Genomic DNA, 57671 nt, shown 5'->3' on the forward strand with positions numbered 1-57671 from the left:
GGGCGACAAATCGTAGTTGCAATTACGCAAGGGGAAGAGTTCTTTTATCAAATCTAAAAGCGTGTGTACCGTTTTCATACTGGTATAAGGACCGAAGTACAAGGAGCCATCCTTTACTACTCTACGCGTAGAGAAGACACGGGGAAAACGTTCTTTTTTCACGCATATCCAAGGATAACTTTTATCGTCTTTCAAAAGGATGTTGTAGCGAGGTTGGTATTTTTTGATAAGGTTGTTTTCTAGTAGTAAAGCATCGCTTTCTGTAGCTACAACGATGTGTTCTATGCGTACAATTTTTTTTACCAAGACACGAGTTTTGGCATTATCGTGTTCTTTTTGAAAATAAGAGGAGACACGTTTTTTGAGATTGATAGCCTTTCCTACATAGATAAGGGTATTATTAGCATCGTAAAACTGATATATCCCAGGGTTATTAGGTAAGGTTTGTAATTGGATATCTATAGTCATATTATATAGGGGTTAGGAGATAGAAAAGAGGCTACCTTAAGTGGTAGCCTCTTTTTTGTTTTATAAAGATAAAAACGTTCCTAGACTTATTTTACCAAGTTGATTTCAACACGGCGGTTAAGTTCTCTACCTTTCTTAGTTTTGTTAGAAGCGATAGGTTTTTCAGGACCGAAACCTTTAGCAGTAAGACGAGCTTGGTCAATACCTTTATCAATTAAGTAAGCCTTAACTGAGTAAGCTCTATCTTCAGAAAGTTTTTGGTTTTTAGCTTTGTTACCGGTGCTATCAGTGTAACCTTCTACTGAGAATTTAGCGTTTTTGTATTTGTTCAATACATTAACGATGTTATTCAATACAGTAGCAGACTCAGGGCGGATAGTAGATTTACCTAGGTCGAACAAGATAGTTTTAGCAAAGCTATTCAATTGAGTTTGTACTTCTTGAGTTACTTCAGGGCAACCGTTGTTAGAAGCAGGTCCAGCTTCTTCTGGGCACTCATCATCTTTATCAAGAACTCCGTCACCATCGGTATCAGGCCAAGGGCAACCTTTGTTTTCTTTAGGTCCAGCTACGTCTTTACATTGGTCTACGTTATCAGACACACCGTCGCCGTCAGTATCAGGACAACCGTTGAATTCTTTAAGACCAGCTTCATCTGGGCAAGCGTCGTCTTTATCAGCGATACCGTCGCCATCTCTATCAGGGCAACCGTTTAATTCTTTAAGACCAGCTTCATCTGGGCATTGGTCATCTTTATCAGCTACTCCGTCGCCATCTCTATCAGGGCAACCGTTTAATTCTTTTACTCCTGGTTCATCAGGGCAAAGGTCATCTTTATCGGCTACGCCATCTTTATCGCGGTCTTTTTTACCGAATTTGATAGCAATACCAGCTGCATGTTGGAAGTAGTCTTCTTGAGAGCCAGATTTGAAAGTTGGGTTATAGGCAGTTTGCAAGTTGATACCAATGTTTTCGGTAAACCAGAAGTTTACACCTCCACCGCCTAAAGCGCGGAATTTACCTTCGTTGTCGATAGCAGCATAGCCACCACCTAATTGTAAGAATGGGTCAAACCATCTTGCACCTTTCCAAAGGTTGTTCAAGTGGTATTTTACAGCCAAGTTGGCAGCCCAAAAAGATAAGTCTACTTTGTTATCGAGATCTTTGTTATAACCGAAACCTTTTTCGATTTTGTTCAATGATCCAGAGAGTTCAGCAGAGAAACCAGAGCCAATGTATCTACCTACAGAAAGGCGAGAAACAGCGGGAAGGATGTTGATATCACTTGGTCCAGCCCAGTCTTTCATCAAGTACCCAAAGTCCTCTGGAGTACGTACATCGACGGTATTCACTCCAAATCCTATTTGCCAAGGACTGTTTTCATCTTGTGCTTGAGCTCCTACTGAAAAAGCAGCAGCTAAAGCAAATAAAGTTAATTTGATTTTCTTCATACTTAAAAATGAATTTTGATTACTATTTAAATTTGGGGGCAAATATAAGTATTATTTTAATATCTATAAATTTTTAAGTACATTTTTTTTCTTTTTTTTTTTATGGTATAAAAAAATGACTTAAAAACACAGTGTTTAAAACAGCATTATATTTTGCTCCATTTATTATTACAATATTGATTATTAACTACTTAGTTATATATTACAGCCATTTTACCAAGGCAAAATCTTGGCGGTGAGGCAATAAATTATTTTTAGGGAAAATTCGTATTGCCAAGTGTAAAGCGCCGGGATATTCGGAAGCAATTTCTAATTGATAAGTAGCTTTATTACCTTCTTGAGTTACTACCGTAAACTCACTTGTAGAGAGTACTTTGAACTTATCATCTTTTTGTTGAGCGACAACGAGTTCTACACCTACATCTTGAGGGCGCAAATCGCCTAATTCTAGAGTGATTTCACCTTTGTAAACCTTACCAATAGAGATGAGTTGTTCGTTGCGATTAGGGACTTTAAAGTTAGCCACCTTTATATTATCCCATTCTTGAGTTACTTTACGTTTCCAATTAGAAAGCTCGATAGCTGTAGCGAACTTATTGTCTTTCAGTTTAGTTACGCGTTCAGTCATCGGGTAATAATATTGGTTTTCGTAATCGGTGAGCATACGAGTAGTGGTGAAATTGACGGCTACTTTGGCGATTGTATTTTTGATAAGGGCGCACCAACGAGATGATATACCATCTTTATTTTTATCGTAGAATATAGGGGCGATTTCATCTTCGATAATGTTGTAAATAGTTTCGGCGTCCATTTCGTCTTGATATTGTTGATTTTCGTAAGATCGTTCCATAGGCAGCGCCCAACCAGCGTCTTCGCGGTATCCTTCTACCCACCAACCATCGAGAACGCTGAAGTGCATAGTACCATTCATTGCTGCTTTTTCACCACTGGTTCCTGAAGCTTCGAGCGGACGTGTAGGGGTGTTCATCCAAACGTCTACCCCTTGTACCATGTGTCGTGCGAGTTCCATATCGTAGTTAGGTATGAATAATATTTTACCTAGGAACTGTGGTAATTTGGAGATTTCGACGATGTTTTTAATCAAGTCTTGACCTGCTTTATCGGCGGGGTGAGCTTTACCAGCGAATATGAATTGAACAGGGCGTTCTGGGTTATTTACGATTCTATCCAAACGTTCTATATTAGTAAAGAGCAAGTGAGCGCGTTTGTAGGTTGCAAAACGGCGTGCAAAACCAATAGTAAGGATATCTTCTCTTAAATTTTCTTTAATTTCTACCAGCTGACGAGGAGAGAAATAAGGAGTATTTTTTTCTAGGCGCAATTTTTGTTCTACACGGCGCAAGAGTTTAGATCGGAGGGCTGTTTTGATTTCCCACACACGTTGATCGGATACTTTGTAAATACCTTCAAAGCTTTTAGGGTCGTAGTGGTGAGTTTTGTAGTCTTTACCAAAGACTTCATTTTCGACTTCTTTCCAAAGGCCGGCTGTCCAAGTAGGTTGGTGTACCCCGTTGGTTACATAACTAATATGGAGTTCTTCAGGCATATATCCAGGCCACAAGTCTTTGAGGATATCTTTACTTACCTCGCCATGGAGCCAGCTCACACCATTTACTTCTTGAGAGAGGTTAGCAGCGAGGTTACTCATTGAGAATTTCTCGTGAGGGTTGCTCAAATTGATTTTACCTAAAGCAAGGATTTGTTCCCAATTCACGTGTAATTTATCGGAGTAACCTGCTAAATAAGCACGTAATAAACCTTCTTCAAAAGCATCGTGACCTGCAGGTACAGGAGTGTGCGTAGTGAAGAGAGACGAAGCACGTACTACTTCAACTGCTTCAGAGAAAGTGAGGTTGTTATTTTGTATATATTCGCTAAGGCGTTCTAAACCTATAAAGGCAGCGTGACCTTCGTTGCAGTGGTAAATATCACTATCGATACCTAATTTGCGCAACATTTTGATACCACCTAAACCTAACAACATTTCTTGTTTGAGACGATTTTCCCAGTCGCCACCATATAAGTGGTGAGTGATAGAACGGTCGTCTTCGCGGTTGTTTTCAAAATCGGTATCGAGGAGATAGAGTTCTATACGACCTACATCGACACGCCATACACGAGCGTAGAGGGTACGCCCAGGAAGTTCGATAGAAATTACTATCCACTTACCAGTCTCGGGGTCGAATACAGGGGTTACAGGTATTTTAGAGAAATCTTGAGCTTCGTAATCGGCTTCTTGGTTACCTGCCGAGGACAGTTTTTGAGTGAAATAGCCATAGCGGTATAACAAACCTACCCCAGTGATTTTGGTAGCTTTATCACTAGCTTCTTTTAGATAGTCGCCCGCTAAGATACCCAGACCTCCTGAATAGATTTTCAAAGAAGAGTGCAAGCCGTATTCCATACTAAAATAAGAAATAGACGGACTTACCATTTCGGCTTTTTTAGCCATATATTCCTGAAAATCACCATATACTTTGGAGAGGTTACGCATAAATACCGCATCGTTTTCCAACTCTTTATAACGAGAGAGGGAAATGCTATCAAGCAAGGCAATAGGGTTTTTGCGCACTTCTATCCATTTTGCTTTATCAATGTATTTGAACACTTCATAAGCCTCATCGTTCCAGCACCACCAAAGGTTTTTGGCAAGTTCTTCGAGCGGTTGCAAGGCTTCGGGGATAGCACGGTGGATAATCACACTACGCCAATTAGGAGTATTGACTACTTTGGATTTTTCTAAATAAGCTACACCATCAGTTTCTACAGGAGGGAGATTTTCTACTCTATCTTCTATATTTTCGAGAGTGAGTTCGTAACACTTGATATAGTATTTTACTAAGTTTTTCCAAAGAGCGATTTCGGAGACTTTAGCTGCTGTTTCGCGCAATGCTTTAGCCTCTTCTTCTTTTCTATCTAATAGGTTTTGTATATTTTTAGCGATAGCTCCTACTACTTCGCCATAGTTACTATCGTTACGATTTACAACTTCTATAGCTTTTTGTTTTTCGGGGTAGTAATCATTGACCCATTTGCCGAATCCTGCCAAAGTAGTGGTGATAGTAGGTACTTTGAAAGCTAAGCTTTCGAGAGGGGTATAGCCCCAAGGTTCGTAGTAAGAAGGGAAAGCAGTGCCATCTAATCCGATGAGCAATTCGTAATAAGAAAGGTTGAACACACCATCATTACCATTGAGGTAACTTGGGCAGAAAATCACTTTCACCTTATCTTCCTTGCGGTTGAACAGTTGTTGCTCGTTGATGCGTTTTATGATGGCATCATTATAAACGTTAGGGAGTATATGAGTGAGGTGTTTTTGTTCGTTAGGTGCTGTTTTTTCGGGGTGTTTAAGGTTGTTAAGCAATCCTTGGTTAGGAGCGTCGTAGGCAGTAGGGATAAGAATATAAGCCAAGAGCTCTTTTTTATTTTTAGGATTACGATTGAGGGCTCCCAAAGCATCGATAAAGGCATCGATTCCTTTATTGCGGAACTCATAACGGCCACTAATAGCGACGATTTTGGTTTTCTCACTAATAGGTTGAGCTACTAAGGCTTGTGCTACATTGATGAGGCGTTCTCTAGCTATTTTTCGTTTTTTATCGAAATCTTTTTCAGCAGGAACGATAGCATCGTTGAAGCCATTAGGGGTAATTATATCTGTTTTTCTAGAGAGGAAGTGCAAAGCTTCTTGTGCTGTAATTTCGCTTACAGTAGTGAAGCAATCGGCTACTTTAGTAGTTTCTTTTTCGAGGAAGTGCTTGTGTTGTACCCCAAAACGGTAAGCCATTTCTTCGGGGTTGTAGTTTTTCATTTCGTTGTAGAGCGGATAGCCATTGCCTGCTATAGAACGACCTACGACTGTAGCGTGAGTAGTGAATACTGAACCTATTTTAGGCATTTCACCTTCTAAATAGAGTAATGCACTACCTGTCATCCACTCGTGGAAGTGGCATATTACGTTTTCGCGTGAAGCAGTGTTGAACTTCACGAAACTCTCGATTACTTTTCCAACGGCATAACCAAAGAGTACAGACTCTACATAATCCCAAGGACTATTGAAAGAATCGAGTTTATAGTTATCCCAATAGTAACGTAAAACTTCATTTTTAGCGCTTACATAATGAGAAAAATCAACAAGGATAACAATAGGATTTCCCTCTATTTTCCAGTTACCAACACGTACGCGTAATCCTTCGGAGGCAGCTTTGGCACGCCAAGATTTGAAGAGTCCTGGGTTTTCTACAAATTCTTTATTTTCATTGTGTTGCCAGATATCAGGACCTATCAGAATATATTTACTTCTGAATTGTTTGGCAATAGCAGGGGCTTTAGTAGCGATAACGGTGTGGATACCGCCTACTTTGTTACATACTTCCCAACTGGTTTCGAAAACATAGTCGGGGTTAAATTTTTTTGTCATACTCTTTATATTTAGTGGCTAGTTTTTAGTTAACGGGGTAACAGCTAATGTTATGTTTATATTTATAAAAAATATGCTGCAAAGATACAAAGATTTTTATTGACTGCAATACTTTTGGGGATTTTTTTAGATAAGAGATAAGGGTTAATATAAAAATTAACTCAATTAGCTCGTTATCATCTTGGTAGCTAAAATGTGTTTACACAAACCTCTATTAGTTTGGTGATTGGTGTACCAATTGCAAGTGCATTGTACTTTCTCGCCGTCGAGAATAACGGTATGGGTAACTCCCCCTGTTCCTTTTACATTGGCTTTCACATAATCACCGCGTTGTTCTACGATTTGTACTTCATTATTTTCAGTGAGTTTTTTGGCATTTTGCAAACGCGGGTTCAGACTTATCAAACGCTGGGGTTTGAAAGGCAAACGGCGGTAGAAATAATTGCCATCGGTGAGGTTGTAGCCCAATAGCCCTATGCTCGAAAGCGATGCTTGAAGGGTGGTCATAGTTCCCATATTTACATCGTTTTCAATAGCCACCATTGCAGGTGAGAATACTTCATTAGTTTTGAAGAAATTGTTAATCCCTACAAGCCATTCCATAGGCACTTCTTCAATCATATTTTCTAAATATTTACCCTCACCAGAGAAACCTCTATACACATTATCGGACAACAAAAAGAGCATCTCTACTCCTTTGAAATGCAACACAAAAGCGACAGATTGCTCACTACTACTGCGATACACATAAAGACTATCGGCCAGCAAGAGTAATCCTTGTAAGAGGTTGAGACGATGTACTCCTCCTATTTTAATAGCCCCTGCTGTAGCGGTAGGTGCAAAAGTGTAACCTACGCCACGTTTTACCAAGTAATAATCGTTTTTCACGGCTTGTTTAGGCAGAGAACGGAATAGCTGAATGGCTTCGGCTTTATTAAGTCGGTACGCTAAATCCATTTCGGAAAGATACACTTGTACGTTGCCCAAGCCCTTAATCCATCTATTGGGCAAGGTTACTTTCTTCTCCACTGTTTTGTGTTTTTCAGTAATAAAGTGTGTTTGCTTCTGCCCTACACTAAGCACCATTTTCTCCGAAGCTGTTACGGCACTGAAAGCACGCACGGTTACATCATTGAAATCGATATTGGTACAACCGCTCTGTAAGAAATCTCCGTCTAACACATCGTTGCGCAAGCCCACACGGGCATAAACACTATTGCAGGACGAGAACCCCTCAAAAAGCAATTCTCCATTCCCTACCGAAATAATAGGGTCACGTAGTTTAGCAAGCACCCCAGGGGCGATAGCAAACTGAGAGGCTACGGTCTTCGCCAGTGTAGCAAGACACTTAGCCACCACAAAAGGTTGCGTGATATTCCCCCAGAAGAAACAAGGCACAGCATTGTCTTCTTTAAGTTCTGAGCAGTGCGAAAAGATAAAATTCTTCTCGTGAGCGTTCGCCTCTTCTATCACAGAGGCGAACGGATAAGCATATTCAAAATCGTTCATTTGATTTGTCGATTTGTTGATTTGTCAATTTGTGTGGGGCAAAGATAATGATAATTTGTTGATTAGCAAATTGCTGATTTGGCAATTTTACGATGAGACAATTATAGATAGAGGGAGAGTTGTCTGACAAGTCTGACAAGTAAGACGAGGCAGACTAACAACTGAATTCTACCAATTTTTTATGATTCGTAGGTTTCTTTTCTTGCTTTTCAGCCAAAGGCAAATAAGCTTCTACTACTGCTTTTTGGAAAGCCTTTATCTTAGGGTCGCGGGTGGGCATATCCAAAAACTCCACAAATCGATTGATAGGAGTGAGCTTTTGGGCGAGGATATCGGCAAGGAAGTGTTGCAAATAACTGAGGTCTTCATCACGGCTAATAGCGCGGAGGATATACTCTGCCGCGAGGTCTCGGGGTTCCTTTTTGTCGTGAAGCAAAGCCATTCCTACAAAAATCCACCCACCGTGATGCACGGGCAGGTCGTATTCCAAGAGTAGTTGCAAAGGCTCACGCAGATTACGTTGGGTCTCGGCATCACTATCGCCTACATAGAGAGGGGTGTATTTACCTAAGAGCACATCTACATACTGAGGGTTTAGAGAAATTACATAACGCAGAGTATCAGTATCCCAGCGATCGTATGCCCCTGCATTGTAGCAATTGTAGGGCAATCGGTCAAATACGCTGCTATCAAAAGGACTTGCCAAGGTATAGTTGTAATAGTCATCTACATATACCTTTTCCAAGAAAAACTGTTTGAACTCTCCTTCTATCTCGTAAGACGGGAAGAAAGGTTTTACAGCCGAAAGATAGTCTTTGGCAGCCGTGGTTTCAAACTCGGTAAATACTTTGTCAGGGTGTTTTAGGCGGGTGATTTGCGTCCATAGCGGTAGGAGCTCCTCTGTAGGGGTTACCACATCGGAAAGCCCGAAGAGGTAGCTCAAGGCAGGCGCGTATTGTCCTGAGAGTAAGCGTACTTTTTCCTGTGCTTCAGGGGTAATGGTACTCAATAACAATCGGTTGCAAGCCACTACTAAGTCATCCAAATCCACTTCTTTGCCTGCTGTTTGATAAGCGAGCAGTCGGTCGGCAAGGGTTTCAGCATCCATATAGAAAGGTGCGTGCGTAGGGGTGGAAAGGAAAGGCAGTTTGCTACCCGATTTGAGTTTGCTAAGGGTTGTCCTCACCTTATAGAGCAGGTAAGGAATCTCATCACGCAAATACCAAACATTGTGGAGTACGTATGCTTGCTTTAAAGGTTCTTCTTCTTCGGTGTTGAGGCGTCTTACTTGGGTATTCATCTTTTTCCACTCCTCAGGAGACTCCAAAGGTCTGTCCTCCATCCAGCCCGCGAGGAGCAGTTGCAGAGCAGCTAACTGTACATTAAAGTAATACATCCCATTGACCTGCGCAATATAAGGGGCGAGTTGCTCCTTAAAGTTTTCTGGCAATTGGTCTTGTAGCTGTACCAATCCCTCGAAGAAAAGGTCGATAGTCGCAGCCGTACGCTCGCGAAGACAGTCGCCGAGGAGGAAGAGGAGTTTTTCAGGGGTTAGGGGGCAGGAAACAGGTGTCAGGGTGAGAGCTGTGTGGGAGGTGTGGGAGCTGCGAGCCGCACGGGCATTTTGGGAGGTGCGAGCCGCACGGGCAGTTGGGGAGTTTTCAGAGTTCTCAGAATTTTCTGAATTTTCTGATGGACTTAGGGTTGCAAGGAGGTTTTGGGCTTTGCCTTTTAGGTAATCGCTGTAAGGGGCGATGACTTCGGGGAGACCTTCGTGATTAAAATAGGTGGTGAGGAGAGCCGCAACTTTTTCTTGGAGCTTCACGTCGGGGACGGTGAAAAGTACCGCTAATTGCTCGCGATAGTCGGGATTGGTAGGGGCTTGCTTTTTATAGTATTTTTCTAAGATATTTAAACCTATAAGCTGGGTTTTGGCTATTTTTGGGGTAGCAAAACACAGTGCAAAGTTGTCGGCAAAGGCTTGGAAGTCAAAGGATTTTTCGTCGGCTATTTGCTTGATGAGCTTCATCACAAAATTCACCACCGAGGTCTTGTCGCTACTGAGCAGAGCAAAGAGGGTCTGTTGAGAAGGAAGGAGCTCTTCTGTTGTAGGTTTACAACCTTCAATAAGACGACAGTTGCTGATTACTACATAGCTCTTTTCTGGACTGAGTAACGTCTCTAAAAATTTAGGAAGCACTTGGGTATCCTTAAAATATCCCCTTTCACCTAAGAATAGTAGTTTTTCATATACAGAAGTAAAGATATTCCGCTTTCCTTGAAAATAAGAAGGAAATAAAACACATAATTCCTTAGCAATACGGGGTCTTTTGAGTATAAAATTCTCTATTTTCTTGTGTTTATTCTTTATGAATAACACATCACATAGTTTTTCTAATAGAAAATCTTCTTCAAATGGGATAAAATCATTTTCATATAATTCCCAAAGTACAGGAAATCCTAAGTACTTACAACTTTTCACATCTAACTGAGCAAGTTGTTCTAAGTGTAGTGGATTTTTCTCCTCTTTGAGTACTGAAATCAGATTAGAGTTGTCGCGGCTGTATAATAAGTTTTGTAGTTCTTTGTCTAATGCCTCAAATTTAAGGGTTTTTGTGTTTTTCTTTGCCATAAAATGATTTTATCAATTAAGGGACAAAGATATAATTTTTTATTTTATTTTCAAAATGAGAAGATATACAAAAAGGGCGTTTGCAGCTATGAGGTTCTTACTTCTTATCTCTTAGCTAATTCAATGATTTCTAAGTTTTTGATTTCTTTACCTTCAATTTCAAAACGGAGCATAGTGCGCACTGTTTGCCAGCCATAAATGCCAGCAGCTCCTGGGTTGAGATGCAACAATTGAAATTGTGGGTCGTATTGTACTTTTAGAATATGTGAATGCCCCGAAATGAAGAGTTTGGGAGGGTGAGCTAAAATTTCTTGTTTGGCTAAAGGAGTGTATTTATTAGGATAACCGCCTATATGTATCATCAACACTTCTACTTGTTCACACTGAAAACGATTGACTTTGGGGAAGTACTGACGCACATCGGTACCATCGATATTGCCATAGACCCCGCGCAAGGGCTTGACAGCCTGAAGGGCTTCTATCACTGCTAAATTACCAAAATCACCACAATGCCAAACCTCATCAGCTTCATTGGCATAGTGCAGGATGCGGTCGTCTATGTACGAATGGGTATCGGATAGGAGGAGGATTTTCATTGTACGTCCAATTTATGGTGCTGTTTGCCTTGAATTTTGTAGCAAGCACGCTTAGCAGCTATTTCTTCAGCTTTTTTCTTAGAAGTAGAACGAGCACGCGTTACCGAAAAACCTTGTACGTGTACTTTGGCGACAAAATATTTGGTTTCAGAACGGTCTTCCATATCTTCTTCAGCCTCAAAAGCAAAGTCCAATTTGTGTTTTTGACACCACTCTATCAATAAACTCTTGTGGCTAATCACTTTTCCTTCCAAGTTTTTGATATTGATATGCGGCAAGATGAGTTCGCGTTCTATAAAACGGAAACAGGCTTTATAACCTCTATCTAAATAAATAGCCCCTATGAGCGCTTCGAAGAGATTGCCCGTAATATTATTACCCAATTGCCTTGGAGTGAGCTTGGTACGCAAAAAATCTAAGAGCCCCATATCTTTACCCAACTGGTTGAGATTGCGGCGTTCTACAATTTTGGAGCGCATTTTGGTGAGGTAGCCCTCATCTTGCTCGGGGGCATTGGTGAAAATATAATCGGCTATTACTGCGCCAAGTATGGCATCGCCCAAAAACTCTAATCGTTCATAACTTTTGCGCGTCGCCTTTTGGAATTGGTAAGAAGGATGCGTAAAAGCCTCGCTATAATAGGATAAGTTTTTAGGGGCAAAGCCTAATAGATTCTTTATTTTATTATAAAAAATCCCGTCTTTCTTTTTGGAAAAAAGACGGGGAAAAGCTAATATTTTCTTTAAGTTGAACACTTATAGTTTATATCTTTTTGAATAATAAGCACGCGTTGTGACCACCAAATCCAAAGGTATTGCTCATCGCTACTTTTACGTCGCGGTGTTGCGCTTTGTTGAAGGTGAAATTCAAACGTTGATCTATTTTTTCATCGGGGGTTTCGAAGTTGATGGTAGGTGGTACAATGCCGTATTTGATAGCGAGGATAGACGCTACTGCCTCTATTGCCCCCGCAGCACCGAGCAAGTGTCCTGTCATCGACTTGGTAGAGTTGATATTGATATCGTAAGCGTGTTCGCCGAAAACTTCGAGCACTGCTTTAGATTCGGCAACATCGCCCAGCGGTGTAGAAGTACCATGCATATTGATAGCATCGACTTCGTTTGCTGATACTCCTGCATCTTTCAAGCAGTTGATCATCACATTTTTAGCACCTAATCCTTCGGGGTGAGGAGCCGTCATGTGATAGGCATCGGCAGAGAGACCTCCCCCTGCTAATTCGCAGTAGATAGTAGCACCACGAGCTACCGCATGGTTGTACTCTTCAAGCACTACAGCTCCTGCTCCTTCGCCTAATACAAAACCATCGCGATTGGCATCGAATGGACGAGAGGCTTTAGCAGGATTTTCGTTGAAAGTAGAAAGTGCGTGCAAAGCGTTGAAACCACCAATACCAGCAATGGTTACCGCTGCTTCTGAACCACCTGACACCATTATATCGGCATAGCCTAAACGGATGTAGTTAAGGGCATCAATCATAGCGTTAGCAGCTGAAGCACAAGCTGATACAGTAGTAAAGTTAGGACCTCTAAAGCCGTAGCGTATAGAAATCACGCCAGCAGCGATATCGGCTATCATTTTAGGGATAAAGAAAGGGTTGAAGCGAGGAGTTCCGTCGCCTTGATTGAAGTTGGTTACCTCATTTTGGAAAGTTTCCAAACCACCTATGCCAGATCCCCAAATCACCCCTACACGATCTTTATCAAGAGCTTCTATATCGAGGTTGGCATCTTTGATAGCTTCATCGGAAGCTACAGCGGCATATTGTGCAAACTTATCGAGTTTACGGGCTTCTTTTTTGTCCATAAAATCCTCGATATTAAAGTTTTTGACTTCACAAGCAAACTGAGTTTTGAACTTAGAAGCATCAAAATGGGTAATAGGCGCAGCGCCGCTCTTACCAGCGACAAGACCTTCCCAAAACTCTGGGGCGGTATTTCCAATAGGGGTAAGAGCCCCTATACCTGTAACTACAACACGTCTTTTCTCCATATAGTTTTTTAAGTTTTTAGCATTTAGGTTTTAAAAAACAATTAGGCAGTAAGCTACCAACTGTGATATGGTGATAGCCTACTGCCTATGAGCCAATTATTGTTTAGCGTCTTCAATATATTTTACTGCTTGACCAACAGTTGCAATGTTTTCAGCTTGGTCGTCTGGGATTTGAATATCAAATTCTTTTTCGAATTCCATAATCAATTCAACAGTGTCTAATGAATCAGCTCCTAAGTCGTTAGTGAAGCTTGCTTCTGCAGTAACTTCATTTTCGTCTACGCCTAATTTATCAACGATAATGGCTTTAACTCTTGATGCAATGTCTGACATAATTTTCTTTTTTTATAATTTAATAATAATTACTGCCGGCAAAAGTATAACATTTTTTTTGAAACACAATCTTTTTCTGATAAATATTGCAGTTTTTTTGCGTTTAAAATTTTTAAAACACTCATTTATAATTAATTATATAATAGAGGTTAAAAGATGGGGTGTAGGGGAAAATTTGGCTATTACACAGTATTTTTCAGTTTTTAGTTGTACGGGTGTTTGTTGTGCAGGTGTTTGTTGTGTGGGCGTTTGTTGTGTGGGTGTTTGTTGTGTGGGTGTTTGCAGCACATACCCAGCTATCGCTGGCTTTCCTACATAACATACTATAAAAGCTGTTGATAATCAGAGTAATTAACTTTGCCAAAGTGTAGGGATACAAATTTTCTAACGACTCACGACTACACTTATACCATTTCCGCCAAAACCAACCGCATTGATTAAGATATGTTGTAGTTTATCAGGGATACATTCAGGTGCTGGCAGGTAGGGTACTGGCTCAAAATGATTGTTTTGCAACATTCTGACAGCCATTGCGAGGTTGAGCGCCCCACTAGCCCCGTAAGTATGTCCGTGTTGCCATTTATTATTAGTGAGCAGTGGTTTTTCGTCGCCAAAAACCGCTTCTATAGCATTGAGTTCAGCTTGATCGCCTTTGATAGTACCCGTACAATGGGTAATTATGGCATCTATTTTGGGATTTCCGGCACTTGCCAAAGCCCGTTGCATAGAAGTTTGCAGACAATCGCCATTTTTAGAGAGGGATACACTATGCGTGAGCTTTTCGGTGGCAAAACCTATCCCCACAATATAAGCTAAGGCATTGGTGTGTTCTCCTTTTTCTAAACAAAAACAACCTGCCCCCTCCCCTAGCACCATAGAGCTTTGTTTTTTGGTCATATCCATTGCACGACAAGGATAAGGCAAGGGGAGACTACTATAGATTTTGAGAGCTTTTACTTGGGCAATGGTAAAAGGAGTAAGCGGTGCTTCACTACCGCCTACTAAAAAGCGTTGTTCCATACCACTTTCCAGCCACGCAATGGCATTGGCGATACCGTGCAGGGCAGTAGAACAAGTGATAGAATGTGAGAGTTCAAAGCCTTGATTGCCTAAATCTTGAGCTACCCACGTGCTGATATTACCCAAAGTAGTGGTAGGAGAAGCTAAGGTTTGGCAAGTGCCTTCAGCAAGAAAATGAGAATAATGCTTTTCAAACAAGGCAGTAGCCCCGCGAGAAGAGCCTATATTGATACCAAAACGCAAATCGCGCCAATTTGCTTGTGTTACTGCTTCACGAGCAGTGTGTAGCGCATAAAGGACTGTATTGTCTAAGGGTTCATAAGCCAGATTGGAGTTTTTAAGTTCTTCTATTAAGGCTTGGTCGCGTTCAGAAAGTTTTCCTTGGGGAATGTTGTTATGAAGGGTAAGAGCCTCGGCAGCGAGGGTACTCATTCCTGTAATAGCTATTTTCATTGGTATAAAATAGTGGTTAAAGTATTGTTAGTGATTTAATTTCTAAAAACACCCAACAACAGAAGTGATTTCTATAGTATATGTTTTATAGTTTGAACAAGGTTTGTGCATTGAAAGTAGTTGCTGAAGCCACTGTTTCAAATGGTATTCCTTTGAACTGAGCTATGGTTTGAGCCACATAAGGCAAAAAGGCGGGTTCGTTGCGACGCGATTGATACTGAGACAGCTGACTTTGGGGTACGTTCTTGGGCAACATAAAAGGGGCATCGGTTTCTATGAGCATACGGTCTAAAGGCACGTAACGGACAACTTCTTCTAAATGAGCAAAGCGTTTGCTATCGCTCACAGCTCCTGTAAAACCTATATAATAGCCAGCGTCTAAGTAAGTTTTTGCTTCTTTTAAACTACCAGTAAAGCAGTGTACTACTCCTTCGGGCAATCGGTTGTGCTCGGCGAGTATGACAGTAAAACGCTCGAAGGCTGCGCGCTCGTGCAGGAATAAGGGTTTATGCACTTCTTCAGCTAAAGCAAGTTGTGCGTGAAAGCACGCTTCTTGTATGGGGCGTGGTGAGAAATCGCGGTCGAAGTCTAAGCCACATTCGCCTACGGCTACTACATACTTTTGCTTGAGCAACGCTTGTAAGTTTTTGATGCTCTCAGCATTTATTGTTTTGGCGTCGTGAGGGTGAATACCAGCAGTAGCGTAAAGTCTTTTGGGGTATTTTTTGGCTAATGCTAAAGCCTCATTACTGCTACGCACGCTTGTTCCTGTAAGAAGTATTGTATCTACATCTGCCTTTATGGCACGGTCTATAATTTTGTCGTACTCACCTGCGAATTGCTTATTAGTGAGATTTATGCCTATGTCTATCATTAGTTATTAGGGGATAGTTATTTTATTGTCTGAACTTCTTTATTTCAGCTTCAGTGCAGTCAAAAAAGCGAGCAATTTCTTTACTATTTTCATCATAATTTTTTTCTTGTATTACATAGGTTATCGCTCCTGTGGTGAGGTCTTTTACCGCAAATACCCAAGCCGCCCACCCTTCTAATTGGTTATAAACAAGTATCTTGAATTTTTTCAACTGAAGTATATCAGTAGCATATTTCTCTACTTGTGCAGGCAATGGTTCTATACCTTTAACCTCTATTTCCATTTTTGGTTGTTGGTTATACACTACATTATCCTTTATACCGGTTACCAACAAATAGTTTTTAGCCTTTTCTTGATCTTCTTTTTCATTTCTTGAAGTGCTTTTTACCAAGAAGATTTTCTTATCAGAGACTTTGTATATGTAATAATTGGCGGTATCGTTATGCAACGTTTTGTTTTTCTTTTCGCAATTGCCATATTGTTCAAATTTTAGGGCATTCAGGCGTACATACGAGGGGGCAATAAGCTCAAATGTTCCTGTTATAGAGGCGAAACAGTCGTTGCCACAAGGGGCAAAGTAAAATGATTTATATTGATTTTTGTCGTCCTTTTCAAATACTGTTGCAATACCTGATATTTCATCTTCGTCTTTTGTAAGTTCAAATAAGTTGCTGTCTTCTTCTTTGAATTTACCCAACAGAGTGTTGGTTATCCATTCGCCTTTTAAGGGATTTTGTGCGTGCAATGAAGGTGCACATAGTAATAAGGTTATTAAAAAATGTTTCATAGTTGTTTATAGGGGTTAGAGGTTAGAAGGCACGAGCTACAAGCTCGCGCTAGCGGGGTTAGGGATAAGTAATTTCTATTTCCTATTAATTGTTATTTTTTATTTGTTAATTGTAATATGAGGCAACCAATAGCATAGCATATTATATCAGCCCACGAGAAGTGGTTGCCCAGAATGATATAGCCTATACTTCCTTTAGCAAAGCCTAAATGAGAGGCTACTCCAAAATATTGCAGTACTTCTACCACAACGGCAAAGGCAAATATGCCCCAGATGAGTTTGCTTTTGTGTTTCACTTTTACAAATGAAAGGACTATATAATAGAGCAATATCACTACTAATACATCGCCGAGATAACCGCGTATAAAGCCAATATTCTTGAATAGCGTAGCGATAAGGAACTCTACTCCAAAGAGGGCTAATGCCCATATAAAGTATTTTTTATTGAATGTTAGGGTCATTGTTAGGTATTGGGGGTTAGAGGGCACGAGCTACAAGCTCGCGCTAGCGGGGGAATAGGGATTCACCGTTAAGATTGGTGGTGAGGGCTTCGGTCATAAAGTCGAAAAAGGGGCGCATTGCTAAGAGTCCTTGTACTACTTTTTTATCGAAATCTTTGGCGGTAGCTTCTTTTTGAGTGTAGTCGCGTTTGAGTAGGAACTGTTTTTTGCGCAAATAGTCTACCATAGGGTCTTCTTTTTCAAAGCCTTTGGGAGCTGTTTTGAGTTCGTCGCCCCATAGTTTTCCGTCGAACTCTTTTACAATACCTTTATCGGTCATTACTTTTAGGAAATCATCGGGGTTGAGAGAGATTTCCTGACGCATACGCAACAAATCGTCTTTATTGGGGTCGAAAAAACCACCGCCTATAAAAGTTTCTTGCGGACTGATATGCACATAATATCCCCCGCGATAGTGAGGTTGTTTGCGCTGTATATAGCACCCAAAATGCGTTTTGTAAGGTGTTTTATCCTTAGAAAATCGCAAATCGCGGTAGATGCGGTATATTTTTAGAGGAGCTACAGTGTCGTGCGCTGCAATTTCAGCATAAATACGATTAAAAAGTACTGTTGCTTGCAATTTAGCACTTTCGTAAGCATTTTTATGAGCGTCGAACCACTCTTTATTGTTGTTTTTAGCGAGGTCAGTGAGAAATTGAAACATAATTTTAATTACGAGTTACGAATGACGAATGATGAGGCAAAGGTAGTAATAATTTGCTAATTAGCAAATTTGCTAATTTAGTAATTATCGCTATTTTTGCAACGTAAAACAAAACCCAACTATGAACGACGATTTATTATACCTCATTGCCTTAAAGAAAATTCCGCTTGTAGGCGATATTACTGCCAAAAAACTCATTGCGCACTTTGGGAGTGCTAAAAATATATTTGCACAACGCCGAAGTAGCTTAGAAAAAGTAATGGGTATAGGTTCTAAAATTACCCAAAACATCCTCAGTTCTCAGTACTTACAAGAAGCTGAAAACGAATTGATTTTTGCTGAAAAACACGGTATTAACATTATTAGCTATACCGACGCTCACTACCCTAAACTACTGAAACAGTGTGTGGATAGCCCTATACTCTTCTACCAAAAAGGACACATAAACTTGCAAAACAAACGACTGCTGAGCATTGTAGGTACGCGCAATATCACTAGCTATGGCACGGCATTTTGCGAACAACTGATAGAAGAACTCGCCCCGCTTGATGTGGTGATTGTAAGTGGTTATGCTTATGGGGTGGATATTACGGCACACAAGGCAGCGATGAAACACCGCTTGCAAACAGTAGCTTGCCTAGCTCACGGACTCAACCTTATCTACCCTGCTGCTCACGCAAAATACTGTGAGGCAATGGAAGAAAACGGCGGTTTTATCACCGATTTCGGCAGTGAGAGTCCGTTTGATAGGAAGAATTTTTTAAGTAGAAATCGCATTATTGCGGGGCTTACGGAAGCAACTATAGTGATTGAATCGGGCAAAAAAGGGGGAAGTTTGGTTACTGCCGATATTGCTTTTTCGTACAATCGCGAGGTATTTGCCGTACCAGGTCGTACCACAGATACTTATAGCATAGGCTGCAATGAACTGATACGCAACCGCAAAGCTAGTATGCTCACCTCAGCTAAAGACCTTATCTACCTACTGAATTGGGATACTCCCGCCCCTAAAGCTGTACAACAAGAACTTTTTATAGACCTCAGTCCCGATGAAGAATTGGTGGCAAATTATCTCAAAGAGAATGGCAAACAAGCCTTAGACGAACTCGCTCTCGGATGCCAAATACCTATCTACCAGCTTTCTAACTTACTTTTCCAAATGGAATTGAAAGGAGTGGTAAACCCTTTGCCAGGGAAAATGTTTGAAGCTAAGTAACAATTAACAAGTAACAATTAATAGGAAGATTATACATATTGATATGGATGCTTTCTACGCCTCGGTAGAGCAATTGGATTTTCCAGAATTGAGAGGAAAAGCGATTGCGGTAGGCGGAGGCGAAGCGCGCGGTGTGGTGGCAACAGCCAGCTACGAAGCGCGCAAATTTGGTGTGCGCAGTGCTATCAGTGGGGCGCAAGCACGCAGATTATGTCCGCATCTCATCTTTGTAAAACCTCGCTTTGAGCGCTATAAGCAAATATCAATGCAAATACGGGCTATCTTCCACGAATATACTGATTTGGTGGAACCTCTCTCCCTTGATGAGGCTTACTTAGATGTTACGGTAAACAAAAAAGGTAACCCGTCGGCTACCCTCATTGCGCAAGAGATTAGACAGCGCATTTTCAATGAAACAGGACTTACGGCTTCAGCAGGCATTTCGGTAAATAAGTTTATTGCCAAAATAGCTAGCGACTACCACAAGCCTAACGGACAAACTACTATCACTCAGGCTGAAGTACAAGATTTTTTAGACAAACTTGATGTGCGCAAATTCTATGGCATAGGCAAAGTAACTGCCGAAAAGATGTATCAGTTAGGGATTTTTAAAGGGAAGGATTTGCGGGAGAAATCATTAGCGTTCTTAGAACGGAATTTTGGCAATAGCGGGCATTATTACTACGAGCTCTCACGAGGTATTCACCGCAGTGAAGTTCAGCCTTTTAGGATTCGCAAATCGGTAGGTGCTGAAGAAACTTTTGCCGAAAATCTCACCAGTGAGGTCTATATGGAACGCGAACTCGAACGTATAGCCGAAGATGTCGTCCTTCGTCTTGAAAAACAGCAAGTTGCAGGCAAAACTATCACCTTGAAAATAAAATACAGCGACTTCACTATTCAAACACGCAGCAAAACCCTTAAAGATTTTATTAGTAGCAAAGAGGAAATTCTTTTACATATCAAGGAATTGCTCTACCAAGAACGGTTGAGTGAATCGGTACGGTTATTAGGCATTTCAGTTTCTCATCTCAACAATGAACCTGAAAAAGAGACTGTAAAACAACCGATGTACATACAGTTGAAATTAGAATTTCCAGAGGATAGGGAATAGGTATCAGGGGATAGGTAATTAAAATGTTAAACCAATGTTTAATTGATGAAAAGTATTTATTTTTTGGAGGGTAAAAACTCCTATTTGGGTATTGAGTCCTACAAAATAACTGAGTGAGGACGATAGTGGGCGATGATACTGCAAATGAACTTGGAAAACTTGCTCATCGGAGGCGAGGAAACGAGCATTGTGCAAAAGCATTTCGCTGAGGGATACTTCACTATCGTTGCGGAGCAGATAATTGCCTTTTAACATATTGCGATACTGGTAATGCAAACCTGCAACGCCTATACTTTTCTCCCCTAAGGGTGCTACAACACTCATTTTTATCCCTATATTCATATAATCAAAACGCTGAAAACTCCTCACAAGGGTATAGTCCTCACGATGAGTTTCATAACCTACATAAGGTGCTATGTGATATTGCAAATCACTATTGTTACAGAAAAGCATTGCGAATTGGTAGTGCTCTTTTTTTAGAGTATAATTCTCATTTTTAGCAACTACTTCCGTCCAATTGCTGTTGCGACCCGAAAGAATAGGCTCTACCCCACTTTTGGTTTGCAGAGAGTAATGTCCTTTGAAACCATAGAGATAAGTATCTTTGCGAAACAGCTTTGTCAGCTCGGTATAAAGTGTACGATTGGTAAGTGTTACAGCTATCACACCATTATCTTCTGTCATATATTTTTCGATTGCCAATTGCTGGTAATTAGCAGAGAGGAAAAGGTTGTTTTTCCTGCTGATATTCAGTCCGCTGCCATATCCATAACCTTCATAAAAAGCTCTGAGTTTGTTGCCTTTCAGCAGGTGGTTGTAATAGCCTAAGCCATTGAGATGATAGACAGAAGGGCTCCCCAATTCGTTGAAAAATTTGAGTTCGTTAGACTGGGTATATTTCTGGAAAGAGGCATATATTCCCGCTTGCCACTCCCCTACCCTCCACATAAATCCTGAGCGCAATTGCAGATTAGAAGTGATATTTTTAGGGCGTGGGTCTTTGTTGCGACTTGCCAATTCGGCTTGGTAATCCAAACTGATACCCCAATGCAGTCGTTGCCATTGCTTGGCAAAACCACCCATAAAAGCGTATTGCTCACTATGCAAGTCGCCCCCTACAGCATCGGCGGTGAAGTATGGATAGAGCAAATCACTATCTACCGACTCATTCCAGCGCACTTTTCGTAGTTCTTGATTTTTATAGGACGCATTGCCCCACAGCGTGCGTGTGCTATCATAAGGGAAGAAAGAGGTTGCTTTTGCTGAAAAAGCGGTATGCCCTTCAGGATACTGTTGAGCATAAGCCTCTTTATCACTTCTCTCATAAGTCGCCTGTACGGTAGAAAAGCGATATTCTCCCCACTTGGGCATCGTAGCTGGATTCTGAAAATAAGCCTCGTAAAAACGAGAGATGTTTTGTTGTTCTTTCAGCTTTAGCAAGAGGGTATCAGTGTTTTGCCCCCAGCCTATTTGGTAGAGGAAAACAAAAAATAATATGTTTATGAATCGATTTATCAACTTAGTGCGAGCCGCACGGGCAGTTTGTTAATTTGTTAATTTATAAAAAGATTGTCTGAAAAGTTTTTATACTATAAGGGCGGTTGCAAAACGCCCTTACATAACATACTCTAAAAGTGATTGATTATCCTGATAATCAATTATAATTAACTTTGTCAAAGTCTAAGGACTTTGACAAAGTGTTGCGATACAAATACTTCTTGTGTTATGAGTTTTTACTTCTTAAAAATTAAAAAGTGATGGTGTTACACGAGCATCGAAATCTTCGGTGGAGTTATTCGTGTCTTTTAACACACGGCGACCGTTTTGCTGACTTGTTACTTTGCGGCGCACTCCTTTGCGATAACGAGAAGCATCTCCTTGACTTTCAGAGGCGTAAGTCCAACCACTATCTAAAGAAACATCGGTTACAAGCCATTGAAAATCTTCTTTTTGTGCGAGATTTACCGCATCGATAACCCACGTATTGGGGATTTTTACAGCATCACCTCCTGAGTCAAATCCTGATTCATCTTTGTATGTATAAGAATACTTCTCTAATTCAGTAACCCCCTTGGGCATTCTGGCAAGTGCAAAAGCGTTGATTGCTTGACGATTGATTACTGCATCTTCAAACTTTACGAACATATTAGGTACTGCAGCATTATCAGGGTCTTCATCGTCTGCTTCATCTTTGATTTCAAAATTAGCTTTCTTCAAATCTATTGAATTACTATTAAGTTCTTTGTGATTAATAGCCGTAAGGGCAATGATGATGCTCTCGCCTGCTGCTACGGGGTACTGCTTGCCATTCCCTGGGATTTGGTATACCGCATTGGCTGTAAAAGCTTGGTTCATTATATTTGGCGTATAGGTTTGTTTATCATTGGTTTGGAACGCCGATTGCACCAAAAGCAAACCATCAGCATAGAGAACTCTAGAAGTAGGGTTGTAAATCTTGAAATAACTATCATCTAAATATTGTTTGCCTTGTGGAGTAGTTGTGCCCGTGATAAAAATCTCTTCAATAAGCAAATCTTTATCCTCATCACTTACAATTGTTTTTAAAGTGATAGGCAGACTATAAGTAGTGGCTGTGAGTATGTTGAGTTTGGGTATTAAGGTAGTTACTTCACCTGCATAGGTAGTGCTACTTTGGGTGTAACTCACAGTACCCGTGGCACGTACCTCATAGCTACCCGCAGGAAGACTCAGTTGGAAATCGTTGGTAGTAGTGTTGTGATATACCTTTTCTACCTTCTCATTTTTGTTGAGCTCAGTAAGGGTAAGGGTGAGGGTACCATAGTGAGTAATGGTTACTTTATCAGGGGCTTGTAAATGAAGGGTTATGTTCAAAGATTCGGTAGCGATACCGTTGTTATCGTCTTTCTTACAAGCATTTAGGAGCACTAAAACAAGTGCTACAGCTAAAAATTGTTTTAAGTGTTTCATATTAATTAATTTAGTGCGATCCGGTGCGAGCCGGTGCGAGCCGCACGGGCAATTTATTAATTTGTTAATTATAAAGAGGTTATCCGAAAAGTTTTTATATTGTAAGTTCGTTTGCAAAACGTTTTATTCGTAAAGGCGTTTGCAGCACATACCCAGCTATCGCTGGCTTTCCTACATAACATACTATAAAAATGATTGATTATCTTGATAATCAACTTTGTCAAAGTCCAAGGACTTTGACAAAGTTTATGATGCACCTGTTACTTGTTAGCTGTTAGCTATTACTTTTTAAGGGTAGGTGTAGTGAGTATCTCAAAATCTTCAGTAGAGTCGTTTGTGTCTTTAAAAATAGGCTTACCATTTTTCTCAGAAAGAACTTTACGGCGTACAGATTTTCCATAACGAGAAGTATCTTTTTCATCATTAGCCACATATGCCCAACCACTATCTAAGGAAGAGGAGGTTACTATCCACTCAAAACCTGTTTTAGTACTTAAATTTACAGCATCTACGATCCAATTATTAGGAATTTTCAAAGCCTGTCTCTTCATTAATTTTGTTCCTACTTTGTATTCATAGTTATACTGAAGTGTAGCTGTGGCAGTACCTTCAGGGAAGCGTGCTATCACATAACTTCTATTGCCTCTGTTGTTGAATATAAAAATACCATATAAGTTGATATTGTTAGTCACTCCTACCCCATCAACATCTTTCACTTTTGGAGGATAGAAGTTTTCAAAATCAGCTTTTGAAAGGTCTATAGAATTAGGATTATTTTCTCTATGATTAATTCCTTGTTCAGCAATTACAATAGACTTCCCCGGTTGCACAGGATATTGAGTGCCTGTACCTGGAATTTGCACCATACTTCCTGCTGTAAAGGCTTCTGCCATTACATCAGGGGTATAATCTCTTTTGGTTACTGTTAGGAACTCAGAGTCTGCTAAAACCAAACCATCAGCATAGAGGACTTTATTAGTAGGGTTATACAATTTGATGTATTGGTCACCAAAATACTGTTTACCTTCTGGAGTGGCTGTACCGGCAAAGAAAATTTCTTCAATGATAAAATCTCCTTCTCCTGAGGAAGTGATTTTTAGACTAAGGGGTACTGTGTAGGTAGTAGCTGTAAGAATATCAATCTTACTTACAAATCCTGCTACTTCACCCGTGGCAGTGGTACCACTTTGAGTGTAATTTACGCTACCTGCAGCACGTACTTCATAACTACCTGCTGATAATTCCAACTTAAAATCACTACTTGATACATTGTGATATACCTTTTCTACCTTCTCATTTTTGTTGAGCTCGGTGAGAGTGAGGGTGAGGGTAGCGTATTGAGTGATAGCTACCTTGTCGGGGGCTTGCAAATGAAAAGTTACAGAAAGAGGTTCTGTAGGGATGCCATTGTTGTCGTCTTTTTTACAAGCGTTTAAGAGCACTAAACCAAGTGCTACAGCTAAAAATTGTTTTAAATGTTTCATATTAATTAATTTGTTGCGAGCCGCACGGGCAGTTATTTGTTATTTGTTAATTGTTATTTGAGTGAAACGTTCATTTCCATTCCGAAATAGGGATTGATGAGTCCACGACGATTGATATATTGGTTATTAACGCAGTAATCTTCATAAAAGTTGAACAGATTGTTTACGTACATTGAAAGCGTAAAGTATTTATAAAATTCTTTGGATATTTTTAGATGTATGTTCATAGATAGAGGGGTTCTATCGCTGAGACTTATAGTTGTAGGGCGTATGAGCCATTGCAATATGGGGTCACTTGCTTCCGCCGCTGTATATGGGTGACGTACACCATCCTCACTGATGTAGTGAGTAGGCACACGGCTAAGTGAGGGATTGGTACTAATGGTATACCAAGTTAGGTCGCAACGCACAGAGGTTGTGAGTTTTAGTTCGGGGAGGTAAGTATCGGCAATAAGACTGGTTTCCAGCTGTTCGCGGTCGTACTTCTCCACTTCGGGGTATACTCCCAAATTGTAATGTCTGCGGTTGTTGATCACATCTTTATCGGCAAAGCGATATACAGGCAATGAGTTGTAATACAGGCTGTGAAACCACGCTCCACTGAGTGTAAAACGAGTGTTGAGCAACTGAAGGCGCTTACTGCTGTACTGAAACTCAACCCCTTGTTTATCAATAGCTGAACCATTGCTCTCCATAGTTGAGAGTATCAGGGCGTTTTGCACTGTATAAGGCAGATTTTCCACCAAAGGAGGGGCAGTAATCGCATTGTGATTGAGCCCTGTAGCATCGTATTTTTTATAGAACACTTTATGATAATTACTCATTTTTCGGAAACCCGATTGCATACGCTCATCAAAATAAGTGATGAATAACGAATGATGATTGTATTCTAACCCAAGGCGTACTTCGGCTTTGTTGTTCACCGCAGGCATTATGTCGTAGTTCACTTGCGGAAAAATGTACGTTTTGTAGTGCAATTGGCGGTATGCCTTTTGGTTGTGATAGTAATTGAGCTGTACAAAATCTTCGTATTTATCTTGAGGGTAGAGCATTTCTTGAGTGGGAAGTTTGCTGTGTTTTCCCCAACCTGCTGTAAGGCTAATACTAAGGGCTTTTTGGTTAGCAAATTCAATTTTTGGGAAAGTAACTTTCATATTCACACGAGGGTCGAAACACACTTTGTTGTGCAATGCATAGCGCGAATCGAGTCCCAAAAGGGTATTGGCACGCAAGCCCGCACGCACGAGAAATTCGGTATGCCAAAAAGTTTTTTCTAACTGTTCTTCAGCATAAAAAGCCATATCTTGCATTGCAGGAATGCTCTTAAAAGCACGCGGACGGGTGTCCATTTCGGGTGATGGAGGGTGTGCTAAATCGTATACCTGCCCCAGACCGTTGTTTTTGTTGTAGTTGTAAGTAAGTCCGATGAGCAATTCGTTGCGATAGCCCGAAAATAGCTTGTAAGAAGTCGTTGAGAGGTCGGCATAGAGGTGTAGAGGTTTGCCATCAATGAGCAAGTGCGACACATAGTGAGGGTCGGAGAATACCCCGTAAAATTCACCTGCTTGTGTGTTTGTAAAGATAGGGCGTGCATTGGTGATTTGCACCCATTTGTCTTGCTCAATACGGTCGAAACTCTGCGAATAACTAGTTTTGAGTGCCAATGTTTTGAAGAATGTTTTGGGGAACTCCCAAGTTAGTCCATTAGCAATGCGAATATTATTGTAAGTAGATTGATAAGCATCATAGCGATCGAAGCCAGCATCGGGGTCACGTTTTTCCTTATCGATAGTACCCGTATAGTCTATGCTAAAATTCCACGTAAGCGGATTTTCGGTATCAAAGCGTTTTTCAGCACGTGCTGAAGCAGTGTAACGCTTATAGTTTTCAAAGCTATTACGCGGGTCGGGTTGGGCATTCAAATAATCCAAACTAAAGTTGAGTTTGAGGCTATTTTCAAAAAAACTGAGACCTTTACCTATATAGAAAAGTTTGCTAAAACCATCGGCTTTGGCGCGTGCCCTAAGGGGAGTATAGCCTTTTTTGCGGTGAATTGTTACTACCCCACTGCTGATATCACCAAATTTCACCGATGGAATTCCGCGTATAACCTCCACTGTTTCAATATCATCGGTAGCGATAGTGCGCATATCCACCCCTGAGCGGGTAGTGTTGCGCTTATCATTGGCATAGCCTGACTGTGGAGTGATAATCATTCCCGATCCTACCGTAGATTGCATATTGCTATTCACATCTAAAGGAACACCATCGATATTGAAGCCTACGCCTAAAGAGGAAATACTATAACCAGACATAGGAGTGCCCGTCTGTCTGAGAGTGAGGGTATTAGCATAGTTCAATGAGGGAGTAGTAACCCGTTGACCAGGGAGCAAGCTCACCAAATCGGCAAAGCTAGAAGGCTGAAGGTGTCGCATTGCCTTACGGTCGATAAGCGAAGTAGAAGTAGGTGCAGGAAGTTCTTTAGCAGTTACCACTACTTCCTCTAACTGAATGGGTTGGGTAGTAGCAGTTGTTGTCGTGGTGGTGGTAGTAACTGTTTGAGCGTAAAGTGTTGGGGAAAAAAGAGAGAATAAGAGGAATATCCCAATGAAAATATTGGGGAAACAATAGAGAGGACAATGCATTCTTTCACTTTTCACTTTTCACACTCATTAAAATTGGGGGCAAAGGTAATACTTTTTTTGGATTACATGAAACAATTCTAAATAAAATGTGAAATAATTCTAAATAGAACTGGAAAACTCAGCAAATACTCTGTTATATTTGTAACAAAATATTTGTCCTTTGTAGAAAAAGCGTATTTATTTTTCTGAAGATGAGATATTAGCTACCTTTGCGCTCAAAATCTAACGTCGGACGACTTATAACTTACGAACTATGTTAAATAAATTTTCTCCTACTTTTTGGGTAGCGAGCTTCCTTCAGTTGATGGAACGCTGGGCTTTTTATGGTATTTTTACTGTTTTATCACTTTATTTAGTAGCCTCTACTGATGAAGGAGGGCTTGGTTTTGACCACGAGCAAAAGGCATCGATAATGGCTTATGTTACGGCTATATTGTATTTTATTCCTCCTATTTTGGGGGTAATTGCCGACCGTATAGGCTATAAACTCTCTTTGATAATTTCGTTTGTGATTATGGGAGCTGGTTATTTTATGCTTAGTGAAGCAACTACTTATGCAGCTTTCTTTTCTATATTCCTATTTGCTGCTATTGGGGGAGGATTCTTTAAACCAGTAGTAAATGGTATTGTTGCCCGCAATACCGATGAAAAGACTAGTACTATAGGCTTCGGGATTTTCTATATGATGGTGAACATAGGGGGCTTTTTAGGTCCTGCTACATCATCGTATTTACGCACGACTTATGGTTGGCGCATTATCTTTATACAAGGAGCTGTGGTAATGGCTATCAACATATTGGTAGCTCTCTTTCTCTACAAAGAACCTAAACTTGCTCAAAAGATTAGAAAACCTTTACTTACGGAGATAAAAGAATCTGTTATGCACATTGTAGAGGCGCTAAAAGACCGTCGTCTCACTATTCTTTTATTGCTAATGGTTCCTTTTTGGACGATGTTCAATCAGTTGTTCTATACCTTGCTTAACTTTATTGAAGATTGGGTTGATTCATCGGCTATGAGCGCTTGGATTAACCAATATTTGCCTTTCTTAGGCACAACACTTACTGATAAAGGGCAAATAAAAGCTGAATGGTTTGTGAATATCGATTCACTTATGATTATTTTCTTCCAAGTGCTTGTATCGTACTTTGTAAGCAAAATGACACACGTGAGTGCAATGATTAGAGGTACAATTATCGCTACTTTGGGGGTATGCCTTACTTTTATGTTCAACAATCCGTGGTTTACTATTATAGGTACAGTAATTTTCTCGGTAGGGGAAATGGCTTCCAGCCCTACCCTATCAGCTTTTGTAGCACAAATTACACCTAAAGGCAAAGAGGCTCTCTATCAAGGGACTGTATTTTTACCTGTTGCAGCGGGTAACTACCTCACTTACTTTTTCTCAGGACATCTATACACTAGATGGTCGGACAAATATACTTTGCTAAAAACAGAATTAGCTAAGCGTGCTATTGAGATGCCTGAAAACCTCACTAAGAATCAATATTTTGAATTGGCTAGTCAGAAATTAGGACTCAGCCAATCGCAAATTACAGAACTCCTTTGGCAGGCTTATAATCCTGCTAAATTATGGTATGTGATTTGTGCTATGGGGGTATTTGCAGCAGTATCATTGTATATTTACAATAGACAGGTGTCAGGTAATAGGCAGTAGGCATCAGGTGTTAGGAGATATTGGCACTGTGATATGTGAATAATAAAAAGTTTGGCGAAGTCCTTAGACTTCGCCAAACTTTTTGCTGTTGATAATGTGGTTTTATTTTACTAATCGTGCTATTTCTTTGAATTTAGGGTGCTCGGCAGTACGCAAAAGAGCAAAGAGGGCTGCTTCGGTACTCAAAAGGGTAGCGCCTGCATCGCGGAGCATCGTGAGTCCTATTTGTTTGTTGCTCTCAGTACGCGAAGAAACAGCATCGGCAATTACTGATACTTCATAACCATTGGCAAGCAAATCAATCGCTGTTTGATAGATACAAATGTGAGTTTCAATGCCTATAAGCAGTACTTTTTTGCGTTGATTGTCATAGAGTTGTTGCTGAAACTCTGTATTGTCCCAAGCTGAAAAGCTACTTTTTTTCACTGGAGTTTTAGAGCTTAATAGCTCGGCAATCACGGGGTGAGTCACCCCTAACTTATCGGGCATTTGTTCTACCCAAACTATAGGAAGTTCCAAGTGTTTGCAACCTTCGATAAGGATACTGCTATTGCGCAAAACTTCTTCACTTTGATAAACTATTTGCGATAATTTACCTTGAATATCAAGGATTACTAATTGTGTATTTTCTGTTGTCATTACAATGTTTTTATTGCCGACAAAGGTAATAAAAATTTGCTGATTTGACAATTTATAGACTTTGACAAAGTTTGTGGCACAAAAATTACAAGTTAATTCTGATTGATTATAAAAAATAGGGGCGAGTTGTTTCGCCCCTATTTTTTAATATCCCAAGCGTATTCCTATAGAGAAAGGATATTCGTTTACAGGATTGTTGCGGAAGAGTGGTGCAAGGCTGTAACGCGCGTAAATAGAAAAACTCTTGTATCCCAAGTGTGCTGAGAGTCCATAAATGAACGGGCTAACGTTTAAGTCGTTGCGCATAACTGTTTTATAGATATCACTCCCATTGTTGTATTTAATTTTTTGACTATTGCCAATAGATAGTCCCACATATCCACCAAAACCTGCTCTAAAACTACTATGAACAGGATAGCTTACAAACTTTTTCCCTATTTTAGAAGGTGTAAAATCAAACTCAAAATCTATAGGTACAATGAGATAATTGGTACGCAATTTAGATTTACTGAGTTTGTTAGCGGTATAAGGTACCGATTTTGTCACATCGTTTTCTCTTACAAAGTACTCGCTTTCTTTGAATTTGAGTCCGTTGTACATCCAAGCAATTCCATAGTTGATATGGAATAGATTATTTGCTTTGAGTAATCGGAAGCCTGTAGCCAAACCAACTTCAAACGATCTTGATCCTAATGTTTGAAAACGACTATCACCAAAATTATTATTGCTCATCAAATTATGAAGACCTATAGCTGTATAAAGTTCTACTTGATAAGAAGATCGTTTAGTATTGGGTTTTTTATCTTCTTTAGTATTAAAAATCTTCTCTAATTCTTCCATTGCACGCAAATAGTCCTTAGGTTTATTCACGTTAAGTGTATCAATAGGTTTTACCATAGCATTTGAATCTACTTGCTCACGTATAAGTTTTGCCAAATGCTCAGCCTCGGCAGCGGTTTTTTCTTTGATATTCTTCTCGGTAGTGGCTGTGAGGTCTTCTTTTATCTGTAAGCCCAATTCTTCGGTAATTTTCTTATCTTTAAGCAGTTCATTAACGGCTGAAAGTTTTTTCTTGAGCGTTTCTTTTTCTGAAGAAACTATAGAATCTATTGTGGCTTTGGATTTTTTAATAGCCTCTTCAGAATTATTTTGTGCGGTGATGACGCTTGTCGCCAACAAGCAAGTCATCCATAATAGATGTAATGTTTTCATTTTCTGATACTTGTTTTTTAACTTTTATTATTTGATACGACACGTGTTCCTATTTCTTTGAGTAGCCTTTCAGCTAAGAATTTTACTTTGTCCTTCAGCTGTTCTTTTTCGATAGTATTGAAGGTTTTATCTTGCTGATATTTTTCAGTAACATACTGGTTGAGTTCTGCTTGAGTAGTAGCTACAAGTGCTAAATATTCGGGGGATAGGTGCTGCAAATCGGCAGCCATTTGGATTTCCATCTGCTTGGTGATTCGGCTTTGTATAGCATCGGCGGTATACTGGGTGAAAAGAGTATCTACCGCATTGATATCGATAAGGGTAATCTCCTCTTTTGAGGAAGTAAGATATGGGTCATATTGGCTATTTTTGAGAATTGAGGGGTATGAACTGCACTGGCTGTCTTTAAGAGTTGTAGGCACTATAGGGTGCGGACTGGTTGTAGGCACTGATGACTTTACAACAATGAGTTTTTTTGAGACTTGGAGCTCATCATTGGTTTCAGTGTGTTGTTGCCACAAGTATCCTATTGCAAGGCATAACAGTACCGCAGCTGCCGCAGTGTAATACCACAGTTTCCGCCTCTTTTGCCCAGTTGGCAAGGTTTTACTCTCGGCTAATTGGGCTTCTAATTGTTCCCACAAAGCAGGTGAAGGGTTGATTTTTCTATACCTAAACAGGCATTGTATATTGTCTTTCCACATTTTTAAGCTCTTTTTTTATAAGTTGTTACGTGTTGTTGCAAAAGTTTTTTGGCATACGCCAATTGTGATTTAGAAGTACCTTCGCTGATAGAAAGTTCTTCGGCGATTTGCTTGTGTGAATAGTCCTCAAACACATAGAGGTTGAAAACGGCACGGCAAGTGGTAGGCAATTGGTCTACAAAGGATTGTATTTCGGCATCGCTAAAATTTTCGTTCTCTAAGTAGGCATCATCTACTGTGTCGTAAGTGTCACTCCAGTCGGCAAAGGATAGCTTTTGAGCTTTGCTTCTGAGGAAATCTATACACTCATTCACAGTGATTCGCCGCATCCAAGCGTAGAAATGTTCTTGTTCTTGGTACTTGTTGATATGAGTAAAAATTTTGAAGAAGGCTTTTAGTAGGGCATCTTCGGCAAATTGCAAATCGCTGATGTAGAGCCTGCACACGCTCAACAAAGCAGGAGCGTACTGGTCGTACAGCTGCTTTTGCGCTAAGCGGTTGTTGCTTTGGGCTTTTTCTATAAGATGTTTGTCGATTTGCACTTTGGTAATGGTAAATAATTAATCTCTTTTGCCCTTATAAAAAACGAAGAAAAAGTAAAAAGGTTGGAATTTGATTAGATTTTTTTTCAATTTATCAATTGAGATAAAAACTCACTCCTATTGAAAGAGGGTGTATCTCGGTAGGGGTATGCTGGAAGAGGGGTGCTAAACTATATTTGGCATAGATCGCCAGACCTCCATAGCCTATTTGAGCAGAAACCCCATAAGTGGCTCTATTAGGCTTTAGATTGTTGCGAAGAACGAGTTTGTAATCCTCATCATTTTCTTCATATTTAATTTTTTGAGTAGCATCTATGAGTCCGCCAAAATAACAACCTATTCCTATATGGCTTTCTCTTCTAATTTTCTTTTGCAATTCGATAGGGATAATAAGGTAATGCAAACGTAATTTTGAGCTTTTCAGCGGTTTTTCATAAGGCATTAAGCGCGTGATTTCATTTTCTGTTACAAAATAGTTATCGCCTTTGATTTCAAATCGGTTGTTTTGCCACACCAAGCCTGCACTAATAAAGAGTCGTTGTTTTTTGTTGATGTGTGCTATAAATCCCAAACCTAAATCGGTATGGAGATGAGGTTTAAGTTGATTGTTGTCGCCTATTGCCGTTTGCAAGCCCATTGCCATATATGGTCGAGGTTGTAGTGTTTGGTCGTTGTCACCATATCGCATTCTATTCTTATAAAGCTCTCTTCTTTCTTCTTCGTAAGCCATTTTCAACTCATCGGTGATGAGGCTATCAAGAGTAGTTGTTTTAGGGACAGTATCTATAGCGATTTGAGAGTTTTTTTGCTGTAGTTCAGAGTTCAATTGCAAGGCTTGTTTGTAGTAATGTAGGAGAATGTTTTGCTTGTTAGCCTCGCGGATTTCCTTTGCCATTTGGTCATACTGTTCTGAGGTAATTTTCTCTTTGTCGAACAAGTATCTAAGCAACTCCAATTTATAATACATCTGGTTATCTTCGGCAAGTTTTAAGGAGTCAAACGTATTTCTTGATTTCTGGATAATGTTTTCAAAAGGGGTTTGAGCCCAAAGATGAGGGGCGAGACATAGAGCAATGAGTGATACAATTTGTTTCATAATAAGGATTTATTTGTTTGATTATAAAATAAAAAAGACTTAACAAAAGTGCTAAGTCTCTTTTAATTTTGTTTTTAAAGGGCGGAAGTCATAAAAGTTCCTCTTGAGGTAGCTGTTTTCTTAACTTGTCCGTTTTGTAACAGTTGTATGGTAAGTGTAGAGTTATCATTTACTCCTCTTCCTCCTACTGCTACTTGCATAGGCTCACCTCCTTTGATATCCATTACATAATCTTTAGTGAGAGGTTTTGGACTTGTATCTGTTTCAACTTCACCGGTTGAATATTGAAATACAATAGAGATTACGGTAACTCCTTCAGATTTTAAAATTTTAAGAGCATAACCTGAATCGTCTCCTTTGTTATCACTTTTGCCACAAGCTACCATCGCAAAAATAGCTACTAATAAAAGAATTGTCTTCTTCATTGTTTATCTGTTTTTTAGTTATTAATGGCGCAAAAGTACAAATAATTTGCAAATTAGCAAAATTAACCTTTCCTTTTATTTCAATCCATTAGACCTGAGGTAAGGCGGTTATAACTAAGCGAAATTATTTTTTTCTTATAAAATTATAGCTTTATAAGAAAAATCTATAACTAAAATACTCTTACTCATTTGTTTTTATAGTATCTTTGCTAAAAATTTAAAAAAGAATATATTATGTTTACACTTCCTACATTACCATACTCTTACGACGCTCTTGAACCTCACATTGATGCGCGTACAATGGAAATTCACCACACGAAACACCACAATGCCTATACAACCAACTTAAATGCCGCTTTGGCTCCTGCTGGAGTAGAAGGCAAAAGTATTCAGGAAATTCTTAAAAACCTGGATATGAACAACGCTGCGCTTCGCAACAATGGTGGTGGATTCTACAATCACAATCTTTTTTGGGAAATAATGAGTCCTAATGGCGGCGGCAAACCTACTGGAGAACTCGCTAAAGCAATTGATGAGTCTTTTGGTAGTTTTGAAGGTTTTAAAGAGGCGTTTAGCAAAGCTGCAGCTACTCGTTTTGGCTCAGGCTGGGCTTGGCTTTGTGTTCACAAAGGCGGCAAAGTAGAGATTTGCTCTACTGCAAATCAAGATAATCCGTTGATGCCTAACACAGGTTGTGGCGGTTTCCCCATCTTAGGATTAGACGTATGGGAACACGCTTACTACTTAAATTATCAAAACCGTCGTCCTGATTATATCGAAGCGTTTTTTAATGTAATCAACTGGGCGAAAGTTGCTGAACTTTACAACACTCATAAGTAGTAACTAACTTAACAAATATCCAAAAAGCAAATATTCAAAGCCTCCTGAGAAATTGGGAGGCTTTATTTTTTTATATTTTAAAAACAAATATGACTAAAAAAGGGTTGTATCCACAATAATATGAGCAATAGAACGCGTTTAGCAATATGAGGTAGCACTTCTTCCATAGTTATAATGATTTTAAAGAACAAATATACATCTTTTTGATTACATAGGTAAGGTAGTAGCTTTTTTCTTTTCTAATATTTCTGTTACTACATCTTCACTAAATAAAAAGAATGATATACTTATCAAAAAAAACAGAATTGTTAGTATTATAGAAGCTGTATTGCTACCCAAAAACTTAGGTTTTTCTTTTTTAACAATTCGTATTCCCTTACCACTTCTATTGTATTTAAAGTGAAAGAAAATCACCAGAAGTATTGTTATACTTAGTACTTGAAAACGACCTAAAGTATAACCGAAAAAATATGCCAATCCTATATTAAGTAAAGAATTGACTATTAAAGCAAATAAAGATCCTAACATCCAAACAGTATTTGAATCTGAGAAAGTATAAGGCAAAAACTTCACATTAAAAAGATAAATATAATAATAAAGCACGTTCATCATTTGCTGTAATTTCATAAAAATAATTCTATATAGTTTCATTAGCTTCAGAAGGTTTTATATTTACTCTTTCTTATCAATTTATTAGCTATAGCAAAGCTAACGCTCCTAACAGTAACAACAATAGTGGAATAGCCATTACTATATTTGCTATAGCACAACCTCGCTCTCGCTTCTGCGACAAAAAATAAGCCTCTATCACCAAAAATATACCATAAAGTCCACAAAATAATCCTATCCAAAAGGCAAATACAAATATATCACCTGTCGCACAAGAACTTTTACTATTGAATATAGAGATAGGTATGAATGACAATATCCATACTAAAATTAATAAAACCAAACGCTGCCCTATATGAATGAACTCTTTCATAACGTTATTTTTTAAGGTACAAATATACATCTTTTTTTGATTTGCTAATCAACAAATTAGTAAATTAGCAAATTATTTCATACCTTTGCCTCCTAAAATATTTTTTTATGGAACAAACTTTACCTGCAGGACATCCTGTGCATACCTATATGCTTGAAGCTGACCTTATTTACTCATTAATGGACGAGCTCCTTGGCATAGACCCTCATACCGACTATCAGAAATTCTACAACGTGTTCAACCATTTGGCAACCGTAGAAAAACACTTTGCTCGCAAGGAAAACCAGCTTTTCCCTTTCTTGGAAAAATGCGGCTGGACAAACCCTTCACAAAATATGTGGTCTTTCCACGATACTATTCGCGATATCTTCCGCTTGGTGCGCAAAAACTTAGAAGAAAAAGATTTTGATGCAGCACAAACTAACGTACGCTATATCGAAGATAACTTGGGTCGCTTGTTGAATGTAGAAGCTAATATCCTCTTCCCTAATGCTTTGCAGTTGCTCACTGAAGAAGATTGGATTGAAATGCGCAAAGGTGAGGAAGAAATAGGCTGGATGCTAAAAGAAGAACCTGCCCCTTACCCTAACAACAACCCCAATGAGCCTGTATATGTACACCCTTCAATGGATACCGAACGTCGCACCGATGTTAAATTCGATGATGCTGCTGCCCATTATGATGAGGGCTATATGACCATTGAACAGGTGAACCTCTTGCTCAAAACCCTCCCTATTGATATTACTTTTGTGGATGAACACGACCGCGTAATTTTCTACAACCGCGGCGAAGAACGCGTATTCCCTCGCAGTGCGGGTATCATAGGGCGCGAAGTAAAATTCTGTCACCCTCCTAAGAGTGTAGGCACAGTACTCAAAATTGTAGAGAACTTCCGTGCAGGCACACAAAACGAAGCTAATTTCTGGTTCAATTATCGCGGTCGTCTTATTTATGTGCGTTACTTTGCTGTACGCGACAAGGATAAGAACTACAAAGGCGTAATTGAAATGTCGCAAGACATCACCGATATTCAAAAAATAGAAGGTGAACGCCGCCTATTAGAATGGGATAACTAATGAAAGACTTATTTGGACAAGCTATTTTAGATTATCAGCAAGGGCAATATACTGAAGATATCAAAACGGAAACTACTATTTCCGAAGAAGATGTATTGCCCTTGCCTTATTTGTTTCGCTCCTTTGAACAGATGCCTGCATTAGAGCAAAAAGCTCTACAAATGGCAAAAGGAAAAATATTAGAAGTAGGCTGTGGAGCAGGCTCTCACGGTCTCTATTTGCAGAATGAACGCAAACTTGAAGTACATTCTATCGACCTATCGCCTAAGGCTATTGAGGCTTGCCAATTGCGAGGCTTGCGCAACGCCCAAGTGCAGAATGTATTGGAAACAACAGGGCAGTACGACACGATTCTTTTGCTAATGAATGGCGCAGGTATATGCGGACGGCTTAAAAAAATGGGCGCTTTCTATGCCCACCTCAAAACACTCTTAGCTCCAAACGGACAAATCCTCACCGACTCTTCTGATATTATCTATATGTTCGATGAAAACCCCGATGGCAGTTATGATGTACCGCTCTATTTTGATTATTACGGAGAAGTGGATTACGTGGTGAAGTACAAGGGACAGAAAGAAAAACCTTTCCCGTGGATGTATGTAGATTACAATACTTTGCAGAATGTAGCTATTTCAGTAGGGTTAGAATGCGAACTTATCGCCGAAGGTGAACACTTTGATTACCTTGCTAAATTAGTAAATTAGTAGCAATCTGTCCCCTGAGACCTGTCACCTAACACCTATCACCTAATATCAAGGTATTTATGCATTTGCAAGGAGGCTTTCCACTGAGGGTGAGCCATTACATAATCTACAATTTTAGGCATTGCCACAGCGCGTTTGCTCCACTCGGGTTGAAGGTATAGCAAGCAATCTGGTGATACTTGTGCAGCCATTTCTTCGGCGAAAAGGAAGTCATTATTATTATAAATCACCATTTTCAGCTCATTAGCTTTTTGAAGAACGTCCCCCACGGGGCGTTTTATTTTTTTAGGAGAGAGGCATATCCAATCAAAAGTACCTGATAAGGGGTGAGCTCCCGAAGTTTCAATATGAGTGCGCGCCCCTGAGGCTCTCAGTTTTTCGGTAAGAAGATCTAAATTCCACATCAAGGGTTCTCCTCCCGTGATAATCATAGTTTTGGAGTGTGTTAAGGCATCGGTTACAATAGTATCTACAGGCACTAAAGGGTGTGCTTCGGCAGCCCAACTTTCCTTTACATCACACCAATGACAACCTACATCACAACCGCCTAAACGGATGAAGTAAGCGGCAGTTCCTTTGTAGAAACCTTCACCTTGTAAGCTGTAAAAAGCCTCCATCAGGGGGAGAATCTCCCCCTTCTGTAAGGCTACTTGTGTATTTTTATCTAACATCTAAAATTAATCGTAATTGGCAACATCCAAAATCCAAGGATCGGGGATTTCGGTATTTTCGCGTATTTCGTCAACCTTTTTCACTGCATCTTCATATCTATCGTAACGAGCCACATAAATGAAGTTTAGCACTTGGTCACGGTTGTAATACACTTGGGCATCATAACCCCATTTTTTCATTTCTTCCACCCTATTGTTCACATTGTTGATATTGAGGAATACCCCTACAATCACGTAATATCCTTTTTCAGTATCTTTAGCGGTAAGTTTGGTTACACGAGTACTACGGTGCAATTGGGTAATCTCTTTAGGGTTGTTCTCTATCTCCAAAGCAGTGAGAAACAGATAATAACGGTCGCGACTACGGGTATAACTCAAATCTAATGAAGTAGCGTTGTTAGGAATGAGATATTGGTTGTCGTTCTTTATATCTATACGGAAGATATCAAACCCTAAAGTGTTTTCACTGTTAGGTTTGCGTGTTTTCACCATCTCATCATTATAGGTAATGGCACTGCTAAAAAAGTTTTGATTAGGGCGCAATTTGGTTTCCAAAGAAGTTGTTTTACCACTTGCAGGTACCCCTATAGCCACATTATCACCCGTCATATTAAAGTCGCCTTCAAGGGTTACTCCCATAATACGAGTTTTGAAATCACCTGCTTCAGGAGTTTTAAATCCACTAAAGGTGAAAGTTTTAGCAGCATCATTAGTAATAGCCGAAAAACCATCGTAGGTAATTACTTTTTTGATATTGCTATTGGCATTTTCATAAACTATCACTAACGCCCAACCTGCAGCCGAACCTCCTTCTACTTGCCCCAAGGCTGCCTTTACATTGGCAACAGTATATTCTCCTTCTATAGTATTTGCCGATGATAATATACTGGTTACATTGGCGTAATACACATAAGGAGCCGAGTTTTTCAAATCGGAATCAGTGCGACCATCAAATATCAATTCACCATCTATAGGCATATAATTGCTGCTATTAGGAGTTTTGAGCAACACGCTGCTAGCATCTTCTCTATTAGCATCGGTGATAGTGTTTTTACTACCTTTTAGCTGTCCTTTAGCATACGGATAAGTAGCCGACCAGTACAAAGCTGCATAAGCGACTTTGCCTCCTCCTACACCTTCGTACGCAAAGTTGGCACTACTAGAGGAAAACGTACTGGGGTCGCTATCAATATCAATGTATTGCATATCAAACTCATCGTTGAGTTTGGCTTTAGGGCTACGATCGTTGTAAGGTTCATTGGGGGAATTGCGTTTCTCATTTCGGTTGAGAATGTTATTTCCTATGATTTTGATATCCCCTTTGATAAAAGTTTCATAGCGGATTTTGAAATCGGTAGTAGATTGTGCCATTGATAGTGGGCTCACTACTACACAAATTAAGAGCGTAATGAGTTGTTTCATAGACTTACAATTTGTTTGGCTATTCTAAGGGCTTCAGTGCCTTGTTCGAGGGTAACCATAGGAGTTGTATCGTTTTCTATAGCATCGGCAAAGCTCTCAAGTTCGTCTAAAATAGCGTTGTTATTATGTATTTCAGGGTATTCAAAATAAATTTGGCGACGTTCTCCTTCCGCATTTTGCAATATCATATCAAAATCACCAGCTACTTCGGGTGCATCTTTCATTTTCACTACTTCTACTTTTTTCTCTAAAAAGTCTACCGAAATATAAGCATCTTTTTGGAAAAAACGGCTTTTGCGCATATTCTTCATAGAGATACGACTGGCGGTGATATTGGCTACACAACCGTTCTCAAACTCCAAGCGCGCATTACTAATATCGGGTGAATGACTGATAACCATTGTACTACTTGCCGAAATGTGTTTCACTTTTGATTTTACAACGCTCAAAATCACATCGATATCGTGAATCATCAAGTCGAGTACTACAGGCACATCGGTACCACGAGGGTTGAACTCTGCCAAGCGGTGTGCCTCGATGAACATAGGGTTGTGAATTTGGTCACGTACTGCTATAAAGGCAGGGTTAAAACGCTCTACGTGACCCACTTGTCCTTTCACGTGATGTTCCTTGGCAAGGGCGATAATCGCTTCAGCTTCTTCTACTGTAGTAGCGATAGGTTTTTCGATAAAGAGGTGTTTGCCCGCTTTGATAATCTTTTCGGCGCACACAAAGTGGTTGAGAGTAGGAGTTACTACATCCACCATATCACATTCGGCAATAAGGGCTTCCATACTATCAAAACGCTTGTAACCGAACTCTTCGCTTACTTTTTGAGCGTTAGCTTCATCGGGGTCGTAAAAACCTACGAGTTCATATCTATCCGATTGGTTGAGCAATCGCAAATGTATCTTTCCTAAATGTCCTGCACCGAGGACGCCAGCTTTTAATTTTGTCATTTTAATATCCTATTTTAGCTCGTACCCTGCGCAAGGTTTCATCGGCTACGCGGTGTGCTTTGGCAGCACCTTCTTTGAGGATGGCATCGAGTTCATCTAAATGCTCCATATAGTAATTGTAGCGTTCACGTGGGGTAGCAAATTTTTCTAATATCAGTTCGTAGAGGGCTTGTTTGGCACTGCCAAAACCATAACCTCCAGCGCGGTAAGCAGCTTCCATCGTTTGTATTTGCTCATCCGAAGCCAATAGGCGGTAGAGGCGCATTACGTTGCAAGTATCGGGGTCTTTAGGAGCTTCCAAAGGCGTACTATCCGTAGGGATTGCCATTATTTGCTTGCGAAGTTGCTTTTCGGGCAAGAAAATATTGATGAAGTTGTTGCGTGATTTACTCATTTTCTCACCATCGGTACCAGGGATAATCATTATTTTTTCCTCTATTTTAGCTTGTGGTAATACAAAGGTTTCGCCCATTTGATGATTGAAACGAGAAGCCACATCGCGGGTAATCTCAAGGTGTTGCAATTGGTCTTTACCTACAGGTACGACCTCAGCATCATACAAGAGTATGTCGGCAGCCATCAGCATAGGGTAAGTAAAGAGTCCCGCGTTCACATCTTGCAAATAGTCCATTTTGTCTTTAAATGAATGAGCAAGTGTGAGGCGTTGGTAAGGGAAAAAGCACGCTAAATACCACGAAAGTTCAGCAGTTTGAGGTACGTCGCTCTGGCGGTAGAAAGTAACTTTGTTTGTGTCCAAACCAAAAGCTAACCAAGTGGCAGCGACGCTATAAGTATTGGCACGAAGAAGTGCGCCGTCTTTTATTTGAGTGAGAGAGTGCATATCGGCAATGAACAGAAAAGATTCATTAGCAGGATCTGACGCCATTTGCACTGCGGGGAGTATAGCCCCAAGAATATTCCCCAAATGAGGGGTACCGGTACTTTGAATACCTGTTAAAACACGAGCCATTGTTTTAGTTAAGAATTAAAAGTTAAGAGTTATTAGAGCGCAAAGGTAATAAATATTTTAGAAATAGCAAAATAGCTATTAGTCCTCTTTTGCTACTTATCAATTGCTAATTATCAATTGTTTTGTATCTTTGCGCCCTCAATCAAGTAAGAAAACCTCTATGGGTAAAGAAATAGACGAAAGTAAACAAGGGCAAAGCCTTGTGCTACAGGCTGATAACAACAATACTAAAAAACTATACATCGAGAGTTATGGATGCCAAATGAATTTCTCCGACAGTGAGATTGTAGCTTCTATCCTCTCTAAAGTAGGTTATAATACTACTGATACTGTTGATGATGCCGATTTGGTGCTCATCAACACCTGTTCGGTACGCGAAAAGGCGGAACAGACCATTCGCAAGCGCTTGGAACAGTTCAATGTGTACAAACGCAAGAAACCGACGATGAAAGTGGGCGTATTGGGTTGTATGGCTGAAAGGGTAAAACACGCTTTCCTTGAAGAGGAAAAAATCGTGGATATGGTGGTAGGTCCTGATGCTTATAAAGATTTGCCTAACCTCCTTGAAGAAGTAGAAGAAGGTCGCGAGGCGGTGAATGTAATTCTCTCTAAAGATGAAACTTATGCTGATATTGCGCCTATCCGCCTCAATAGCAATGGAGTAACTGCTTTTGTATCTATCACACGTGGTTGCGACAATATGTGCACTTTTTGTATTGTGCCTTTCACTCGCGGACGTGAGCGCAGCCGCGACCCCTATTCTATCCTCAACGAAATCGCTGATCTCCAAGCACGTGGCTTTAAAGAGGTGACTCTCTTAGGGCAAAATGTAGATAGTTACTTATGGTATGGCGGCGGACTCAAAAAGGATTTTAGCAAAGCAAGTGAGATGCAACAAGCTACTGCTATCAACTTCGCCAAACTCCTTGATATGGTGGCAACAGCTCAGCCTGAAATGCGTATCCGTTTTTCTACTTCTAATCCGCAGGATATGACCCTTGATGTGATTGACACAATGGCGAAACATCCTAATATCTGCAAATATATTCACCTGCCAGTACAGAGCGGAAGCAATCGCATTCTCAAAGCAATGAACCGCCTGCACACTCGCGAAGAGTACTTCACACTCATCGATAGCATACGTGAACGCATCCCTGAATGTGCCATTTCGCAAGATATGATTGCTGGTTTCCCTACCGAAACTGAAGAAGATCACCGCGATACACTTTCGCTAATGGAATATGTGAAGTACGATTTTGGGTTTATGTTTGCTTATTCTGAGCGCCCTGGTACGTTAGCCGCTCGCAAAATAGAAGATGATGTGCCAGAAGAAGTGAAAAAACGCCGTCTTGCCGAAATCATCGACTTGCAACAAAAACACAGTTTATACCGCACTCAAGCTCAAGTAGGTAAGGTTGTTGAAGTACTCATCGAGGGAACTTCTAAAAAATCAGCTGATGAATGGATGGGACGCAACACTCAAAACACTGTAGTTGTATTCCCTAAAGAAAATTATAAAGTAGGTGATTTTGTACTTGTAGAAGTAACAAATTGCACCTCAACAACCCTTATAGGAAAAGCGATAGGAATTAGCGATAAACGACAATAAAAAAAGGCTGCCTAATTAGGCAGCCTTTTTTTATTTAGAGATTATTAGCAATTTTAAACAATTCATTGTCAAAAACTTGCTTTATAAGGAAAAACTTCTTACTTTTGCCCCGCTCAAATTATATACACAAAGCGCATCACCTTTGAAATAGAAATATTTTCTATTTAAGATAATATTCGTAAAAATATTTACTATAATATTCTATGCCTGATATCCTACATTACACTCTTACTGATTTCGTTACCTCTTATGGGGTGCGCATTCCCTCACTTAGGTTATATTACCAATGTTTTGGCTTACCGCTAGGAGAAGCGCCCGTGGTAGTGGTAAATCACGCTTTTACAGGCAATTCACAAGTAACGGGTGAAAACGGCTGGTGGAAAGAAGCTATTGGTGAAGGGAAGTTGATAGATACCCTTAAATACACAGTAGTAGCTTTTAATATCCTAGGCAATGGTTTTGGAGCACGCGAAGAAGATATGATTTCTAATTATGAGCATTGGGCGGGTATAGATGTAGCGCGTATTTTCAACCAAGGGCTCACCGAGCATTTAGGTCTCAATGAAGTGTTTGCTCTCGTAGGGTGCTCGTTAGGAGGCGGTATTGCTTGGGAAATGGCAGCCCTCGCCCCTACCCTTTTCAAAGAACTCGTAATTGTAGCTGCCGATTGGAAAGCAACCGACTGGATTATTGGTAACTGCCTCTTGCAAGAGCAGATACTCAAAAACTCTACACACCCCTTGCACGATGCACGTCTCCACGCGATGTTGTGTTACCGCACGCCTCAATCGTTGAAACTGAAATTTGAGCGCACTACTAACATTCCGTTGCAGTTGTACAATGTAGAAACGTGGCTTTTGCACCACGGCGAGAAGCTGCACAAACGCTTTTCACTCTCTGCCTACAAACTGATGAACCAATTGGTAAAAACAATAGATATTTCTAAAGAACGCGGTAGTTTTGCCGAGGCTGTAGCGCCTATCACTGCCCATATTACCATTGTAAGCACCGATTCCGATTTATATTTTGTGCCTCAAGAGAACCGAGATACTGTAACTGAACTCCGCGAAATGGGCAAACCCGTAGACTATTACGAAATCCACTCAGTACACGGTCACGATGCTTTCCTAATAGAACACAAACAGTTAGAACAGTATTTAAAGAAAGTGTTTGTTAGGTAAGAGATAAGAATTTGTTAATTGTTAATTGTCATAAGATGAAGATATTAAAATTTGGTGGAAAATCACTTGCCAATGACGGCATTGAAAAGGTGATTGATATTATCATTACTTCACATAAAGAACCTCTATCAGTAGTAGTTTCAGCGCGAGGCAACACTACCGATGAATTAGAGGCTTTGCTCGAAAAAGCAAGTAGAGGTGAGGACTATACTGTCGACTTTCAACAGCTGAAAGACGAACAACTATATGACCCTCGTGTGTCGTTTGAGTCCGAATTTCAGTTGCTCGAAAAACTTCTTGAAGGCGTTTCGCTACTAAAAGACTACAGCCCTAAAACCAAAGATTTGGTATTGGCACAAGGTGAACTAATGTCGGCTAAACTTGTGGCAGCACTACTCCAGCGCAAGGGCTTGGAAAGTACCTTTGTAGATAGCCGTGAAATCTTCAAAACTGATGCGGTGGTGGGCAATGCACAAATCATCAACTCAGTATCCGAAAAACTCACCCGCGACTGCTTTGCAAGCATCCCTCCTAATTGTGTGGCAGTGGTTACAGGCTTTATCGCTTCCACCGAAAAAGGCGACACTACTACCTTGGGGCGCAATGGCAGTAACTATTCGGCAGCGCTTTTGGCTAACTACCTCAACGCTTCTGAACTGCAAAACTACACCCACGTTGATGGTATCTTCACTGCCAATCCTGAGTTAGTACCCGAAGCCAAAATTATACGCCATCTTTCTTACGAAGAAGCCAATGAATTAGCTAACTTTGGAGCTTCTATACTCCACGCCAAAACCATTATCCCACTCATTGAAAAAGGCATTCCGTTGCGTATCAAAAACACTTTCAACAGTGAAGACGCCGGCACACTCATTCACCAAGAAAGCGTGCAAGAGGGCATCAAATCAATTTCGGTAATTAAAGACAATGCCCTTATCGTGATGGAAGGTCGCGGACTCTTGGGCAAAGTGGGCGTAGATGCGCGTATTTTTAAAGCACTCGCACAAAAAGGTATCAGTGTGAGTATCATCTCGCAAGGGTCATCGGAGCGCGGGGTAGGCTTGGTAGTAGCTTCAAAAGATGCAAAACTTGCCAAAGCTGCTATAGACGAGGAATTCTCACACGATTTCTACACCAATGATGTGAGCAGTGTGAGCATCGTAGAAGATGTAGCTGTAATTTCTATCGTAGGACAACCGCTTGCTACTTTCCATCACCCTTATAACGCTTTAATACGCAACCAAATCGTTCCTTTGCTCATCAACAATGCCGTAACGGGTAGAAACGTGAGTTTGGTACTCAAAACCGAAAACCTCCACAAGGCACTGAACGTAATTCACGGTGAAATCTTTGGGGTTTCACGCCGTATCAACTTGGTAATCTTTGGTAAAGGTACCGTAGGAGCTACTCTCATCGACCAAGTGATTGCTGCACACGACAATATACTCCACCGCAAGAATATCAGTTTGCGCATTGTTGCGATTGCTAATTCACAACAGCTACTCACCAATGCAAAAGGAATTAATAACAATTGGCGCTCTACCTTCGATAAAGAAGCCGTGCCTTATAGCTTCGACACTCTGCAAGCCTTTGTAGATAAAAATCACTTAGAGAACCTCATCGCCGTAGATGTAACTGCCAGCAAAACCTTTGTAGATAACTATATTCTGCTTATCAAGAGCGGTTACGACTTGGTTTCTGCTAATAAGATAGCAAATACTATTTCATTTGACTTTTACCAAGAACTGCGGAAAACTCTCAAACAACACCAAAAAACTTATCTCTACGAAACCAATGTAGGGGCAGGCTTACCACTGATAGACACTATTCGCCTCTTGCACCATTCAGGTGAGAATATTACGCGTATTAAGGGAATTTTCTCAGGAACGCTCAGCTATCTGTTCAATACTTTTTCAGCAGAAAATAAGCCGTTTAGCGAGGTGCTCCAACACGCTATCAACAGTGGCTATACCGAACCCGACCCTCGTGAAGACCTTTGTGGTAATGATGTAGGGCGCAAACTGCTCATTTTAGCCCGCGAACTCGATTTAGGTAATGAGTTCAGCGATGTGAAAATACAAAACCTTATCCCCGAACATTTGAGAGAAGGCTCAGTGCAAGACTTTTTGCAACGTTTAGACGAGTTCAATGCCCCATATCAGCAAATCAAAGAATCGCAAGCCCCCGACCACGTACTGCGTTATGTAGGTGACCTTCATGGCGACTTAGCTTCTACTGAAACAGTACAGTTAGACGTATCGTTAGTATCCGTTCCGCGCAACAGTGCCCTCGGTCAGGTAAAAGGTGCTGATTCTATCTTTGAGATTTACACCGAATCTTACGGTGATAACCCTATCGTGATACAAGGTGCAGGAGCAGGCGCTTCAGTAACCGCTCGCGGAGTTTTTGGAGATATTTTAAGATTAGCAGAGAAGAGTAGGTTTTAGGTGTCAGGTTTCAGGTGTTAGGAGACAGGTGTTAGGACTATGAATCAAGAAGAAAATCCTTTGTTACAAATGTCGTTGCAGGAATTGTGGCAACTGTTCCCTATCAATCTTACACAACACAACCCATTGTGGAAAGAATGGTATGAGGAAGAACACAGTTTTCTTTTAAAACAATTACCCTCTAACGAAGTGGTACGGCTAAGCCATATAGGTAGTACTGCTGTGGAAGGGATACAAGCTAAACCTATTGTAGATATGTTATTAGAAGTGAAGAAAGACAGTTCATTTCAGACATTAAAAGAAGCTATATTACAATTGGGGTATTTATGTATGAATGAAACAAACGATAGGATTTCTTTTAATAAAGGCTATACTGTTAATGGGTTTGCAGAACGTGTATTTCACTTGCACTTGCGTTATGAAGGCGATAATGACGAACTCTATTTTCGCGATGAACTACAAGCACACCCCTCAGTAGCCAAAGACTATGAAACACTTAAATTGTCTCTTTGGAAGCCTTTCCAGCACGACCGAGATGCTTATACCGCTCACAAAACAGACTTTATAAAACGATATACACTGATAGCAAAAGAAGAATTTAAAGGAAAATATGAAAATAACAGACCATATTAAGAATGCCAAAGGAAAAACACTCTTCTCCTTTGAAGTAGTACCTCCTAAAAAGGGAAATAATATTGAAGAATTATACCAAAACATAGACCCCTTAATGGAGTTCAACCCTCCGTTTATAGATGTAACTACCTCACGCGAGGAATATTATTACATTGAACACCCCAATGGACTATTGGAAAAAAAAGTAACCCGTATGCGCCCTGGTACGGTGGGTATTTGTGCGGCTATTCAGCATAAATATAAGGTAGATACTGTGCCACACGTGCTTTGTGGTGGTTTTTCAAAAGAAGAAACAGAGTACCTTTTGGTAGATTGCCTCTACTTAGGTATTGACAACGTAATGGCTTTGCGTGGTGATGCGATGAAAGAACAACGCTACTTTCAGCCTACTGAGGGCGGACATACCTACGCTACCGAACTTGTTACTCAAATCAGCAATTTGAACAAGGGGATTTACCTCAACGGCATTGCTGCCGATCATAAGGCTAATTTCTGTATAGGGGTAGCAGGTTACCCTGAAAAACACATTGAAGCCCCCTCACTCACCTCGGACTTGGCGCGCCTAAAAGAAAAGGTAGATGCTGGTGCCGACTATGTAGTAACACAGATGTTTTTTGACAATCAGAAGTATTTTGAGTTTGTAGAGAAAGCCAAAGAAGCAGGCATCAATGTGCCTATTATCCCTGGTATTAAACCTATTGCTATTAAAAAGCACCTCAACCTACTGTCACAAGCCTTTAAAATAGATTTCCCCGAAGAGCTCATCAAAGCAGTGGAATCCTGCAAGAACAATAATGAGGTAAAACAAGTGGGTATAGAGTGGGCTATACAGCAGAGCAAAGAGCTGAAAGCTGCAGGCGCACCCGTATTGCATTATTATTCTATGGGAAAATCGGATAATATAGTGAAAGTAATATCAGAAGTATTCTAATTAGATAAGAGATAAGAAATTGTACTTTTTATCTCTTATTTTTTTATTTCTTCATTGATTTGTTCGATGTAATGGGTTAGTTCTTCTTTGCCGGTTTTGTTTTCGGCTGAAGTGATGAAGTAAGGCGGAAATTCTTCCCAAGTTTCGAGGAGTACTTGTTGATAAGCAGCTATATTGCGTTCAATTACCAAAGGTTTGAGTTTATCGGCTTTGGTGAAGATTATAGCGAATGGAATGTTATGTTCGCCTAACCATTGCATAAACTCTACATCTATCTTCTGAGGTTCGTGGCGCACATCTACTAATACAAATGCGCATACCAATTGTTGTCGCTCCTCAAAATATTTAGTAATAAATTGCTGAAATACCTTTTTAGTTTCTTTGGACACTCTTGCATACCCATAACCAGGGAGGTCTACTAAAAACCAACTATTGTCTATTTTGAAATGGTTGATGAGTTGGGTTTTCCCTGGACGACCCGAAGTTTTAGCTAAATTTTTGTGATTGGTAAGCATATTGATGAGCGATGACTTTCCAACATTGGAGCGCCCTATAAAAGCATACTCGGGTAAGTTTTCCTTGGGGCACTTGCTCACCTGAGAGTTACTCATCACAAATTCAGCTTTTTTTATCATAATTATTTTTTATCTACTTTCTAACCAAGTGTTTAAAATTTCATTAAACTCTTGGGGGTGTTCCATCATTGGGGCGTGCCCACATTTGTCTATCCAATGCAGTTCGGAATTAGGTAACAGTTCGTGGAATTCTTCAGCTACTTTAGGAGGGGTTACATTGTCATTTTTACCCCAGATAAGGCAAGTAGGGGTTTCCATTTTAGGCAAATCTTTTGCCATATTGTTGCGGATAGCACTTTTAGCGAGAGCCAAAGTTTTGAGGAGTTTAGAACGATCGGAGATATTAGCAAATACGTCATCTACAATTTCTTTAGTAGCTACGGCAGGGTCGTAGAACACCTCTTCGCATTTCTTTTTGATAAAATCGTAATCACCACGGCGTGGATAGCCATCGCTCATTGCGTTTTCATATAAGCCAGAGCTGCCTGTAAGTATAAGCCCTAAGATATTTTTAGGATGTACTTTGGTATAGAGTAGGCCTACGTGTCCTCCTAATGAATTTCCTAATAGAAAGACTTTTTCAAACTTTTTATGTTTGATAAATTTATGGATATATTTTGCCAAATTTTTTACTGAGGTAGTAAGTAACGGCATAGAGAAGAGAGGCAGTTCTGGGACTACCACTTTATATTTTTTGGAAAAAAAAGAAACTACTTCTTCAAAATTACTAAGCCCTCCCATCAAGCCGTGCAAGATAATAATAGGAGTACCTTCACCTTTTTCTATGTATGAAAATTTACCTTCCTTTTTTACTTCTATTGTCATTGGATTTTATCAAAATTTTTTTTGAACTACAAAGGTAATATTTTTATTTCTATTTACACACAGGAAAGTGAAAATATTTTTAACTATATTTTGTAAGCGACTGTTTATTAATGAAATACGATTTATAAAGACAAAGAAAAAAGAGTGTTTTTTTGGAGGTAGAAAATAAAAACAAGTACAGCTGAGGTATATCACACTAAAATGTTAAAGTATTGTTAATGTTTAAAGGATATTGTGGTCGTTTATAACATTTGTATTATCTTTGCGACTATTAAAATCATTTAAAATATTTAATTATGATGGATTTTCTAAAGAATCTTCAGAATATGATGGGAGGATCAGCTGAAGATATACAAAAACAAATGGAACAAATGCAAGAGCAAATGAATGCTGCTATGGGGGGTAATGGAAAAAGAGGTTGGCAACCCGATGAAGGTGTGTATTACGCTAAGGGTGAGTATGACAATGCTGTAGAATACAACAATGAAATTGTGTGTATTACCAATGGTTGCTTGGATGAAATGGAAGAAATGAATGAGGCTATGGATAATAATGACTTCAACCGTGCAGAGGAAGTGCGTTTGCAGTGGATTGAAGACCTTGTGACTTTCAAAGAAGAAGCACGCAAACTTGGTGCTTACAAAGGTGACACTTCGTTACTTGAAGCTGCTATTAAATTCTTTGACAATTACGACGTTTTGATGAAAGATGGTTACAAAACCCTTATTCAAATGCGTTTAAAAGGTTTAAGAGGTACTCCTGAGGAGCAAGCTCAACTGAAGAAAAACAATGCCTTCATACAAAAATTTACTGATAAATTCAATGAGGTAAGTGATGAGTTTATAGAGCGCTATGAAGACGAAGAAGAAGATGATGATGACGACGACGAATAAAAAAAGCTGCCTTAGGGCAGCTTTTTTTATGAACTATTATCTGATTATTTCAATTTAACGTTTGCCATTTTTGCTGCCATTATTACAGCGTTTTTAGCATTTACGATAGTTCCAGTTGTAGAAAGTTCACTAAAGTTCTTTTCTGGACGTTTTTTACCATCGCCTTTATCTTCACCTACATATACACTCATATTCACTTTCACCCCTGAATCCATAATGATTTTCTTCACTTGAGCTGCTGTAAGGCTAGGGAAGTAAGAACGCAACAAGGCTGCTACTCCAGCTACTTCGGGTGAAGCCATTGAAGTACCTTGTAAGAATTGGTATTTGTTTTCAGGAACAGTAGCGTAGATTTTTACCCCTGGAGCAAATACATCCACATTGCGTTTGCCGTAGTTTGAAAATTCGGCTACTAAATTCTTGTTGAACTGATAGTTGAGAGCTCCTACAGTAAGGAAATTATCAGAGATTTCTTTTTTGTTTACCTCATCGTTAGGATAAGTATCTTTCACATCGATATCTTGAGAATCGTTACCTGCAGCGTTCACAATCAATACATCTTTAGAAGCTGCGTATTTGATAGCGTCGTACACCCACTCTTTGTGAGGAGAAAAACCTTTACCAAAGCTGGTGTTGATTACTTTAGCACCGTTGTCTACTGCATAGCGCAAAGCAAGAGCGATATCTTTGTCGTATTCATCGCCATCAGGAACGGCGCGCACAGCCATAATCCACACGCTATTAGCTACACCATCCATACCGATACCATTGTTGCGTTCAGCACCGATGATACCTGCTACGTGAGTACCGTGAAGAGCTTCATTAACATCTGGACCTATTACATTGTTGTTGCCGTAATATTTTTTAGAGAAGTCGTTTTCGTCGTCTTTCAAGATAGTTTTACGTGGATTAAAGTCTAATCCCAAGTGATATTTGAGTTTGGTATCGAAATAGTCTACACCCTCTTTCAATTCTTTTTTAATTTCTTCATTGTCGTTAGCGCGAGCCAAAAGTTCTTTCATAAAGCCTACCATATCAGTAGTCATCGCGTCATAAGATTTTCCTTTAGTAGCACTTTCGATATCTTCTAGGGTGTAGATATCTTTTCCTACGATTTTGCGCACAGCGTTATCAGCAAAGTCAGCTGTTTCAGTAAGTTGTTGATAGAAATCCTTATTGCGTTTGGTTTCAGAGGCTTCTTTTTCGTACTCTTCTTTAGCGCGAGCATAATCGGGATTTTTAGTATCTTTAGTTTTGTAGATACGGGTCATTTCGGTATTTTCTTGAGTGATATTACCGAGGAAGTTCCATCCGTGGATATCGTCTACATAGCCGTTTTTATCGTCGTCTTTGCCATTGTTAGGGATTTCGGCAGTGTTTGTCCAGATCACATTTTTAAGATCTTCGTGATTGATATCTACACCAGAATCTACCACCCCTACGATAATTTTTTTAGGAGTAAGATTTTTTAGGAGGGCATAAGCCTCATCTAAATTGATACCAGGGAAATTTTGTTTAAACCCTTGGTGAGGCCAACCTTTAAGCTCGTCATCACTGTATTTTTTGTCAGAAGAAACAGTGGTTGGTGCCTTATCTAAGGCACTTTTAGTAGTACCGCAACTCGCTAATAGCAAAGCTGCTGAAGTAGCTAAAATAAATGATTTTTTCATTCTTTGTTAATTATGATTTTTTTGAGTTATATGAAAAACTTTTGCAAAGGTATAAATAAATAGCAAATGAGCAAAACTTATTTTAGGTTAAAGACTTAAAAGTTTGTTAATTTCTAAAATAGTCGTACATTTGTCGGATTTTTTTAACAAACACATAAAAACATATTAAACAACAACTGTTATGAAAAAGAAAAATCCTATTACTTGGGTGCCTACCACCTATTTTGCTATGGGGCTACCCTTTGTGATGTTATCTTTAGTTTCTCCTATCATTTTCAAAGATTTAGGTGTACCCAATGAAACCATTGCTTTTTGGACTTCCTTATTAATTCTTCCGTGGTCGCTTAAGCCTATCATCAGTGTGATAATGGAACTTTACGGCACTAAAAAACAATATATTGTAATTACTGAAATCGTATCGGCAGTAGTTTTTGGCTGTATTGTTTTCTCATTGCCTTTGCCTAACTTTTTCAATATGTGTTTAGCGCTGATGGGACTTATCGCACTAAGTGGTTCTACTCACGATATTGCAGGCGATGGGATGTATATGGAACAATTAGATTCGGCTACTCAAAGCTTTTATTCAGGCTGGCAAGGAGCTTTTTACAACTTAGCCAAAGTACTCGCTAATGGCGGACTCATCTTCTTAGCGGGCTGGTTAGTAAACTCTCAAGGAATGAGCATTGTAGCCTCTTGGCAGTTGATTCTGAGCATTTGTGCAGCTATACTCGGTTTAGTAGGTTTATATCACTTCTACGCGCTTCCAAAAGACATAAAACCACAAAAAGAAGGTAGTTTTAGTGAAAAATCGGAGGAGTTATGGCGTATTTTTGCCGATTTCTTCCAAAAAAAACATATTCTCTTCTATCTTTTCTTCATTTTCTTATATCGTTTTGCCGAAGGTTTGGCAATGAAAATAGCTCCATTATTCCTCAAAGATGAGCTATCAATAGGAGGTTTAGGACTCAGCAACGAACAATACGGATTAGTGTATGGTACAGCAGGTACTGTAGCCTTCATTTTAGGCTCTATTGTAGCAGGATATTTTGTATCGAAAGTGGGGCTTAAAAAGGCTTTGTTCACTTTGGCGTGTGCTTTCAATATTCCGTTTGTAGTCTATTTGCTTTTTGCTTATTTTCAACCTACCCACTTACCTACTATCGCTATGGGAATTGTAGGCGAATACTTCGGTTACGGATTTGGTTTTGTAGGTCTTACCCTCTTTATGATGCAACAAATAGCCCCTGGTAAATACCAAATGGCACACTACGCTTTTGCAAATAGTTTGATGAACTTAGGGGTAATGATTCCAGGTATGATTAGCGGTTTCTTAAGCACCTACTTAGGATATCAACATTTCTTCTTGTTAGTAATGATTTGCACTATCCCAGCTCTTTATATGACGTGGAAAGTGCCATTCACTTACGACAACTACAAAAAAGAAAAGTAATGTTACAAGAAATAGAACGCAAATTCAAGGTAAAAAGCAACACTTATAAAGCACTCTCTACTAAGGCTATACGCATTACACAAGGCTATTTGAGCTCTGTGCCAGAGCGCACAGTGAGAGTGCGCATAAAAGGCGACGAAGCATTTCTCACTATAAAGGGCAGTAGCAACGAGAGCGGCACCACGCGTTTTGAGTGGGAGAAAGCCATTGCAGTAGCCGATGCTGAGCAATTATTAGCTCTTTGTGAAAAAGGAGTAATTGACAAAACACGTTACCTTGTACCTTGTGGAGACTTGTGTTTTGAGGTAGATGAGTTCTACGGCGACAATGAAGGATTAGTGATTGCCGAGATAGAATTACCCTCTGAAAACACCCCTTTTGAGCGTCCTGAGTGGTTAGGCGAGGAAGTAACCAATGAGGCGCGTTACTACAATGCCATGCTCAGCAAAAATCCCTATAGAAATTGGCAAACTGAAATAATTGAGAATTGATAATTGTTAATTGTCAATTAATTACTACCTTTGCGCCTTAAAATTGACTCATTAAGTATGACAGAACCTAAAAAATACAATCCTACAGAATTAGAAGAAAAATGGTATGCCTATTGGCTTGCCCACAACTATTTTCACTCAACCCCCGATGAGCGTACCCCCTATACTATTGTGATTCCGCCCCCTAACGTTACAGGGGTGCTCCATATGGGACACATGCTCAACAATACCATTCAAGATGTACTTATCCGCCGTGCTCGCCTCAAAGGATTCAACGCTTGCTGGGTGCCAGGTACCGACCACGCTTCTATTGCAACAGAAGCCAAAGTGGTGGCAAAACTCAAAGAACAAGGCATTAAAAAATCCGACCTCACTCGCGAGGAGTTCCTCGTACACGCGTGGGAATGGACGCATCAATACGGTGGGGTAATCCTCGAACAACTCAAAAAATTGGGTTGCTCTTGCGACTGGGAGCGCACTAAATTCACTATGGACGAGGAGCTTTCGGCTTCGGTTATCAAAGTGTTTGTGGATTTGTACAACAAAGGACAAATATACCGCGGTCACCGTATGGTGAACTGGGATCCAGAGGCTAAAACTACCCTTTCTGACGAGGAAGTGATTTATGAAGAACGTCAAGGATTTTTATATCATTTAAAATATCAAATTGAAGGGACAAATGAGTACCTTGTGATTGCTACAACGCGCCCTGAAACGATTTTTGGCGATACGGCTATCTGTATCAACCCTAATGATGAGCGTTGGCAACACCTGAAAGGCAAAAAGGCTATCGTGCCTATCTGTAACCGCGTGATTCCGATTATTGAAGATGAGTATGTAGATATGGAATTTGGTACAGGTTGCCTGAAAGTAACTCCTGCTCACGACCCTAACGACAAGGTGTTGGGCGACAAACATCAGTTGGAAGTCATTGATATTTTTAATGATGATGCAACCCTTAATCACTACGGCTTGCACTATGCTGGCAAAGATCGCTTTGTAGTGCGCAAAGAGATAGTAGCCGAATTAGAAGCAAAAGACTTACTCGCTAAGAAAGAAACCTATACTAACAAAGTGGGCACCTCAGAGCGTACCAAAGCTGTGATTGAGCCTCGCCTTTCCGACCAGTGGTTCCTAAAAATGGACACCCTTATCCAGCCTGCTATCAAGGCGGTATTGGAAGACGAAAGCATCAAGCTATACCCTAAAAAGTTCGAAAATACCTATCGCCATTGGGTAGAGAACGTACGCGATTGGAATATCTCACGCCAATTGTGGTGGGGACAACAAATTCCTGCTTACTACTACGGCGAGGGCAAAGACCAATTTGTAGTAGCCGAAACTAAGGCAGAAGCCCTCGCTTTGGCTAAAGAAAAGAGTGGCAATGCTCATCTTACTGAAGCCGATTTGCGACAAGATGAAGATGCCCTTGATACTTGGTTCTCGTCTTGGTTATGGCCAATGAGTGTGTTCAACGGTATTTTAGAGCCTAACAATCATGAAATTGAGTATTATTACCCTACTAACGATTTGGTAACAGGCCCTGATATCCTTTTCTTCTGGGTAACCCGAATGATCGTAGCAGGTTTTGAGTACAAAGGCGAGCGTCCGTTTAGCAATGTATACCTCACTGGACTCGTACGCGACAAGCAACGCCGCAAGATGTCTAAATCTTTAGGCAACTCACCCGATGCCCTCAAACTCATCGCCGATTATGGTGCTGATGGTGTGCGCGTGGGGCTCTTGCTATCATCGGCAGCTGGTAATGACTTGTTGTTCGATGAGGCTCTTTGCCAGCAAGGAAAAGGATTTGGCAACAAATTGTGGAATGCTTTCCAATTAGTAAAAAGCTGGCAAGTGGATAGATCGGTAGCACAACCTGCAGCTGCTCAACTCGCTTTACAATGGTTTGAAGCGAAGTTCAACGCGGTACTCACCGAAGTAGAAGACCATTTTGAGAAATACCGCATCTCCGATGCTCTAATGGCAATCTATAAACTCACTTGGGACGACTTCTGTGCTTGGCTTTTGGAAATGGTTAAACCCGAATACGGCAAACCAATGGACAAAGCGACTTACGAGGGCGTGGTAGCCGCTTTTGAGAATTTACTAAAACTCCTCCACCCCTTTATGCCATTCCTTACTGAGGAAATATGGCAAAGTTTAGCACCTCGTACCCCTGAACAAGCCCTTATCGTGGCTACTTACCCAACAGTACAGCCGTACGACGAAAAATTGTTAGCAGAATTTGATTTTGCTGCCGAAGTGATAGCAGGTATCCGCACGGTGCGTAAAGAAAAGAATATACCTTTCAAAACACCGCTTAGCCTTTCGGTATTAAACAAAGAGCAAGTGAGCAACCGCTTTGATGTGGTACTTAGCAAAATGGGCGGACTTGAGACTATTGCCGAAGTAAGCACAGCTATAGAAGGCGCAATGTCTTTCCGCGTAAAAGCTAATGAGTACTTTATCCCTATGGGGGGAGCGGTGAATGTAGAAGAGGAACTCAAAAAGCTACAAGAGGAACTCACCTATACACAAGGCTTTTTGGCATCGGTGCGCAAGAAACTTTCTAATGAGAAGTTTGTAAACTCAGCGCCTACCCAAGTAGTAGACAACGAGCGCAAAAAAGAAGCTGATGCATTAGCGAAAATTGAAACACTTGAAAAAGCGATAAAAGCAATTAACAGTTAACAATTATAATAAAATGGAACACTTAAAACAAATGATAGATGAGGCGTGGGAGAATCGCTCTCTGCTTCGTGAGGAAATCGTTCAACAGACTATCCGTGAGGTAATCCATCTCTTGGATTTAGGTCAGTTGCGAGTGGCCGAGCCTACTGCCGATGGCTGGAAAGTAAACGAATGGGTGAAAAAAGCTGTTGTGCTTTACTTCCCTATCCAAAATATGAAACCCGTAGAGGTGGGTATCTTTGAGTTTCACGATAAGATTCCGCTCAAACACAACTACGACGAGAAAGGAGTGCGCGTAGTACCTCCTGCTGTAGCACGTCGTGGTGCTTTTATCGCCAAAGGCGCTATACTGATGCCTAGCTATGTGAATATCGGGGCATACGTAGATGAAGGTACAATGGTAGATACTTGGGCTACTGTGGGTAGTTGCGCCCAAATAGGCAAACACGTGCACCTGAGTGGTGGTGTAGGTGTAGGAGGGGTATTAGAACCCTTGCAAGCAGCTCCCGTGATAGTAGAAGACGGAGCTTTCATCGGGTCGCGTTGTATCTTGGTAGAAGGAGTACATGTAGGCAAAGAAGCGGTACTTGGTGCTAATGTAGTGCTTACAGCCTCTACTAAAATTATTGATGTAACGGGCAATGAACCTAAAGAACTGAAAGGCTATGTACCAGAGCGTTCGGTAGTGATCCCTGGTAGTTATACGAAACATTTCCCTGCTGGCGATTACCAAGTGCCTTGTGCCCTTATCATCGGGCAGCGTAAAGCCTCAACCGATAAGAAAACTTCACTAAACGATGCTCTAAGAGAATATGGAGTTTCTGTTTAGGTAACAAGTAACAGGTAACAGATAACAAAAAAGCTGTCTAACATTTCTTTGTTAGACAGCTTTTTGTATTTCATTTTTCGTCAATTAAAAAAAATATTCTTTAAATGTCTTTATATCGAGATAGCCTTTTTTGCCGTCCTTGATAATGCGAAAGAAAGAGCGAGTTTCGGGTTCTATAGCACTATAAGTAGCTGTTTTCTGCTGAGGATAGATACCTATTTTACCATTTAGATAGAAATAGATAAGTCCGTTATCTTGTTGTTGTATATGGTCGTAGGCAATAGGCAATAGTTCTTTACCTGTAAGGTAGCTGTCGGCATATTTGCGAACCTTTTTTGAAGAAGAAACATCTGAATCCTCTTCTTTATAAGGGCTTT

51 protein-coding genes (2 of these 51 running past the window's edge) are annotated in these 57671 nt (G+C 40.2%); 17 read left to right on the forward strand and 34 right to left on the reverse strand.

The window, feature by feature from the left end; all coding sequences use genetic code 11:
- From uvrC to Q0162_RS11470, 9 genes are all read right to left on the reverse strand, one after another.
- A protein-coding gene (gene uvrC / locus Q0162_RS11430) for an excinuclease ABC subunit UvrC (RefSeq protein WP_297891825.1) crosses the window boundary here: on the reverse strand, nucleotides 1-468 show its 5' portion. Its footprint begins 1314 nt before the window's first position; 468 of the gene's 1782 nt are visible here — the first part of the coding sequence; it begins with the start codon at nucleotides 466-468; its stop codon lies beyond the left edge, outside the window.
- A gap of 86 nt (nucleotides 469-554) precedes the next feature.
- Nucleotides 555-1919, reverse strand: a complete 1365-nt coding sequence (locus Q0162_RS11435; protein ID WP_297891828.1) for an OmpA family protein — start codon at nucleotides 1917-1919, stop codon at nucleotides 555-557.
- A 202-nt stretch (nucleotides 1920-2121) separates the two neighbouring features.
- Complete coding sequence (glgP, locus tag Q0162_RS11440) at nucleotides 2122-6360, reverse strand: alpha-glucan family phosphorylase (RefSeq protein ID WP_297891831.1); 4239 nt, start codon at nucleotides 6358-6360, stop codon at nucleotides 2122-2124.
- Between the two features lie 165 nt (nucleotides 6361-6525).
- Nucleotides 6526-7869, reverse strand: coding sequence for an SWIM zinc finger family protein (locus tag Q0162_RS11445; RefSeq protein ID WP_297891833.1), 1344 nt, complete (start codon nucleotides 7867-7869; stop codon nucleotides 6526-6528).
- A gap of 154 nt (nucleotides 7870-8023) precedes the next feature.
- Nucleotides 8024-10501 (reverse strand): DUF6493 family protein, encoded by a 2478-nt coding sequence (locus Q0162_RS11450; RefSeq protein ID WP_297891835.1) that lies wholly within the window; start codon nucleotides 10499-10501, stop codon nucleotides 8024-8026.
- 104 nt (nucleotides 10502-10605) lie between these two features.
- Nucleotides 10606-11097: a metallophosphoesterase family protein gene (locus Q0162_RS11455; protein ID WP_095901069.1), complete on the reverse strand. Its 492-nt coding sequence runs from the start codon at nucleotides 11095-11097 to the stop codon at nucleotides 10606-10608.
- Nucleotides 11094-11852 (reverse strand): ribonuclease III, encoded by a 759-nt coding sequence (rnc, locus tag Q0162_RS11460; protein WP_002680618.1) that lies wholly within the window; start codon nucleotides 11850-11852, stop codon nucleotides 11094-11096. Before rnc ends, Q0162_RS11455 begins: the two co-directional genes overlap by 4 nt.
- Before the next feature lie 7 nt (nucleotides 11853-11859).
- Complete coding sequence (gene fabF / locus Q0162_RS11465; RefSeq protein WP_297891838.1) at nucleotides 11860-13107, reverse strand: beta-ketoacyl-ACP synthase II; 1248 nt, start codon at nucleotides 13105-13107, stop codon at nucleotides 11860-11862.
- A gap of 96 nt (nucleotides 13108-13203) precedes the next feature.
- On the reverse strand, nucleotides 13204-13440 hold the full coding sequence (locus Q0162_RS11470) for an acyl carrier protein (RefSeq protein WP_002680600.1): 237 nt from the start codon (nucleotides 13438-13440) through the stop codon (nucleotides 13204-13206).
- Between Q0162_RS11470 and Q0162_RS11475 the strand changes: the two genes are divergently transcribed.
- On the forward strand, nucleotides 13430-13759 hold the full coding sequence (locus tag Q0162_RS11475; RefSeq protein ID WP_297891841.1) for a hypothetical protein: 330 nt from the start codon (nucleotides 13430-13432) through the stop codon (nucleotides 13757-13759). The two genes, Q0162_RS11470 and Q0162_RS11475, sit on opposite strands and share 11 nt — an antisense overlap.
- 65 nt (nucleotides 13760-13824) lie before the next feature.
- Here the strand turns inward: Q0162_RS11475 and Q0162_RS11480 are convergent, their stop codons facing one another.
- From Q0162_RS11480 to Q0162_RS11500, 5 genes are all read right to left on the reverse strand, one after another.
- Nucleotides 13825-14913 carry a beta-ketoacyl synthase N-terminal-like domain-containing protein gene (locus Q0162_RS11480; RefSeq protein ID WP_297891843.1) on the reverse strand — a complete coding sequence of 363 codons (1089 nt, stop codon included), beginning with the start codon at nucleotides 14911-14913 and terminating at the stop codon, nucleotides 13825-13827.
- Between the two features lie 85 nt (nucleotides 14914-14998).
- A complete protein-coding gene (locus Q0162_RS11485; RefSeq protein WP_297891846.1) occupies nucleotides 14999-15787 on the reverse strand; it encodes a TatD family hydrolase in 789 nt (262 codons plus the stop codon).
- A gap of 22 nt (nucleotides 15788-15809) precedes the next feature.
- Nucleotides 15810-16574 carry a hypothetical protein gene (locus Q0162_RS11490; RefSeq protein ID WP_297891849.1) on the reverse strand — a complete coding sequence of 255 codons (765 nt, stop codon included), beginning with the start codon at nucleotides 16572-16574 and terminating at the stop codon, nucleotides 15810-15812.
- A 92-nt stretch (nucleotides 16575-16666) separates the two neighbouring features.
- On the reverse strand, nucleotides 16667-17035 hold the full coding sequence (locus Q0162_RS11495) for a DUF2809 domain-containing protein (RefSeq protein ID WP_297891853.1): 369 nt from the start codon (nucleotides 17033-17035) through the stop codon (nucleotides 16667-16669).
- Between the two features lie 43 nt (nucleotides 17036-17078).
- A complete protein-coding gene (locus Q0162_RS11500) occupies nucleotides 17079-17741 on the reverse strand; it encodes a DUF2461 domain-containing protein (RefSeq protein ID WP_297891973.1) in 663 nt (220 codons plus the stop codon).
- 118 nt (nucleotides 17742-17859) lie between these two features.
- Between Q0162_RS11500 and dprA the strand changes: the two genes are divergently transcribed.
- On the forward strand, nucleotides 17860-18954 hold the full coding sequence (dprA, locus tag Q0162_RS11505) for a DNA-processing protein DprA (RefSeq protein ID WP_297891856.1): 1095 nt from the start codon (nucleotides 17860-17862) through the stop codon (nucleotides 18952-18954).
- A 16-nt stretch (nucleotides 18955-18970) separates the two neighbouring features.
- Complete coding sequence (gene dinB, locus Q0162_RS11510) at nucleotides 18971-20068, forward strand: DNA polymerase IV (protein ID WP_297891976.1); 1098 nt, start codon at nucleotides 18971-18973, stop codon at nucleotides 20066-20068.
- An 18-nt stretch (nucleotides 20069-20086) separates the two neighbouring features.
- Here the strand turns inward: dinB and Q0162_RS11515 are convergent, their stop codons facing one another.
- The 4 genes from Q0162_RS11515 to Q0162_RS11530 form a co-directional block, all read right to left on the reverse strand.
- Nucleotides 20087-21586 carry a DUF6850 family outer membrane beta-barrel protein gene (locus tag Q0162_RS11515; protein WP_297891858.1) on the reverse strand — a complete coding sequence of 500 codons (1500 nt, stop codon included), beginning with the start codon at nucleotides 21584-21586 and terminating at the stop codon, nucleotides 20087-20089.
- A 222-nt stretch (nucleotides 21587-21808) separates the two neighbouring features.
- A complete protein-coding gene (locus Q0162_RS11520; RefSeq protein ID WP_297891860.1) occupies nucleotides 21809-23017 on the reverse strand; it encodes a DUF4876 domain-containing protein in 1209 nt (402 codons plus the stop codon).
- A gap of 281 nt (nucleotides 23018-23298) precedes the next feature.
- Nucleotides 23299-24501: a DUF4876 domain-containing protein gene (locus Q0162_RS11525; RefSeq protein ID WP_297891863.1), complete on the reverse strand. Its 1203-nt coding sequence runs from the start codon at nucleotides 24499-24501 to the stop codon at nucleotides 23299-23301.
- Between the two features lie 53 nt (nucleotides 24502-24554).
- The gene (locus Q0162_RS11530) at nucleotides 24555-27146 is read right to left on the reverse strand and encodes a TonB-dependent receptor plug domain-containing protein (RefSeq protein ID WP_367272174.1); all 2592 of its coding nucleotides are present in this window, start codon (nucleotides 27144-27146) and stop codon (nucleotides 24555-24557) included.
- A gap of 253 nt (nucleotides 27147-27399) precedes the next feature.
- Here Q0162_RS11530 and Q0162_RS11535 point away from each other — a divergent pair, with 253 nt between their 5' ends.
- Nucleotides 27400-28824, forward strand: coding sequence for an MFS transporter (locus Q0162_RS11535; protein WP_297891869.1), 1425 nt, complete (start codon nucleotides 27400-27402; stop codon nucleotides 28822-28824).
- A 102-nt stretch (nucleotides 28825-28926) separates the two neighbouring features.
- On the opposite strand, the gene Q0162_RS11540 is transcribed toward Q0162_RS11535, so the two are convergent.
- The 6 genes from Q0162_RS11540 to Q0162_RS11565 form a co-directional block, all read right to left on the reverse strand.
- Nucleotides 28927-29463 carry an isochorismatase family protein gene (locus Q0162_RS11540; RefSeq protein ID WP_297891872.1) on the reverse strand — a complete coding sequence of 179 codons (537 nt, stop codon included), beginning with the start codon at nucleotides 29461-29463 and terminating at the stop codon, nucleotides 28927-28929.
- A 144-nt stretch (nucleotides 29464-29607) separates the two neighbouring features.
- Nucleotides 29608-30675 carry a TonB-dependent receptor gene (locus tag Q0162_RS11545; RefSeq protein WP_297891875.1) on the reverse strand — a complete coding sequence of 356 codons (1068 nt, stop codon included), beginning with the start codon at nucleotides 30673-30675 and terminating at the stop codon, nucleotides 29608-29610.
- Nucleotides 30676-30692: 17 nt separating this feature from the next.
- Nucleotides 30693-31379 (reverse strand): anti-sigma factor, encoded by a 687-nt coding sequence (locus tag Q0162_RS11550; protein WP_297891878.1) that lies wholly within the window; start codon nucleotides 31377-31379, stop codon nucleotides 30693-30695.
- Between the two features lie 2 nt (nucleotides 31380-31381).
- Complete coding sequence (locus Q0162_RS11555; RefSeq protein ID WP_297891881.1) at nucleotides 31382-31921, reverse strand: RNA polymerase sigma factor; 540 nt, start codon at nucleotides 31919-31921, stop codon at nucleotides 31382-31384.
- Between the two features lie 94 nt (nucleotides 31922-32015).
- Entirely contained in the window at nucleotides 32016-33017 is a 1002-nt protein-coding gene (locus tag Q0162_RS11560; protein ID WP_297891884.1) for an outer membrane beta-barrel protein, read from the reverse strand.
- 74 nt (nucleotides 33018-33091) lie between these two features.
- A complete protein-coding gene (locus Q0162_RS11565; protein WP_297891886.1) occupies nucleotides 33092-33442 on the reverse strand; it encodes a hypothetical protein in 351 nt (116 codons plus the stop codon).
- 234 nt (nucleotides 33443-33676) lie between these two features.
- Here Q0162_RS11565 and Q0162_RS11570 point away from each other — a divergent pair, with 234 nt between their 5' ends.
- The gene (locus Q0162_RS11570; RefSeq protein ID WP_297891888.1) at nucleotides 33677-34282 is read left to right on the forward strand and encodes a superoxide dismutase; all 606 of its coding nucleotides are present in this window, start codon (nucleotides 33677-33679) and stop codon (nucleotides 34280-34282) included.
- Nucleotides 34283-34489: 207 nt separating this feature from the next.
- Here the strand turns inward: Q0162_RS11570 and Q0162_RS11575 are convergent, their stop codons facing one another.
- Complete coding sequence (locus Q0162_RS11575; protein WP_297891890.1) at nucleotides 34490-34933, reverse strand: hypothetical protein; 444 nt, start codon at nucleotides 34931-34933, stop codon at nucleotides 34490-34492.
- Nucleotides 34934-34979: 46 nt separating this feature from the next.
- On the reverse strand, nucleotides 34980-35264 hold the full coding sequence (locus Q0162_RS11580; RefSeq protein ID WP_297891892.1) for a hypothetical protein: 285 nt from the start codon (nucleotides 35262-35264) through the stop codon (nucleotides 34980-34982).
- Nucleotides 35265-35371: 107 nt separating this feature from the next.
- Here Q0162_RS11580 and Q0162_RS11585 point away from each other — a divergent pair, with 107 nt between their 5' ends.
- Nucleotides 35372-36340 (forward strand): PAS domain-containing protein, encoded by a 969-nt coding sequence (locus tag Q0162_RS11585; RefSeq protein ID WP_297891894.1) that lies wholly within the window; start codon nucleotides 35372-35374, stop codon nucleotides 36338-36340.
- A complete protein-coding gene (locus tag Q0162_RS11590) occupies nucleotides 36340-37044 on the forward strand; it encodes a bifunctional 2-polyprenyl-6-hydroxyphenol methylase/3-demethylubiquinol 3-O-methyltransferase UbiG (protein ID WP_297891896.1) in 705 nt (234 codons plus the stop codon). Before Q0162_RS11585 ends, Q0162_RS11590 begins: the two co-directional genes overlap by 1 nt.
- 38 nt (nucleotides 37045-37082) lie before the next feature.
- Here the strand turns inward: Q0162_RS11590 and Q0162_RS11595 are convergent, their stop codons facing one another.
- The 4 genes from Q0162_RS11595 to trpS are packed head-to-tail and all read right to left on the reverse strand — an operon-like array spanning nucleotide 37083 to nucleotide 41066.
- Complete coding sequence (locus Q0162_RS11595; protein ID WP_297891900.1) at nucleotides 37083-37715, reverse strand: 7-carboxy-7-deazaguanine synthase QueE; 633 nt, start codon at nucleotides 37713-37715, stop codon at nucleotides 37083-37085.
- A 6-nt stretch (nucleotides 37716-37721) separates the two neighbouring features.
- Nucleotides 37722-39137 carry an adhesin gene (locus Q0162_RS11600; protein ID WP_297891903.1) on the reverse strand — a complete coding sequence of 472 codons (1416 nt, stop codon included), beginning with the start codon at nucleotides 39135-39137 and terminating at the stop codon, nucleotides 37722-37724.
- Entirely contained in the window at nucleotides 39134-40096 is a 963-nt protein-coding gene (locus tag Q0162_RS11605) for a Gfo/Idh/MocA family oxidoreductase (RefSeq protein ID WP_297891906.1), read from the reverse strand. Before Q0162_RS11605 ends, Q0162_RS11600 begins: the two co-directional genes overlap by 4 nt.
- Nucleotide 40097: 1 nt before the next feature.
- The gene (trpS, locus tag Q0162_RS11610) at nucleotides 40098-41066 is read right to left on the reverse strand and encodes a tryptophan--tRNA ligase (RefSeq protein WP_297891909.1); all 969 of its coding nucleotides are present in this window, start codon (nucleotides 41064-41066) and stop codon (nucleotides 40098-40100) included.
- 160 nt (nucleotides 41067-41226) lie between these two features.
- Here trpS and miaB point away from each other — a divergent pair, with 160 nt between their 5' ends.
- The 5 genes from miaB (at nucleotide 41227) to metF (ending at nucleotide 47867) form a co-directional block, all read left to right on the forward strand.
- A complete protein-coding gene (miaB, locus tag Q0162_RS11615) occupies nucleotides 41227-42675 on the forward strand; it encodes a tRNA (N6-isopentenyl adenosine(37)-C2)-methylthiotransferase MiaB (RefSeq protein ID WP_297891912.1) in 1449 nt (482 codons plus the stop codon).
- 203 nt (nucleotides 42676-42878) lie between these two features.
- Complete coding sequence (locus tag Q0162_RS11620) at nucleotides 42879-43856, forward strand: alpha/beta fold hydrolase (RefSeq protein WP_297891915.1); 978 nt, start codon at nucleotides 42879-42881, stop codon at nucleotides 43854-43856.
- Nucleotides 43857-43891: 35 nt separating this feature from the next.
- On the forward strand, nucleotides 43892-46303 hold the full coding sequence (gene thrA, locus Q0162_RS11625; RefSeq protein ID WP_297891917.1) for a bifunctional aspartate kinase/homoserine dehydrogenase I: 2412 nt from the start codon (nucleotides 43892-43894) through the stop codon (nucleotides 46301-46303).
- A 39-nt stretch (nucleotides 46304-46342) separates the two neighbouring features.
- Nucleotides 46343-46936, forward strand: coding sequence for a GrpB family protein (locus Q0162_RS11630; RefSeq protein ID WP_297891919.1), 594 nt, complete (start codon nucleotides 46343-46345; stop codon nucleotides 46934-46936).
- On the forward strand, nucleotides 46914-47867 hold the full coding sequence (gene metF, locus Q0162_RS11635) for a methylenetetrahydrofolate reductase [NAD(P)H] (RefSeq protein WP_297891922.1): 954 nt from the start codon (nucleotides 46914-46916) through the stop codon (nucleotides 47865-47867). The genes Q0162_RS11630 and metF overlap by 23 nt, the downstream gene beginning before the upstream one ends.
- A gap of 35 nt (nucleotides 47868-47902) precedes the next feature.
- Here the strand turns inward: metF and yihA are convergent, their stop codons facing one another.
- Both yihA and Q0162_RS11645 read right to left on the reverse strand, forming a co-directional pair.
- Entirely contained in the window at nucleotides 47903-48502 is a 600-nt protein-coding gene (gene yihA, locus Q0162_RS11640) for a ribosome biogenesis GTP-binding protein YihA/YsxC (protein ID WP_297891924.1), read from the reverse strand.
- A gap of 9 nt (nucleotides 48503-48511) precedes the next feature.
- Nucleotides 48512-49267, reverse strand: coding sequence for an alpha/beta hydrolase (locus Q0162_RS11645; protein WP_297891926.1), 756 nt, complete (start codon nucleotides 49265-49267; stop codon nucleotides 48512-48514).
- A 296-nt stretch (nucleotides 49268-49563) separates the two neighbouring features.
- Between Q0162_RS11645 and Q0162_RS11650 the strand changes: the two genes are divergently transcribed.
- Complete coding sequence (locus Q0162_RS11650) at nucleotides 49564-50160, forward strand: hypothetical protein (RefSeq protein ID WP_297891928.1); 597 nt, start codon at nucleotides 49564-49566, stop codon at nucleotides 50158-50160.
- Between the two features lie 44 nt (nucleotides 50161-50204).
- On the opposite strand, the gene Q0162_RS11655 is transcribed toward Q0162_RS11650, so the two are convergent.
- Nucleotides 50205-51830 (reverse strand): S8 family peptidase, encoded by a 1626-nt coding sequence (locus Q0162_RS11655; RefSeq protein WP_297891930.1) that lies wholly within the window; start codon nucleotides 51828-51830, stop codon nucleotides 50205-50207.
- 181 nt (nucleotides 51831-52011) lie between these two features.
- Between Q0162_RS11655 and Q0162_RS11660 the strand changes: the two genes are divergently transcribed.
- Genes Q0162_RS11660 through Q0162_RS11675 form a run of 4 tightly spaced genes read left to right on the forward strand, consistent with a single transcriptional unit; the run spans nucleotide 52012 to nucleotide 57294 of the window.
- The gene (locus Q0162_RS11660; protein WP_297891932.1) at nucleotides 52012-53280 is read left to right on the forward strand and encodes an MFS transporter; all 1269 of its coding nucleotides are present in this window, start codon (nucleotides 52012-52014) and stop codon (nucleotides 53278-53280) included.
- The gene (locus tag Q0162_RS11665) at nucleotides 53280-53771 is read left to right on the forward strand and encodes a CYTH domain-containing protein (protein ID WP_297891936.1); all 492 of its coding nucleotides are present in this window, start codon (nucleotides 53280-53282) and stop codon (nucleotides 53769-53771) included. The genes Q0162_RS11660 and Q0162_RS11665 overlap by 1 nt, the downstream gene beginning before the upstream one ends.
- Before the next feature lie 57 nt (nucleotides 53772-53828).
- Nucleotides 53829-56465, forward strand: coding sequence for a valine--tRNA ligase (locus tag Q0162_RS11670; protein WP_297891938.1), 2637 nt, complete (start codon nucleotides 53829-53831; stop codon nucleotides 56463-56465).
- 13 nt (nucleotides 56466-56478) lie between these two features.
- Nucleotides 56479-57294 (forward strand): 2,3,4,5-tetrahydropyridine-2,6-dicarboxylate N-succinyltransferase, encoded by an 816-nt coding sequence (locus Q0162_RS11675; protein WP_264855023.1) that lies wholly within the window; start codon nucleotides 56479-56481, stop codon nucleotides 57292-57294.
- Nucleotides 57295-57378: 84 nt separating this feature from the next.
- Here the strand turns inward: Q0162_RS11675 and Q0162_RS11680 are convergent, their stop codons facing one another.
- Nucleotides 57379-57671 carry the 3' portion of a hypothetical protein gene (locus Q0162_RS11680; RefSeq protein ID WP_297891943.1) on the reverse strand. The gene runs 1273 nt beyond the window's last position, so 293 of the gene's 1566 nt are visible here — the last part of the coding sequence; its start codon lies off the right edge, out of view; it ends in the stop codon at nucleotides 57379-57381.

The sequence above is a fragment of the uncultured Capnocytophaga sp. genome (genome assembly GCF_937936315.1).
GTDB lineage: Bacteria > Bacteroidota > Bacteroidia > Flavobacteriales > Flavobacteriaceae > Capnocytophaga.

What these genes read in the sequence shown, in the direction of transcription:
- Q0162_RS11435 (WP_297891828.1), bottom strand. Translation starts at nt 1,919, where the DNA reads ATGAAGAAAATCAAATTAACTTTATTTGCTTTAGCTGCTGCTTTTTCA.
- Q0162_RS11580 (WP_297891892.1), bottom strand. Translation starts at nt 35,264, where the DNA reads ATGAAAGAGTTCATTCATATAGGGCAGCGTTTGGTTTTATTAATTTTA.
- Q0162_RS11595 (WP_297891900.1), bottom strand. Translation starts at nt 37,715, where the DNA reads ATGTTAGATAAAAATACACAAGTAGCCTTACAGAAGGGGGAGATTCTC.
- glgP (WP_297891831.1), bottom strand. Translation starts at nt 6,360, where the DNA reads ATGACAAAAAAATTTAACCCCGACTATGTTTTCGAAACCAGTTGGGAA.
- Q0162_RS11455 (WP_095901069.1), bottom strand. Translation starts at nt 11,097, where the DNA reads ATGAAAATCCTCCTCCTATCCGATACCCATTCGTACATAGACGACCGC.
- Q0162_RS11535 (WP_297891869.1), top strand. Translation starts at nt 27,400, where the DNA reads ATGTTAAATAAATTTTCTCCTACTTTTTGGGTAGCGAGCTTCCTTCAG.
- Q0162_RS11525 (WP_297891863.1), bottom strand. Translation starts at nt 24,501, where the DNA reads ATGAAACATTTAAAACAATTTTTAGCTGTAGCACTTGGTTTAGTGCTC.
- Q0162_RS11565 (WP_297891886.1), bottom strand. Translation starts at nt 33,442, where the DNA reads ATGAAGAAGACAATTCTTTTATTAGTAGCTATTTTTGCGATGGTAGCT.
- Q0162_RS11585 (WP_297891894.1), top strand. Translation starts at nt 35,372, where the DNA reads ATGGAACAAACTTTACCTGCAGGACATCCTGTGCATACCTATATGCTT.
- Q0162_RS11490 (WP_297891849.1), bottom strand. Translation starts at nt 16,574, where the DNA reads ATGAAACATTTTTTAATAACCTTATTACTATGTGCACCTTCATTGCAC.
- trpS (WP_297891909.1), bottom strand. Translation starts at nt 41,066, where the DNA reads ATGGCTCGTGTTTTAACAGGTATTCAAAGTACCGGTACCCCTCATTTG.
- Q0162_RS11495 (WP_297891853.1), bottom strand. Translation starts at nt 17,035, where the DNA reads ATGACCCTAACATTCAATAAAAAATACTTTATATGGGCATTAGCCCTC.
- Q0162_RS11570 (WP_297891888.1), top strand. Translation starts at nt 33,677, where the DNA reads ATGTTTACACTTCCTACATTACCATACTCTTACGACGCTCTTGAACCT.
- Q0162_RS11485 (WP_297891846.1), bottom strand. Translation starts at nt 15,787, where the DNA reads ATGATAGACATAGGCATAAATCTCACTAATAAGCAATTCGCAGGTGAG.
- Q0162_RS11560 (WP_297891884.1), bottom strand. Translation starts at nt 33,017, where the DNA reads ATGAAACAAATTGTATCACTCATTGCTCTATGTCTCGCCCCTCATCTT.
- Q0162_RS11670 (WP_297891938.1), top strand. Translation starts at nt 53,829, where the DNA reads ATGACAGAACCTAAAAAATACAATCCTACAGAATTAGAAGAAAAATGG.
- metF (WP_297891922.1), top strand. Translation starts at nt 46,914, where the DNA reads ATGAAAATAACAGACCATATTAAGAATGCCAAAGGAAAAACACTCTTC.
- Q0162_RS11550 (WP_297891878.1), bottom strand. Translation starts at nt 31,379, where the DNA reads ATGTGGAAAGACAATATACAATGCCTGTTTAGGTATAGAAAAATCAAC.
- Q0162_RS11620 (WP_297891915.1), top strand. Translation starts at nt 42,879, where the DNA reads ATGCCTGATATCCTACATTACACTCTTACTGATTTCGTTACCTCTTAT.
- Q0162_RS11475 (WP_297891841.1), top strand. Translation starts at nt 13,430, where the DNA reads ATGTCTGACATAATTTTCTTTTTTTATAATTTAATAATAATTACTGCC.
- dprA (WP_297891856.1), top strand. Translation starts at nt 17,860, where the DNA reads ATGAACGACGATTTATTATACCTCATTGCCTTAAAGAAAATTCCGCTT.
- Q0162_RS11675 (WP_264855023.1), top strand. Translation starts at nt 56,479, where the DNA reads ATGGAACACTTAAAACAAATGATAGATGAGGCGTGGGAGAATCGCTCT.
- Q0162_RS11540 (WP_297891872.1), bottom strand. Translation starts at nt 29,463, where the DNA reads ATGACAACAGAAAATACACAATTAGTAATCCTTGATATTCAAGGTAAA.
- Q0162_RS11665 (WP_297891936.1), top strand. Translation starts at nt 53,280, where the DNA reads ATGTTACAAGAAATAGAACGCAAATTCAAGGTAAAAAGCAACACTTAT.
- Q0162_RS11660 (WP_297891932.1), top strand. Translation starts at nt 52,012, where the DNA reads ATGAAAAAGAAAAATCCTATTACTTGGGTGCCTACCACCTATTTTGCT.
- Q0162_RS11545 (WP_297891875.1), bottom strand. Translation starts at nt 30,675, where the DNA reads ATGAAAACATTACATCTATTATGGATGACTTGCTTGTTGGCGACAAGC.
- yihA (WP_297891924.1), bottom strand. Translation starts at nt 48,502, where the DNA reads ATGATAAAAAAAGCTGAATTTGTGATGAGTAACTCTCAGGTGAGCAAG.
- Q0162_RS11655 (WP_297891930.1), bottom strand. Translation starts at nt 51,830, where the DNA reads ATGAAAAAATCATTTATTTTAGCTACTTCAGCAGCTTTGCTATTAGCG.
- Q0162_RS11470 (WP_002680600.1), bottom strand. Translation starts at nt 13,440, where the DNA reads ATGTCAGACATTGCATCAAGAGTTAAAGCCATTATCGTTGATAAATTA.
- Q0162_RS11605 (WP_297891906.1), bottom strand. Translation starts at nt 40,096, where the DNA reads ATGACAAAATTAAAAGCTGGCGTCCTCGGTGCAGGACATTTAGGAAAG.
- Q0162_RS11480 (WP_297891843.1), bottom strand. Translation starts at nt 14,913, where the DNA reads ATGAAAATAGCTATTACAGGAATGAGTACCCTCGCTGCCGAGGCTCTT.
- Q0162_RS11445 (WP_297891833.1), bottom strand. Translation starts at nt 7,869, where the DNA reads ATGAACGATTTTGAATATGCTTATCCGTTCGCCTCTGTGATAGAAGAG.
- miaB (WP_297891912.1), top strand. Translation starts at nt 41,227, where the DNA reads ATGGGTAAAGAAATAGACGAAAGTAAACAAGGGCAAAGCCTTGTGCTA.
- Q0162_RS11650 (WP_297891928.1), top strand. Translation starts at nt 49,564, where the DNA reads ATGATGGATTTTCTAAAGAATCTTCAGAATATGATGGGAGGATCAGCT.
- Q0162_RS11450 (WP_297891835.1), bottom strand. Translation starts at nt 10,501, where the DNA reads ATGGCAAAGAAAAACACAAAAACCCTTAAATTTGAGGCATTAGACAAA.
- Q0162_RS11520 (WP_297891860.1), bottom strand. Translation starts at nt 23,017, where the DNA reads ATGAAACACTTAAAACAATTTTTAGCTGTAGCACTTGTTTTAGTGCTC.
- Q0162_RS11575 (WP_297891890.1), bottom strand. Translation starts at nt 34,933, where the DNA reads ATGAAACTATATAGAATTATTTTTATGAAATTACAGCAAATGATGAAC.
- Q0162_RS11630 (WP_297891919.1), top strand. Translation starts at nt 46,343, where the DNA reads ATGAATCAAGAAGAAAATCCTTTGTTACAAATGTCGTTGCAGGAATTG.
- thrA (WP_297891917.1), top strand. Translation starts at nt 43,892, where the DNA reads ATGAAGATATTAAAATTTGGTGGAAAATCACTTGCCAATGACGGCATT.
- Q0162_RS11590 (WP_297891896.1), top strand. Translation starts at nt 36,340, where the DNA reads ATGAAAGACTTATTTGGACAAGCTATTTTAGATTATCAGCAAGGGCAA.
- Q0162_RS11600 (WP_297891903.1), bottom strand. Translation starts at nt 39,137, where the DNA reads ATGAAACAACTCATTACGCTCTTAATTTGTGTAGTAGTGAGCCCACTA.
- Q0162_RS11530 (WP_367272174.1), bottom strand. Translation starts at nt 27,146, where the DNA reads ATGCATTGTCCTCTCTATTGTTTCCCCAATATTTTCATTGGGATATTC.
- fabF (WP_297891838.1), bottom strand. Translation starts at nt 13,107, where the DNA reads ATGGAGAAAAGACGTGTTGTAGTTACAGGTATAGGGGCTCTTACCCCT.
- Q0162_RS11645 (WP_297891926.1), bottom strand. Translation starts at nt 49,267, where the DNA reads ATGACAATAGAAGTAAAAAAGGAAGGTAAATTTTCATACATAGAAAAA.